We start from the raw sequence: 57,671 nt of genomic DNA, 5'->3' as shown, positions 1-57,671 counted from the left end.
TATTTATATTTATTTGGGAAGACAATTAAGGGCAGAGGGACGACATAAAGTTTTGCAGCAGAATGCAGACCAAAGATCGTTGACAAGTCAATCCCAAGAGAAAAAACAACAAAGAGATAAAGAAGAATCTACGGAAGCTCCCAGTCAATTGCAACCAAAATTAATTTCTATTCCTGGTGAAGATTTAAATAGTATTAAAGGTATTTTCGGAATAGACACATTTTTTGTGACAAATACTACTGCTTACTTAGAAGGGGCAATCTTTGAGGGCAATTTACGGGGAGAACCAGGAAAAACTCACAACATTCTCAGTAACACTTTAAAAAAACGTTTTGATGAAAAATACCGCCTGTTTTTGGTAGAAAATCGAGATGGAAAACCCGTGGTAATTGTTTTACCCAGCAAGAATGATCCCCAACCGATGACTTTCACTCAACAGGTATTTGCTGGGATATTATTTATTGCCACAATTATCACTTGTATGGAAGTAGTTGGTATTATCTTATATTTTGATTTATTTTCTAATCCAAGAAGATATATGGAAACGATACCGATTGCAGTTGGAGTGATGGTAATTTTACTTGCCCATGAAATTGCCCATAAGATAGTTGCAAATTGGTACCAAGTTCGCCTCAGCCTGCCTTATTTCCTACCCGCAGTACAAATTGGTTCTTTTGGAGCAATTACTAGGTTTGAGTCTTTACTACCCAACCGAAAAGTATTATTTGATATTGCAATAGCAGGACCTGCTGTTGGAGGGATCCTCTCTTTAGTAATTTTGGTGATTGGTTTATTGCTTTCTCATCCTGGTAGTTTATTTCAATTGCCCAATACATTCTTTCAAGGGTCAATTTTAGTAGGCAGCTTGGCAAGAGTAATTCTCGGTTCTAATGTACAATCATCAGTGGTAGACGTAAGTCCACTGGTAATAATTGGCTGGTTAGGTTTAGTAATATCTGCCATTAATTTAATGCCAGCAGGACACCTAGATGGTGGTAGGATTGTGCAAGCAATTTACGGACGTAAGACTGCTAATAGAACGACTTTTGCCACGGTTATTTTGCTAGCATTAATCAGCCTAGGAAATTCCCTGGCTATGTACTGGGTAATTGTGATTTTATTTTTACAGAGGAATTTAGAACGCCCAAGTTTAGATGAAATCAGTGAGCCTGATGATGCAAGGGCTGTTTTAGGACTTTTAGCTTTGTTTTTGATGATTATCACTTTGTTACCTCTTACTCCCTCATTAGCTGGGCGTTTGGGACTTGGTGGTAGTTAAGGGTATATCAAAATCATTGATATACTGAGATAAATCATTGCAAGTATTATGATGAAGAGCATTATTTGAAAAATTGTAATAAGTTAATAAGTATACTTATTAACTTATTACAATTTAAAAGGACTTAATAAGGACTTAATACAGACATAATTTAAAATTTGTGAGCAATTATCTGATTAAGTAGTCTTTTCAGAGGTCATAAAAACTGCTTCTAGTAAGAATTTATCAGGATATTTGTTTCTACATTACTTTGTCTAATTCTGTGAGTTATCTCATTAACCTATTAAATTATAGGTATCACAAACCAAGCAAAAAATAATATCAAATCCTAATTACTAATCTAAGGAAGAACTAGGGTTTATTTCGCTGCTCTACTTAATTTAAATCAACTCAATCAAAATTATTAATTTTCTGAATTTAGCATACTCTTATTATTCTAGACTAGAATAATGTATTTCAGTATTATCCAAATTATAAGATAATATACGGTAGACCATGTATACGTCGACATGCTAAAACTAAAATCGTTTTATTCCCAACCCAATGGGCTACTCACTAGATATCAAAACTGAAGTGTTTTACTGGTGAGTTGGGAGAAAATATGAGACAATAAGAGTTTGTTTTTACTACTCTAACCTTTTAATCTTTGTAATAATATGGCTAAATCTAAAGGTGCCCGTATTATAGTGACATTAGAATGTACCGAATGTAGCTCTAATACCAGTAAACGCTCGCCAGGAGTATCTCGTTATACAAGCACTAAAAATCGACGTAATACCACTGCGCGATTAGAATTGAAGAAGTTCTGTACCCACTGCAACAAATATACAATCCACAAGGAAATTAAATAAAAGTAGATTATGAGCTATTATCGCCGTCGTTTATCTCCAATTAAGCCAGGAGACCCTATTGACTATAAGGATGTAGATCTGTTACGCAAGTTTATTACCGAGAGGGGCAAAATATTGCCCCGTCGGATTACTGGGCTTACAGCCCAACAACAGAGAGCATTAACATCAGCCATTAAGCGGGCAAGAATCCTGGCTTTGTTGCCATTTATCAATGCAGAAGGTTAATCAGAAAATTAGTGAGTCAAGAATGGGGAAATGTTAACAAACTCAAAGCCCTGAACTCTTAGCTCCTGACCTTGAAATTCATCTATATAAATATTTGTTAGCTGTTTACCTGTATACAATACGAGGCTTGTGGAGAAGGGGACCCTAGTTGAATTTAAACTGCAAGGTGATCGGCACTTAGGAGTAATAGATCGCCAAGATGGTAAGAATCGTTGGATAGTGGTTGATGAGCGGGGACAACCCCACAGCGTCGCGCCGCGACAGATCAACTATCAAATCGCTGGAGAAACCTACAAGCCTTCACAAATTGCCGATATTTTATCGGAAATAGAACCCTATCTGGATTTGTCAAGCTTAGAGGTAGCTTGGGAGCTATTGGTAGAAGAAGGGCTAGCTGTCACCTCAGAGGAAATGGCCCTATTATTATTTTCTGAGTCTTCACCAAGTCAATCTTATGCTGCTCATTGTTTACTATCGGATGATACGGTCTATTTCAAGCAAAAAGGAAATAGTTATGAGCCTAGAACTAAATCTCAAGTTGCTGAGCGTAAACACCAATTAGAAGTAGAAGCCCTCAAGGCTAAAGGCCAACAAGAATTTCTTGCCCGTGTAGAACAAGCACTGATAGGTAAAGAGGTGAAGTGGCAAAAATACGATTGCCAGCGTTTGGAAGTTTTAGAAAAATATGCAACATTTCTTGCTGAGTTGAGTGACATGGCACGTAAGGGTTTAGATGATAATTCACTTGCTCGTTTTTACCCTCCTCCAGCACAAATTTTGGAAACGATGAATATACTAGGACGACCAGCAACCCCCTCAGGAACTTTTAAGTTTTGGTAGACTTAGGATGGTGGAGTCCCCATGAAAATTTATTTCTGCGTCGTTTATCAATTCCTGTTTCATTCTCCAGTAAGGTATTAGAAGTGGCGCGAAAGCAGTTAGAATCTAACCCACCAGACCCAGATAGTGATCGTTTAGACTTAACTCATCTCAAGGTCTATACCATTGATGATGAAAGTACTACAGAGATTGATGATGGATTAAGTTGGGAGAAATTAAGTGATCTTAAAGAAAGAGTATGGATACACATTGCTGACCCTACTCGTTGGCTAGTTCCAGAAGATGAGTTAGATTTAGAAGCCAGAAGACGTGGTAGTACTGTATATTTGCCCACAGGTATGGTGTCCATGTTTCCAGAATTATTGGCAACTGGCCCTATGAGTTTAGTTCAAGGTAAACATTGCTGTGCCCTGAGCTTTGGGGTAATTTTAGACGAGTCTGGAGCAGTGGAAGAATATAGTATACATGCAAGCTATATTAAACCTACCTATCGCCTCACTTACGAAGATGTGGGTGAAATGCTTGAGCTGAGAGTACAAGCAGAACCCGAAATAGCTGCAATTGCTAAATGGGCAAAAAAAAGGCGCTATTGGCGTTATGAGCAAGGGGCAATAAGTATAAATATGCCAGAAGCTATGATTAAGGTTAAAGAACAGGGAGAAGATATTAGTATTAATTTATTGGATGATTCTTCTTCTCGGCAGTTGGTAGCAGAAATGATGATTCTTGCTGGGGAAGTTGCGGCTCGCTATGGTCAAGAACATAATATTCCTCTACCGTTTCGCGGCCAACCCCAACCAGAGTTGCCACCAGATGAAGAGTTATTGTTGTTGCCACCTGGGTTTGTCCGCGCCTGTGCTATGCGCCGTTGCATGCCCAAAAGTGAAATGAGTATTACACCCCTACGTCATGCTGGTTTGGGTTTGAATACTTATACTCAGGCAACTTCCCCCATTCGCCGCTATAGTGATCTCTTAACTCATTTCCAAATTAAAGCACATTTACGAGGACAAACACCTCCTTTCTCAGCAAATAAGCTGAGGGAAGTTATGAGTAATGTTACCAGTATTACTCAAGAGGTAACTATGGTGGAAAGGCAAACTAATAGATATTGGGCACTGGAATACTTACGCCGTTATTCCTATGAGACCTGGCAAACTATAGTTTTAATGTGGCTAAGAGAAGATAGTGGTTTAGCTCTAATTCTCCTTGAAGATTTGGGATTACAACTACCTATGTTCTTTAAACGCGTTGTAAAATTGGGGGAACGTATATTAGTCAAGGTAATTTATTCCGATCCTCGTAAAGACTCAATTCAGTTTCAAGAGATCGTGCATCAAGAGGTACAAAAGGCAGGTCATGGTATTTAGAGAAAGTTTTTTTACTAATGGGGTTTACTTTGATCGAAAAGCGAACCTTAAAACCAAAATAGAATAAGCAACAAAACCCAATAGCGAATTGAGGAAATTTTTCCTAAAAATAATTGATTCTATGGATTTTAATTTATTAATCAAAAAACTAAATTTTTCAAGAACTCTATTTAAAGACTGAATTTTTTTAGTAAAAAGAAATAAAATAAAAGAAATATTAGGACTTGAAAGCATTAGACGTATTATTTTTAAGAATTCAAAAATAATACGAAAAAATGGAGGTAAAACTATTATTTGACAGTCTTATAAGTAATGTATAAGGCTTCCCCATTAGTAATTCTCTATCATTCTGATTTAAGGATTATTGAAATTGTAGGTAAACATGGTGTGAGATAATATGACATAATTGTTAGTTGTGCAGTTTTACCAGGTAAGACAAATTTGTTGTTAGCTGACTTTTCACCCTTTGCTATCATTGCCACTAGTCTCGCAGGTGTTAAAACAATCCAAAAACTAGATATAGAAAACACAGAAATATGGGTTCCAGAGTCTTTACAGGAACTCAGAGGCACTAGGGTTTATAGAGAATCTCTAAAAAGTCACCTGGCAAACTTATGGCAATATCACCGAGCATTTATATTTTGTTTAGCAACTGGCGCAGTGGTTAGGTTAATTGCACCTTTATTGCAGAACAAATCTATTGATCCAGCAGTAGTCGTAGTGGATGAATCAGGTAAGTTTTCAATTAGTCTATGTAGCGGACATCAGGGGGGTGGAGACAATTTAGCTAGATTAATTGCTACCCAAATCCCTGATTGCTTACCTATTATTATGGGTAGTGCAAATAATTTAGATCTGCCAGGAATAGATATCTTAGGTGTCCCTTTCGGTTGGAATCGAGGTGAAGGAGATTGGACAGGAGTAAGTGCGGTTGCCGCCTGTGGTGGAAAAATTCAGGTCATTCAAGAAGTTGGTTCTAAACTTTGGCAAAATCATCTTCCTGATAGTCATCCCTTTGATTTTGATGAGTCTAATAATTCTCAGGGGCAAATCTTCATTACTGCTAGTTCCCCACTAATTCCTTTGCCTCTTTCCTCTTCATCTTTACCTTCAGTATACTGGCACCCAAAAGTATTATGGGTTGGGATTGGCTGTGAACGGGGTGTTTCTCAGAAGCTTATTTCTACAGCCATAACTGAGATATTTAAACAAAGTAGCCTATCTGAGGCTGCAATTGCCGGTATTGCCACGATTGATTTAAAGTGTGATGAGGTTGGTTTACTTGAGTTTTGCCAGCATAGGAATTTACTTTTACTAACTTACTCAGCCGAAGTTTTGCAAACTGTAGCTGTACCAAATCCTTCAAATGCTGTAGAGAGTGAGGTCGGTACACCAAGTGTAGCCGAGGCTGCGGCTTTATTAGCTCAGAAACAAGACCGGGAGGAAGGTCATTTAATAGTACCCAAGCAAATTTTTAGGCTTTCCGGGGAATTGGGAGCAGTAACAGTGGCTGTAGCACAGGGAAAACAGGAATATATTGGTAGTAATGGCAAGATATTATTGGTGGGTATGGGACCCGGAAGCCTATTGCAGATGACACCTGCAGCGCGAGGAGCTATAAGTGTTGTAGATGTAGTAATTGGATATGGTTTATATATTGATCTAATTACACCCATATTAAGGCCAGGACAGATTATTGAAACCTTACCAATTAGCCATGAAAGAGAAAGGGCAAATAGGGCAATTGAGTTAGCAGAGTGGGGGCTAAATATAGCGGTTGTATCTTCAGGAGATTGTGGAATTTATGGTATGGGGGGTTTAGTATTAGAAGAATTGAAAAATCGTGGTTGGGATGGAAAGGTTCCGGAAATTCAGGTTTTTCCCGGATTGACTGCCTTGCAGGCAGCAGCAGCACGGGTGGGTACTCCATTAATGCATGATTTTTGTGCCATTAGTTTAAGTGATCTGTTGACACCCTGGGAACTGATAGAAAAACGGCTAGAAGCTGCTGCTTTAGGTGATTTTGTTGTAGCTTTATACAATCCACGTTCCCAAAATCGTACCCAGCAATTAATCATAGCCAGGGATATTTTTTTGAAGTACCGAAATAGAAATACACCAGTTGCATTAGTAAAGTCTGCATATCGAGAAGATGAACAGATTATCTTAACAACTATAGAAAAATTATTACCATCATCTGTAAACATGTTAACCACTCTATTAATTGGAAATCAAAGTACTTATATGTATGAGAATTGGATGATTACCCCCCGTGGTTACTCAGGTTTTAAAAATATCTAATTCACATTTATAATCAATTACAGAATGAAGAATATGAGTGTGTTGAAGGTTAATCGGGAAGTGTAATAAAATTGATTATTTGATCACCTATAATTTGGATTAAGAGAATCAACAATGGGTGAACTTATTGATTTCACATTGTTGTCTAATTATTATGAACTCCATAGATATCTTTTAATGATAAAACCAGTATTTTTAATGAATTTATGACTGGTTATTTTTGGACCTGAATTCACGAGGCAGTTTTGCAAATGAATACAATGAATTCATTGAAGGTATACCTATATCCTAAGAACTATCATCATTCAAGATAGATAAGGGAATCTCATTATTCACTTACTATATCAAAAAATGAACAATGAGATTTTATATATTCTTATACTTTGCAAATTTATAAAGCTTTTCATAATCCTGTGTAGTATTAATATTTTATTTTCTTTGAGCATGGGATTGGGTATACACCGGCTAATGTTCATTTTTATGCTTTCTTGTATAAAGCTGGATACAGTTGTATAACCAGCTTTATATTAAATATACTTTTAAAAGTGACACTATTTTAATAGCAATTGCCATTTAGTATTAGGTGTTTAGTTTAGCAGCATATTTAATAAAATATTAAATATGCTGCTAAAGAATATACAATTACAAACATCCCATTACAATGGTAAATTATCATGAATAGTTAGTAGATTTACAAATGATATTTCATTTAAAAAAAATATATTAGTCTTTCTCAAAAAATTTAGAAGAGATTTATAAACAATTGAAAAGATAAAATTAGAGAAAAATGTATAGAAAATTGGACAATCTATAAAGGCAATTGATATTCTATCATCAAACCAAATCAAGATTACTGTCAAGGTATCAAAGAGGAAAGAGAAAATTATTACAAATTAAATATTGAGTAGAGTTTCAAACATATACAGATAAAATATATTTATTTTTTATAAAAAATAAATATATTAACAATAGAATATTTAAATCTCTCTTACTCTATTAAATCACTATATCAGTAGCCTTAGCTGAATATATGCTTGCGCTTTTGACTAGCTTTCTGCTCTCTCTTGTTATTCAATCTGTGAGTTGATTATAAATTCCAAATATTTTTAAGTTTAGTATTGAATCATTGAAACATACAAAATTATTCATGGAATTTGATGTATGTTTTACAACCTTAATTACTGAAGTTAATTTAAGCCCTAAAATTCGGTTCAAACTCGAAGTTTTTGAAGTTGAAATTGGTATTATACAACTAGCTATGTCAATGACGAGAGACTATTTTGAGTTATTAGCCATTTTTAAAGCTCAATCCCATCTCAATTCCGTAAAAAACTCTAGAAGATTTTGTCGGCACTTGAAGCTTAGCCAGAAGTAAGTTAGATAAGATATTCAGAGCCTTACACAATTTCTATCATCATAGAGTTATAAATTCAATGAAAAGATCAATTCCATATCTTCTGATCAGGATTTATTTTTCATATTTCATTTTTTCCTTATCGTTAGCCATATAACAATAATCAAGAAATCGTCTGGGTATTTCCAAATTTGCTCCCCAATGCAGATGAATATAGGAAGCATGTAGTCGAAAATCACCTGTTAACCCTTCATAACCTGTAATTTTCCGGCTGTTATAGCAATAAGTTTGAAATAAGGGTTTATCTGTATTATTAACCAAACTAGAATAATGAAATTCATGCCCAAAAATAGTTCCCCCCACAGATATTAAAGGACTGTCTTCCAGAGCAACTGCACATCGATAACCTAAAGTTAGACGTTTCCCCATTTGTGATGTGTGCGGCAATACTCCTACCATAGGCCATAGGTTACCTTCACAATCAATAATTGATTCACATAAGTACATCAAACCACCACACTCAGCAATTGTGGGTATTCCTGACATAAGTGCGACTTTTACTGACTTAAGGGCATTAATATTTGTTGACAAGGAAGAAGCAAATATTTCTGGAAAACCACCGCCAAAATACATTCCATGAATATTGCTTGGCAATTCTGTGTCTCGTAGAGGACTCCAGTAAATTAACTCAGCACCCAATTGTTTTAGTAAATCTAAATTATCCTGATAGTAAAAATTAAAGGCCAGATCGTAGGCAACAGCAATTCTTATTGTTGTTGCCTGGTGCTTGGTAATTAATGCTTGATTATAGCTGATATATGGGAAATTTTTAAATTCAGATTGCAAGAGAGGCAATAATTTTTCCCACTCAAAGCAACAATCTCCTAAATGAGCGAATTTTGAAATCATTTCACCGACCTGAGGAAGTTCATTGATAGGAATTAACCCAAGATGGCGATCAGGTATTTGGATATTATCCTGTTGTCGTAGTACTCCTAAAATCGGTAAATTTAGGGTTTCTAAAGCATCAGTTAACAACGATAGATGGCGATCACTCTTTACTCGGTTGAGAACTACTCCTACAATATTAATTCGAGTGTCTAAAGTACAATAACCATGAGCAATCGCAGCTACAGAACTAGAAAGACCACTACAATCAATTACTAGCAATATTGGTAAGTTTAACAATCGAGAAATATGTGCTGTACTAGCAAAATGATTAGGGGATTCTTGGCTATCATATTTCTTAACCCCATCAAATAAACCCATAGCCCCTTCTACCAATCCATAATCTACTTCCTGCATATAGATATGGAAACATTCTTGAATATAAATTTCTGAAGTAAGTATAGGGTCTAAATTACGACAATGATAACCCGTGATATGTCTATGAAACATCGGGTCAATATAGTCTGGTCCTACTTTGAAAGATTGTACCTTTACACGGCGTTTATGTAAGGATGCCAGCAAGGCAAGAGTTACCGTTGTTTTACCAACACCACTGCTAACACCAGCAATAATCAGACTCATACTAATGCTTGTTCTAATATGAAATATGGGTAAAAGATGAATTTGAGATAAGGATACATAAAATATTTTAATTAAAATGACATAGTACCATTTGGGATTGTAGGAGTAAATTAGTAAATTGATATGATTTGACTTAGAATTACGTGTTTTTCACAAAAATATATTGGCAGCTATAAATATTATGATAGATGGGCTTATTTAGGAGTTTTTAAATGAAGAAAAGTCTCAACCTAACTGGTACAGTCAATATCATAATAATTTATACATTAAGAGTCTCTTGCTGTACAAAATTCTGGGTCAGTTTTCAAACCCATTGACAGTATGCACTTGTTCTGATTAATACTGGAGTCAGTATGCAGTTACATTCTTATGAAACCAGAGGTCATAGGCAATCAGTAGATAGATAATACAAATGGTAAACATTGGTAAATATCTAAACAGAAAGTAGATGATGCAAGTAATAAGTCTGATTAAATAGAATAGAGAAGTCTTTAAAGTTTATTTATTAAAGTTAATCACCTTAATATAACTAACAAGTAAATTCCCTATGAACAAGCTTTGTTAGCATAGTTATGAAAGGAATTATTGGCCAACTCTTATGATAAATTATTGTGGATTTTTTTACACCTCGAGTATCACCTATGATGTTGATTGGTGATTTTGGAACTTTCAAAATCACCAATCTTTTATGGAATCTTCACTGAAGCTTACATGAAAAATAGCCGGATCACTTTTATATTCAAGGAAGATACCAGGCAGTCATAAGCATGGTTCTTATCTAAGCTGATCCCTTAAACTGATAATTCATTAAATCATTTGCGATTTCTACTTTTTGTATATGCTGAGCCATTAGTTTAAAAAGGAAACTTAGGAAAATCTTTACCTTATGTTTCTTAGGTTTTCATTTGCACCCAGCACATTAATTATAGTTTCCAATGCAATTGCAATGTGAGTCCAATGAGTCCCTCCCTGACAGTATACTACATAAGGCTCTCGTAGAGGTCCATCTGCAGAGAACTCTAGGGTACTCCCCTCAATAAATGTTCCTCCAGCCATAACCACTTGGCTTTCATATCCAGGCATTTTATGGGGAATAGTATGTAGATAAGAATCAATGGGAGAATTATTCTGGATAGCTTTACAGAAAGCAATTAGTTTCTCTGCAGACCCTAATTCAATCGCCTGAACTAAATCTCTCCTAGGTGTGAAAGGTGTGGGATTCACAGGATAACCAAGTTTATCAAAAACGTAACTTATAAGATGAGTACCTTTAATCGCCTCACCAACCATTTGTGGTGCCAGGAATAACCCTTGGAATAGTAGCCGCAGTTGGTCAAAAGTAGCACCTCCAGCACTACCAATTCCTGGTGCAGTAAGACGACAGGCTGCTGCTTCGACTAAATCGCTCCTACCAGCTATATAACCTCCAGCAGTAACAATTGTTCCTCCAGGATTTTTAATAAGAGAACCTGCCATTAAATCTGCTTTAACATGTGTGGGTTCTATGGTTTCTACAAATTCCCCGTAGCAGTTGTCTACAAAGCATATAGTATTAGGATTTTGTTTTTTGACAATTTTAATAATGCGTTCAATTTCTGCAATAGACAAACTTGACCGCCATGAATACCCGCAAGAACGTTGAATTAAGACTAAGCTAGTATCATCATTGACTGATTGACTTAAAGACTGCCAATCTATAGTCCCCTGAGGAGTAAGGTCTAACTGTCGATAATTAATACCAAAATCTATAAGTGAGCCTTGACCGTGACCTCTTAGACCAATTACTTCTTCTAATGTGTCATAAGGTGCTCCAACCACAGATATCATTTCTCCACCAGGACGGAGAACCCCAAATAAAGCACAAGCAATAGCATGAGTTCCAGAGACAAATTGCACCCTGACTACCGCATCTTCTGCACCCATGATTTGAGCAAAGACCTTATCTAGAATTTCTCGTCCTAAGTCGTCATGACCGTAACCCGATACCCCTGTAAAATGATGTGATCCTACATTATTATAACGAAAGGCATCTAGTACTCTTTGAAGATTCTGCTTGACCTGAGCGTCAATACCATAAAAAATCGGTAACAGTTCCTTTTCTGCTTGCTGCAGCTGTTCCAAGCTGTTCATTAGTATTTTGTCTACAAAAACTACTTGCGGATTAACGGGATGAAGCGCCCAGACTAACCAAGCCAACGCGCACACTTGAATGAAAATTTCATAACTTGGGTTACTAAATGATCATTACCACATCAACTAAACGTTCAATTAATTGGGTGAATACTCTATTCTTCGTTATTGTACACACCGGAGCCATATTTGCCTTTTTCCCTCAGTTCTTCAGTTGGAAAGCAGTGGGAATTGGTCTACTTTTCTACTGGATTACAGGCGGCTTAGGTGTCACCCTTGGTTTTCATCGCTTGGTTACACATCGTAGTTTTCATTCTCCCAAATGGTTAGAGTATTTATTGGTGCTCTTTGGTACTATTTCCTGTCAAGGGGGTCCTATTGAATGGATCGGCACCCACCGTATTCATCACCTGTACTCAGATCAAGAGAAAGATCCTCATGATTCTAACCAAGGTTTCTGGTGGAGCCATATGGGCTGGTTAATTTACAATAGGCATGACTTGTCAGAACTACCTAAATTTACAAAGGACATTTCTGAAGACCTAGTTTACCAGTTTTTGGAAAAAAATATGATACAGCTGCAAGTATTACTTGGGATTGGACTACTTTTTTGGGGCGGTTGGTCTTTTGTATTTTGGGGTGTTTTCGCCCGTATTGTTTGGGTGTGGCACTGCACTTGGTTGGTTAACAGTGCAACACATAAGTTCGGTTACACTAGTCATGAATCCAGTGATAAATCAACAAACTGCTGGTGGGTTGCTATCCTAGTTTTTGGTGAGGGTTGGCATAATAATCACCATGCTTATCAGTATTCCGCACGCCATGGTTTGGAATGGTGGGAGGTTGACCTAACTTGGATGACCATTCAATTCCTAGAATTGCTTGGCCTTGCTAAGAATATCAAATTAGCTAAGAAATATGACTAATTTAATAATTAGTTGCAGATAAAATTCATTATTTTCTCCTGGCTTCTACTTCTGGATTATCTTGACTCGATATTTGCAAGTTTGCCCATTCATACTAAAAGTTTAGACTAAATTTTAAATTTTAAAGAAACTTGCCCAAAAGCAATTATAGCTTAGAGTCCAGGAGTTGAAAGCCATGAAGCATTAATATTATTTAAAGGATACTTAAGTATTTTGTATTTTTCATCCGACTTAATTAAATTGATACTAAGGCAAACTATTAAAGACAACTTGACAACTAAACTATTAGCTTATAGCAACAACTTAGTATATTTGTCTTGCAAATACTTGTAAACCACTCACAAGGGTAATTTTGATTTATTGATATGATGATGTGTAAAAGTTCTCATTTAAGTTAAGAGAATTAGTTGGATATGCTAAAGTAGCTTAGACTGATATAATTAGGAACGCCAGTACTCCGGGAATATTACCGAATTTTGAGTTCCGCTTTTTTTAGGTGTTCATGACTACATCAATAATAAACAGCCACAATCAACCCCTAAAAGTTGAAGTTTCCGATTTGAAGTTGCAAGATATTGTTAAGAGCCTGCCCAAGGAATGTTTTAAAATAAGTCCTTTTAAGGCATGGGTGGAAGTCATCATCAGCGTACTAATGGTTTCCTCGGGATATTTTACTTTAGCAGTTGCACCTTTATATCTTTTGCCTTTAGCATGGGTTTTTACTGGTACAGCACTGACAGGTTTTTTTGTTATTGGTCATGATTGCGGTCATCGGTCTTTTTCTAAAAGTATCTGGGTGAATGATTTAGTTGGATATATTATGTTTATGCCTTTGGTTTATCCATTTCACCCTTGGCGAATTTGTCATAACCACCATCATAAACACACCAATAAATTAGATGAGGACAACGCCTGGCATCCTATAAGACCTTATGTCTTCGAGAGATGGAGTAAACCAGAGCAATGGAGTTATAAAATACTACTGCTAAATCGCCTTTGGTGGCTTGCTTCCATAGGACACTGGGCTGTTACTCATTTTGACTGGCGAAAGTTCCGTAAACAAAACCAAAGAGATGTAAAGGTGTCTGTAGCAGTGGTAGTCTTATTTGCTGTGACCACTTTCCCTGCAATCATCTCTACAATGGGAATTTGGGGGTGGGTAAAATTCTGGTTTATACCATGGTTAGTTTACCATTTTTGGATGAGTACCTTTACTTATATACATCATACAGCACCTGATGTACCTTTTAAAACATCTGACAAGTGGAACCAAGTTTTAGCACAGTTAAATGGTACTATTCACTGCAATTACCCACGCTGGGTAGAATTCCTTTGTCACAATATCAATGTCCACGTACCCCATCATGTATCCACAGCTATCCCCTCTTACAATTTGCGTTTAGCATATATTAGCCTACAGGAGAAGTGGGGTGGTTATATACGTCCAGAATGCAATTTTTCATGGACATTAATAAAGCAATTAACAGATACATGTCATATTTATAAGACAGATTTTGGCTATCAGTCTTTTGATGAGTACTATACAGAAAAAGGGAGCAAATCCCAAGCTCCAAATTAAAATCATAATAATTATCTGGGAATTTATACATGAAATCATGTATTAACCAAATAAAATTCCAGCTGGTATTGCCAATCATCATTGTTTTTGGTTAGATACTGCATTTCAATGCTAAATCTACAGATTACAATGAGAAAATAGTAACCTAATAAATCCAATAATCCCATCTCAAGAATAATGTTGATGTTTGGTTTTAGGGTTTAGAGGAACTAAAACCTCAAGGAACAAAATTAAAACTTGATAGGATATTTAGGAATGTATAAATAATAGAGGCTTTTTCTGTTTTTTATTAGGTTTGATTAACTTGCTACTATATGAAACTATCTAAAACTATTTTTAAATAAATATCATGAATATATAATACTTTCAATATTCAGTAAAATGACTTATGGACTCTTCTAAAATCCGTGTAGAAGTTATTCCGAGTGATTAGAACGATACAACTATTGTTACTCAGTAAGCTCCTGGACCAGAAGTATTAAATTGTTCTAAAGTTTATTAGCTAAAGACTACAAGTCTAGTCTAATACAATTGATTTGTTTCAGAATATTAATAGTATGTTTTTAAGGAAGTAATGACATTACCCTTTTCCTTAAGTGATATCAAAGCAGCAATTCCCTCAGAATGTTTTGTTCCCAACATAGGGAAGTCCTTTTTATTCTTTTTTCGTGATGTAGCAATAATTGCCCTACTATATTTAATTGCATTTAGGTTGGATTCTTGGTTGTTATTCCCTATTTTTTGGGTTATACAAGGTACAATGTTCTGGGCCTTATTTGTAATTGGACACGATTGTGGACATCAATCTTTTTCACGTCATAAATGGCTGAATGACCTGATAGGGCATATTTGTCATATACCAATTTTGGTTCCCTACCATGGATGGAGGATTAGTCATAAAACTCACCATAAAAATACTGGACATTTAGATAATGATGAGAGCTGGTATCCAGTATCGGAGTCAGATTATAATAACATGCCTGTAGCTCAAAAGATAGGACGTTATTATCTATTCCTATTTGCTTACCCCATATATCTATTTAGGCGTTCTCCTAATAAGGAAGGATCCCATTTCTTTCCTGGTAGCCCATTATTCAAACAATCAGAGAAGTGGGATATTATTACAAGTAGTGTTTTATGGTTTGCGATGGTGTGTTTACTTGCTTCCTTTGCATATCAGTGGGGATGGGTATGGTTGCTTAAATACTATTTAGGTCCCTATATTGTATTTGTGATTTGGTTAGATTTAGTTACTTTCTTGCATCATACAGAGATAGATATTCCTTGGTATCGTGATGAAGAATGGACATTTCTTAAGGGTGCATTGTCAACTATTGATCGTAATTACGGATTTATAAACCATATTCACCATGATATTGGGACCCATGTTGCTCACCACATATTCCTAAATATGCCACACTACAATTTAAAAAAGGCTACTGAGGCAATCAAACCTATTTTAGGTGAATATTTTCGGAAGTCGGAAGAACCTATTTGGATCTCTATGTGGCATTCTTGTATTAATTGCCACTTCGTTCCTAATACTGGGAATAAGGTTTATTATAGCTCAAATAATAAATAAGATTTGAAAATAAGTAGTTCCAAAACCTGGTTCTCCAACCAGGTTTTTATTAATTACCTATAAGCTTATTTATGTTATCAGAACTACAATTATTAGCTTCAAATTGTATCTAATTTTGTCTAGAAATTAATTTGATAAGACTTTTATCTAAAATAGATCCTACTCACAGTGATTGTTTAATAATAATATAATGATGAATACTAAGAATTCCAGAATATACTTGAATTGATAACCAAAGTTGCCACCAGTTAATTAAACTCTTGATACGGAATGACATCAATTTAGAGTAGATATAGTTCTCTATTATCTGAACCAATATTTTACTAGCGGTAACCATATTGACTTTATACATCAGTCAAATAATCATACTTACACTATTTTGAAAGAATATGGTCTTTCATATCAAGAGTATCTTCCTCCAAGCTCTAAAATTATTAGAGTATAAGAGTTATAGACAAATATTCCAAGTAGTGTAATCTATAACAAAAAATATACCCAATTTCAAAAGTCTTGACTTAGTTTAACCGTGAATGTTTTTTTAACAAAATCAAATTAATTATTTCTATTAATAACTCGTAATTGTCCGCAAGCCGCATCTGTTTCTAAACCGCGGGAATAGCGTATACTATAATTAGTATTATATTTTTTAAGAATTTGCCCAAAGGCTTGAATCTGATTATTGCTGGGACGTTGGTAATTAACCTCGGAAATTGGATTATAGGGGATTAGATTGACATGATTTTGAAATCCTCGTAAACATTTTGCTAACTCGGCTGCATGTTCAGGAAAATCATTAAAACCTGAGATTAGTATATATTCGAAAGATACACGTCTGCCAGTGGTTTTCACATACTCCCGACATTCATTCAATAGGTCGTCAATTTGATAACGGCGCGCACTAGGAATTAACTTTTCCCGTAGAGTTTGATTAGGTGCGTGAAGACTGACTGCAAGAGTAACTTGTAGTAGGTATTGGGATAGCTGATAAATACGTCCTGGGATACCAACAGTAGAAAGAGTGAGGTTACGTTGCCCGATACCTATATCTTGATTCAGGCAGTAAATTGCTCTTAAAACATTATCTATATTTAGTAAAGGTTCTCCCATCCCCATGAATACAATATTACTTACCCGTTTCTGAAAATCTTCTTGGACAGTTAATACTTGGTCTATAATTTCGTGAAGTTCCAAGTTACGTTTATAACCACCTTTGCCTGTAGCACAGAAATCACAAGCCATTGGACAACCTACTTGGGTAGATATACAGACAGTAAGTCGAACTAGAAGATTATAGTTTTCCTTTTTTGTTGATATTTAAAGGTTGGAATACCTACAGTTTCTATTATTTCCCCATCTTGCAGTTGCAATAAATACTTAACAGTGCCATCAGTGGCAACAGAACGATGATATAAATGAGAGCGCCCGATAGAGAACCCCGATACTTGCAATCGCCACTTTTTAGGAAATACTGGGATATCTAAGATTGATCTGATGCCTTGACGGTAAATCCAATCGTGCAATTGTTTACCTCGATAAGCTGGTTGACCATATTCTTTTACCCATACCCTTAACTCCTCTAAACTTTTACCTAGTAGGGGTTGAGGGAAAATCTCATTAGGTTGTGAAGTGATAAACATAGTAAGGGAAAAAATGAAGAAACTTAAACCTAATTAACAACAAAATATATCTGTTTGTCAAAATGGATAATTTTGTTAGATGTTAGACACATAAATTATTATTAACTATTCAGATCAAAATATTTACAAGAAGCTTTTAATTGTATGGTCAGATTATTCAGAGGTGCAGTTACACTGTTTTGGTATAGGTATGGTTTTTAGGAAAATTTTTATTTCACTCATCTGAAGTATGTTGTATTTCAAATAATTTAACCGAAATATATATAATTTCAATCATGAATTTAAGCGACCGTACAAGCAAACCCGGTACAAATATTATTTACTTAATACCTTAGACTTCAAAATTACTTGATTAAAATACTAGTATAACTTGGAATTTGGGCTTATGAGCAGATTTTGTTTATATACTTTCAATTAGGAACAGCTCTTATTGTAGATCCATCTGGGTTTAATGAAGATATTTGAATCCCAATTAAAATATCAGTATAAAGCTTTTAAATACTATTTATTTAGCACTATGACTTTGATATTTCGCCCCGATTTTCCTGATTTGCAGTCTAAAATAAAATCTAACTTATTAGTTTTTTCTTTCCTCAAATTTTGCTAAACACTCATTAGTATTAATGTAATCCTGAGACTTTCAGATAATTTATGAATTTTGATTTCACTATACTATCGAGGTATTATTAATAGGATAAAAATCATAGCTTAAATGTCAAATTATAAAATGCGCCCGCGTCTGGCTGTCACAATGGGAGATCCAGCAGGAATTGGTACAGAAGTTATTTTAAAGGCCTTAGCAGATCCCTATCTTCAACGCAAGGATGAAATCATGATTGTGGGTAGTAGAGATTTAATTGTGGAAAACTATAAAAGATTAAATTTGTTGAGGAAAGGAGTACCACTAGCAAATCTAGAAAATTTATCCGTTTTGGATGTTCCATTAAATAAAAAATAAAATCAAATATTACCCTTGGCAAAGGAAATAAAGCTAGTGGTGCTGCTAGCTTTGCCTATATAGAAACTGCGATAGCTTATACCTTAAATGGAGAATTTGATGGTATTGTTACCGCACCTATTGCTAAATCAGCGTGGAAGTCAGCAGGATATGATTATCCCGGTCAAACGGAATTGTTAGCAGAGAAGGCTGGTATCAACAAATTTGGGATGCTATTCGTTGCCCAATCACCCCATACAAACTGGATATTACGTTGTTTGCTTGCTACAACCCACATTCCCTTGAATCAAGTACCTCAGGTTTTAACACCAGATTTAATGAGCGAGAAGCTGGATTTGTTAGTTGAATGTATAGAAAATGACTTTAGAATAAAAAATAGTAGGATTGTAATTGCTGGTTTAAATCCCCACAGTGGAGAAGGGGGCTTACTAGGAAATGAAGAACAAGATTGGTTAATACCTTGGTTAGAAGAGCAGCGCCAGCAAAGACCACACTTGCAACTACTGGGTCCTACTCCCCCAGATACCATGTGGGTAGAACCAGGTAAAGCTTGGTATGGCAGAAACCAAGAAGAATCAAAGATAGCAGATGGATATATGAGTTTATACCATGATCAAGGCTTAATTCCAGTGAAGTTAATGGCATTTGACCGTGCTGTTAATACAACTATTGGTTTGCCTTTTATTCGTACCTCACCCGATCATGGTACCGCATTTAATATTGCTGGTCAGGGAATAGCTGATTCAACTAGCATGAAAGCTGCAATTCAATTGGCCTTCGAGTTAATTTCAGAAAAGAAGTAGTAGATCGATGTTTGTATCTACTCAGCGGTAAATAAAATAAGAATTTATGCAATTGATAAATTCACTATTTGGATATTATTATGGGTATTTTTTGAGCAATTGATCAAATAAAATTGCTATAAGTTATTTACGTAATTATTGAAAATAATAATTTGTTACCAGCTAAGTTAAAATTTTTGTAGATAAAGATTTTATTTGTTTTAATCGCTATAGTACCAAATTTTCTAATTGATAAATTAGGTAAGATAATAAGTAAATTAAAAATTAAGGAGATTATAAAAACTCTGTCTCTATAAGCAAATAATAAAATATTGGAAATAGTAGATAATAAAATAACTGGTGGAAATAATGTGATAGTTTCGACGTAACTTAGAATATTAAGTTAAAATATTAAAATTCTATTTTTATATAAGAGTTATCTTAAATTAACATCAATTAAAATTCATATTGCCTAGTAGTAAGCATCAAACAATCATTGGAACTCTCAAATAGATACATTTGTTTAGTCTACTGCTCTTGTATTACCCGATTTTACCCAACCTTCTTGTTGTGTAGAATTTATACGGATTTTTTGCCAAGCTTTATCGTTACTTTCTTCCAAAACAATCACCTTTCCATTAAAGGCTACACTACCTATGTGCTTAGCATTCTTATCAGCTGTTTCCCGTATACTTAATCCTTCGGGCCATGTGACACGAGCCTTATAAGTTCCTAAGGCCATTATTTCTGGTGATTCATATTCTTGCTTATTTGGGTATGGTTTAGGTATGATTGGGTAAGTTTTTTTGAATTTGGTGATTTTATCTGAAGTATTTTTATTATGTTTTTGTTTTAATAAATTAGCATTTACTGCTGATTTATCATTACTAAAAATAGGTTTGTCTGGGCGGATTGAAGTTCTATTCATTAAATACAAAGCAACTGCAAAAATACTACCAAATAAAATGGCAATTGCTAATAAAAAACCTAATGTATATTTAAGTATGTTGGAAAACATATTTACCTCCTATAAATATATAAACAGGGAAAATAAATTATAAGAATATTAGTCAACAGCAATAATAATAGAAACTGATACTATTATATGACTGATTCCAGAATTAATTTTAATATCTAATGGAAATCAATTATACCCTTACAGAATTAATTCTAAAGAATTAAGAGCTGAGATCTTAAATGAACTGATATATAATTACTCTAATAGTCTCAGAGCAGGTTTTCAAGCCAATGTATCTTTGAAATATCAAAAACGGATATCAAAATGATTTTGTATTTATTCAGGCTTTAAAACTCTCAGGTAGCTTATCATTGCACTACAATAAGTTCTTACCTTCATTGATATAATTAAAAGTCAGAGATTAAATATACTTGAGTTGAATCCATATTTTTAATCCCTGGGATTCAAAAGACTATGTTTAGAAGCTAAACGTGCTCTCCCCGATGCAGCCCATTCTTGTAGCTGCTGAATTTGTTCTTTAGCTGTTCTAGCTAGAGGAATAATTTGACTAGCAGCTTCTAATACATCATCGTTGGTAAAATCCCGATTTTGGCTAAAACCAATGTGCATTGCTTCTACTAAAGTTTGCTCAATTTCTGCTCCTGAAAAGTCTAGAGTTTCATATGCTAATCTATCCATATCATAGCCAATTAGATTATGAGGACGTAGTCGAGATAAGTGAACATTAAAAATAGCTTTTCTTTCTTCCTGAGTAGGCAACCCAACAAAGAAAATCTCATCAAATCGACCTTTACGCAATATCTCTGATGGTAAAGATTGAATATCATTTGCAGTAGCTACTACAAAAACAGGAGAAGTTTTTTCTGCCATCCAAGTGATAAATGTACCAAACACCCTACTAGTGGTACCTGCATCTCCCCTGCTACCCAATCCAGAAAAGGCTTTGTCGATTTCATCAATCCACAAAATACAGGGGGATAAGGCTTCTGCCATTTGTATCATTTGTCTGGTACGAGATTCTGATTCACCAATTAATCCAGCAAATAATCGCCCCACATCTAACCGTAACAAAGGCAAATGCCAATGGTGAGCAATAGCTTTCGCAGTTAAGGATTTTCCTGTTCCCTGGATCCCTACCAATAATAGTCCACGGGGATGTGGTAAACCATACCGCTTGGCATGAACGCTGAAGGAAGCACCTCGACGCAACAACCAATCTTTAAGGTTGTCCAAACCACCAATATCAGAAATTTGTTCTTTGGCAGGGTAAAAATCTAGAATTTGAGTTTGACGAATGGTTTCGCGTTTCTCCTCTAAAATCAAATCTACATCTTCCGGTTGTAATTCCCCATGAGCTGCAATTGCCCTAGCTAAAACTCTATGAATCCTTGCCATACTTAAACCCTGACAGGAACGTACTAAATCATCCAAAGAATTTGTACATAATTCATTACCATATGTCATCAATAACAGCTCAATCCCTGCCTTAATATCCTCTTCAGTTGGTAGTGGGAACTCTACCACTGTCAACACTTCTGCTAAATCAGCAGGAATCGCCACTCGCGGTGAGAGTAAAACTATATTTTTAGGCTGTGATTTCAATGACCTTGCTAAATTGCGGAGTTTACGAGAAATGGCCACATCTTCTAAAAAGTGATGGTAATCCCGCAAGATTAAAACTGCTGGTCCTGCTGGGGAAATTTTTTCCACAAATTCTAGTGCTTGTAAAGGGTTCCTTTTACCAAATCCTTCATCATTAAGACTCCCTTGATAACCATCCACAAAATCCCAAGTGTATACAGGACGATTACCTTGATTACTGGCTTCTTCTCTAATTTCTGCCTCTACCCTTTCTTCTTCGTAGGTGGGAATATACATTAAAGGATAACAGGCACGCAGCAGCAGTTTAAACTCTTCACGAAAAGTCATAGGTAGTTATTTGCCTTTAATTCTCTTATTAATTAGATTTTTTGGGAAGTTATCCAGATCTGAAGTGATTTAACTCCATTTGTAAATTCAGCTTTTTTTAGACTTTTATGAAATAAAAGTTCCATAATTTAGTGGCAGTAATAGCAATGATAAGGTATCACCAAGCATTAAACAATCATCAAAAAATTTCATTTGATTGTGACAAACTACTCTGACTTAACTATAAGGTTTCACTTTAGCAAAAACACTCTCGCAAATTATATTTGATCAATTTAAACTCAGACTTCCATTATTTTCTTCTGGTTCTACTTAATCACTTTTGAGTTATTAGTTAATTATGAAAGTACTGATATGCTATTTTTATAGCTCAAGAGAATCCCAGTCCATTTTAATTGGAATATTATCAGGTATATTTGCTGCTACATTTTCGGAGTTGCATAACTTTCTTATGAAATTTTTCCGAGTGATTCCTACTTAAAATCAATTCTCTCTTACCTTCATTTATTGCTACCAAGTGCTTTTGAGCACATCTTTGCCCTTTGCCAAGACAGTTAGACATTCTATCTTTCCTATCCTTCCAATCTAAATTTTATTTCCTATTCTTAAATAGTTTTAATAATTGCAGGTAAAATAATCATAAGCAATATTATGTTAAATTATACGCGCAAGCCGGAGTTCTAATTCCCTCGTAGTTTTCGTCCCAAACAACTGACGGTGTAGAGAGTGATTTATAAACTTAAAATTTTATATATAGAATTTGAAACAAAACAAAAAATCCATTTGAAACTAAGTATGAAATGGATTTTTTAAAGACTTCAAAGAAGCCCAAAAACTATCAACCACATTATTAGATTCATTAATAATTCCAGCATAGTTAGTATTACAAAGTTGCTGCTGGGGAAGTTCCAAATTCATTTGTTCATATAATCTAGACACGAGGTTGAAAATACCCTTAAGGAGATAGAGAATCTACCAAGTTATCCACAGTTACTTCCTTATCTATAGTGAAAGTATATTTCCTCTCCAAATACTTCTTGCAAACAAATCATTTCCATAGGTTTGCAAAGATCTATTATAAGTACAGGTAATCACCTCAGCTTCTCCGAAAACTTCTAAGTAATTATAATGATGCTACACGCGAACGATACCTTGAACAGGTATCAACGTTTCTAGGATAGTGATAAATTTTTGTACCTGGATCTCTCTTGTCCACTCTGGCACTTTAAGTTAGATACGGGATGAAAATCACATCCGTACTAACCTTATACTATTTTTATAAAAATTAGTTCTTTTAAGAAAGAGCACTTCTGCTATTTCCATATTCACACTTTATATTCCAATTTTTCTGGGATTGGATTTCACTGAAAAGACTTAGGTTTAGATGAAAAATCAAGTATATATACTTGATAATAGGGACTATAATTTCCAACAAAGAGACGCAAGCTTGGTCGCGTCTCTTTTCCTAAAAATCTTACATTGTCAGTTTTAGACTTAAATTCTGAGATCTTGGAATTCAGAAATCACAAGATGTAATTATTTAGATTGATACTCTTACCCTCTGCTGAAGGTTTATCAAACCGCAAAGTATTTAAATGGATTTGTAAGTATTCAGTAAAGTTGAAGAATTTTATAATTACCTCTTTAGCTGTGGTTTTAACTTACCCCGCAGTTGATCATACTACTTGAAGAATCTTTCTTTGCTTTTTCACACAGTGTTGATATAGCTGAATAGTATATATAATGACTGTTATTCTGAGGATTGATGTAAGTTGAGAACAGAATTGACCAAGTGTTAAATTGTGTCTCAAACATAACAACCTTTACCAATTAAACCCCCAAATCTTTTAGTATTAAGTTGGTAATTGATCATGTCAACCAACAAAAACACTTATTCTTAATAACTAGTAGTCTTTGCCTAACCCTATTTTATTTTGAAAACATCAAAAATTTCATAAACTCATAGCATTGCTTCAAAACACTGCTGACAGATGTTATAGAACTACCAGTTATAATCAATTAACCTGGGGCCTTCTTCTTAGAACTTTTTGGTTCAAAAGGTATAGATTCCTCATCTTTTCCACTAGCTTCTTTATTCTGAGTATCAACTATTTTTTGTAGCTCTTCTGGTAAAGGTTCACGGGAAAGAATATAAGTCTGCAGGGTCTGGAACATATTACCAATAACCATATACATCAACACACCTGCAGGTAGTGGGAAGAACAAAAACATCCCTGAAAAAACCACTGGTGTAATTTTGTTGATTGTATCCTGCTGAGGATTTCCCTTATTAGAGTTTTGTCCAGACAGAATTTGACTGGCGTACAAAGTAACACCAAACATCAATACCATGAGAACAATATCCCAATGAATTATACCATTATCATCTGTTGCTCCTACCCGACCTAGAGCCTCAATAAATAGAAATCCTTTTTCTGCTGCCAAACCGGGAATAGTACCCTGTATAGTAACGTCTCCTGGCTGTAAAGCTTCAATATTACCTTCAGCATCAATATTGATTCTTTCTGCCCCTTTAGTAACTGTCCATCGAGGGACTAAGTTAACTTCTGGATGTGCTGCAACTATTTCCGAAAAAGGTTGTCCAGATTCAGTTTGGTACTGAATCTTAGTATGTTCTTCAACTGCCAATTTATTACCACTAGGAAGAATAGCTGTAACTTTACTATGCTCCCCATCACTTATATAAACATTTTGGGGAGTAGTTGCGAAAGCTTGTGGTTGAATCCTTTCAATTTGTTCGGCAGGTAAAATTTGCAGGTTGATATTGTAATTAACACCAGAGAAGGGCGAACCCCGTAAAGTGGCAAATAAAGCTAGCAGAACAGGCATTTGGAACAACAAGGGTAAACACCCTCCTAAAGGATTGCCAAATTCCTTCTGGATATTGACCATTTCTTCTTGCTGTTTTTGTTGATTGTCCTTATAACGCTCCTTGATTTCCTGCATTTTCTTTTGCATCAAGGGTTGGACAATTCGCATCCGCCGCATATTTCGAATGGAGCCAGCACTCAAAGGGTAGAGTGCAAACCGAATGATTAGTGTCAAAGCGACTATAGCCAATCCATAACTAGGTACAATCCCATAGAACAAGTCTATAATTGGCAACATCACATTGTTCGAGAGAAAGCCGATACCAAAATCCATTATTCTGAATTCAACCTGAGGTACTGCAAATTAACTGAATCTAATTTATCTAAATTACGATGGAGATTTTAATCTGGCGACATTTTAGATAGCCGAATATCAAGCGTTAAGTCTTTTATGCTTAAACCACTAATATTTTCAGATGGAATTTAGCAGATTATTAAAGCAAAACTACTAAATATATTTAGCAGTCAGTAGTGGTGATTGACTTACCTTCGGATGGCACCAATTTTACCAGGATTTCTCATGACAACTTTCCCATTGATATAGTCATATATTTCCCTATATCTGGGAACAGCTCGCATTTCCAGGCGGGTACCATCTCTAAGAGTTAACACCATATCTCCCCATAAGCCGACACCTCGGGGTACTTTAACTATTTTGACAACTTCTGAGTAAATTACATCACTTCTATCACGTCCCATCCAACCACCTGTAACCGAAATCCGGCGGTCAGTAATACGGAAGTGCAACCACAATGCCCTGACAATCGCGCCTATTGTTAATGGTATCCCAACAACTGTTAACCCAACAAAGATGCCAATAATTAAGTCACCAATATGGGAACCACCTTCATAAAAAACTTCTTCACGAATACCCATTTAACACCTCGGCTGTTTCCAATAACTGCTCTAATTCTTGCAGAAATTGTTGGCCCTTGCATTGATATTCTATTGCTGTTGGCTTCGCAATTACCACCAAGCGCCACCCCAATGATAACCTTGGTAATAATATATACAAGGATGAAGAAATTTGTCGTTTAAGCCGATTACGTACTACTGCACGCTTACTTACCTTTGTACTAATAGAAATAGCAATACGGGTTGGATAGTTTATACAAACTTCCATGCTTTTTTCCATAGAAGGCATTGATGACAGTGCTGGTTTTAAAGCTCTTAAGGTCAAATAGGAGCTATGGCAGCGAAAACCATTCCGGAAGACTGCTTGAAAGTCTCGACGGGACTTGAGTCTATTTGCTTTGGGTAAGGCCACAAATGATACTCCCCATCAGAGGCATATCAAACGCTCAGACGATGCCGCCCTTTTTTTCTCCTAGCCCTGATAACGTTTCTACCATCTGGTGTTCTCATACGAGTGCGAAAGCCAGATGTTCTTTTCCTTTTACGACAAGTGCCGCCCAGAGTCCTCTGCATAGCTTAGTCCTCTAACCTAAGATGATTTATCTAAAAAAGCCATAGGCCCCTATTATACTACTTTTAATACAGAGGGAAGGCAAATAGCCAAAAAACGTAAATTAATGAATATGACATTTTTCTATTTTTCTCCTTAATTTTAGTTAATATCAATTTGCCAAGTTCCTAAATAATGGGGTTGAATAGCATCACTGGGTATAAAAATCATACAGTTGAAGTTAAACATACCTCCAAATGATGGATTTTGAACATCACTAAAAACCAACTCTACTGAATTACCAGAGGGTATAGGCTCTTTGGGATGTATATAAATTGCATGATCTTTTTTATTCCAATCCACTTTCAATAGAGAGACTTTCTCCTCTTTCACTCGAACTTCAATTTTTTTTGGTTCAAATTTACCCTTATAGTATCTGGGATATGTAATAATGAACTTAACAACATCTGCCTTCATTTTACTTCTGGGGATTCTTAGACGGTAACGATCCCAGCCGTTTCGTTGACCATCAAAATCCAACCTGTAAGACAATTGATTGTCCTTTGTAATACCGCCAAATAAGATTACGCCAGCTCCATTTGCCAAGGTAATGGTTGGAGGAATTGTAAATAAACAGGTAGTTACGGCTAAAGTTGTTAGCAGGTGTCTCATAGTTAAGGCTCCTGTGAGAAAACTAAATTAATTTATTACGGCAATAGTATTGATCAAAATTTCGTGACCGAAACTTTACTACTGGCTCTGTCCTGGTAGACGCAACATACATAAGAAAGGTGCCCTAGCACTTAATTAAAGACAAGCATAAACTTTTTATCTATTTCTCTTGAATATGAGTGATAAAATACATATGAGATATTTGTGAAGTTTGTTTTACTTCCCTGGATTTTGATAGCTACACAATATGTCTTTATGAGTTAATGAATACTAAAATTGCAGGTCAGTAATATTTCAACTGACATAATATTTCTTATCACTGATTTCACTGTTAAGAAAAAAATAATCTTTATACTAATTTTGACCCTTATTCATTGATGGGGCCAATAATATGAACGTGAATAGCAGGTGATCTCTTATATACAAAGTATTAAATGATGATTAGTTATAAACAAGTTGATTGATAAATTTATCATTGTTGCGAAGTCTAAAAAGAAAATAAAGAATATGTTTAATCCCTAAAACTTGTTGAAATTACAAAAGGCATGATTGGGTATGAACCTATTAGAATATGTAAATAAGTACCAGTATGTTGGGCAAATTGTAATCCACACATGTAAATAATTAGTAGTGGGTAGTATAGATATGTAAGTATTGGGAGATAGGCCTGCAAGCCCAATTAGAAAATTAGTAGGGATTAGCTATTTACTGTTTAGCTAATGTGTTTAGTCCTCGATTTATGGTTAAAAGACAAAATTCCAGAACTTGTAACAGAACAAGTATTTATCTCAAGGAGATTTCATGAAAATAGCAGTAGCCAAAGAAAGTGAGGCTTGTGAGCGTCGTGTTGCCCTGGTTCCTGATACTGTTACCCAATTAGTTAAGAATGGTTTGGAAGTCCTTGTTGAGTCAGGTACAGGTGAGCGGACTTTTTTTACGGATGCTGATTATGAAAAGGCAGGAGCCATAATTGTCAAACAAACCAAACACTTATGGGCTGAGGCTGATATTTTATTAAAAGTTAGTCCACCTAGAAAGCGAGACGATGGAATTTTGGAAGTTGATCTACTCAAACAGGGGGCTATATTAATTGGATTTTTGAATCCTCTTGGAAATCCGGGATTAGCACAAATTCTCGCAGAACGTCAGGTGACTGCATTAAGTATGGAAATGGTCCCCAGAACGACAAGGGCCCAGAGTATGGATGCTTTATCATCCCAGGCATCGATCGCAGGTTATAAAGCCGGTTTAATTGCGGCAGCAGCATTACCAAAATACTTCCCTATGTTGACAACTGCTGCAGGTACAATTGCTCCAGCAAAAGTGTTTGTTATGGGGGCTGGAGTGGCAGGATTGCAAGCAATTGCAACCACACGAAGGTTAGGGGCTATTGTTGAAGCTTTTGACATTCGGCCTTCAGTAAAAGAAGAAGTTCAAAGCTTAGGAGCAAGGTTTGTTGAAGTACAGTTGGAAGAAGAAACTGCAACCGCTGGGGGTTATGCCAAGGAAATATCTGAGGCCAGCAAAAAAAGTAGTCAGCAAGTAGTTACTGATCACGTAAAAAATTCTGACGTTGTAATTACAACAGCACAAGTCCCTGGTAAGAAAGCCCCCTTATTAATAACAAGGGAAATGGTTTTACAAATGAAGAAAGGGTCTGTAATTATAGACTTAGCTGCAGAGCAAGGAGGGAACTGTGCCTGCACAGATCCCGGAAAGGATATTATTGTTAATGGTGTAAATATTATTGGTCCGATTAATCTTCCTTCGTCAATGCCAGTTCATGCCAGTCAGTTATACGCTAAAAACATCACATCTTTGATACGGTTGCTAATTAAAGATAAGGACTTACAAGTAGATTTTAATGACGATATCATTAACGCGGTTTGTATTACTCATGCCGGAAAAATTCATAGTCCACTGATACAAGAATTATTGTCAGTTACCAGTGCAGGTTAGAAGGGGAGTTAAACCTGAGTCCCTACCCATCTACCCTTCCAGTATTACCTGTATCCACAAGTAAATTTAATTTTGTTCAACTTACTGACAAATATTAATTACAGGAGTTTGAATGTTGATAACAGAAACATTAATTACAGCCTTGTTTATCTTTGTCTTGGCAGCATTTGTCGGCTTTGAGGTTATTAATAAAGTTCCTCCAACTTTACACACCCCTCTGATGTCCGGTTCAAATGCAATTTCAGGTATTACTGTACTGGGAGCTATTTTAGCATCCGGTGCTAAAGAGTGGAATATATCAGTAATCCTTGGATTGGTTGCAGTTGTTTTGGCAACAATCAATGTCGTTAGTGGTTTTCTTGTCACTGATAGAATGTTGCAAATGTTTAAAAAGAAGGAGGTTAAAACGTGAGTGATTTTATACCAACGGGGATTCATCTGGTATACTTGGCTGCAACTTCCCTGTTTATTGTGGGATTAAAAAAGCTAGGTTCTCCAGCTACAGCCAGAAATGGCAATATTATGGCAGGTATAGGGATGTTGTTAGCTGTGCTAGTAACCCTTCTAGACCAGCAAGTTCTAAACTACCAAATGATTTTGTTAGGAGTGGTAATAGGGACTGTAATTGGAACACTTGCAGCATATAAAGTGAAAATGACCCAAATGCCTCAGATGGTAGGGTTGTTGAACGGTTTGGGTGGTTCTGCCTCTGCATTGGTTGCCGTGGCAGAGTTCTGGCGATTACTAGGTGAGTCTCAAACTATACCTCTAGATTCCAGTATTTCCATATTATTGGATGTATTAATTGGTGGTGTTACTTTTTCAGGTAGTGTAATAGCTTTTGCAAAACTTCAGGGAATCATGAGCGGTTCACCAATTACATTCCCATTGCAGCAGCTTATAAATGTCTCACTACTAGCTTCCTATATATTTGGTGGATTCTTTTTACTTACTGCACCCCATAACTTACCTATATTCTTATCCATGGTGCTGGTTTCTCTGGTGTTAGGCATAATGTTAGTTATTCCTATTGGTGGGGGTGACATGCCAGTAGTAATTTCTTTGTTAAACTCATTCTCTGGTTTGGCTGCTTCTGCCGCTGGTTTTGTTGTCATGAACAATATGCTCATTATTTCTGGTGCGTTAGTAGGAGCATCAGGTTTAATCCTGACAGAAATAATGTGTAAAGCTATGAACCGTTCTCTCTTTAGTGTGCTATTTAGTGCTTTTGGTACTAGTAGTTCAAGTTCTGGTAATCTTGATGTTACTAGCACTGTCGAAAAAGTCTTTCACAGCATTGATCCTGAAGAAGGGGCAATGATGTTAGGTTATGCCCGTTCTGTAGTAATTATCCCAGGTTATGGTATGGCAGTTGCTCAGGCACAACATAGTGTTAGAGAACTAGCAGACCAACTAGAAAAACTGGGTGTGGAAGTGAAATACGCAATTCACCCAGTTGCAGGAAGAATGCCGGGGCACATGAATGTATTATTGGCAGAGGCGAATGTGCCTTATGAGCAACTGCATGACATGGATGATATCAATCCTCAATTGGAAAAGACCGATGTTGCATTAGTAATTGGTGCTAATGATGTAGTTAATCCTTCTGCTCGTACTGATGAGAAAAGCCCTATTTATGGAATGCCGATTTTAGATGTGGATAAAGCCAAACACACCATAGTAATTAAGCGTGGAATGAGTGTGGGCTTTGCCGGTGTAGATAATGATTTGTTCTATAAGAACAGAACTACTATGTTGTTTGGTAGTGCCAAGGATATGGTGGCAAAGTTAATTTCTGAGATCAAGCAACTGTAAGTAACTTCTCTCTACTTAATCTAACCCTCTCCGATAATGGGGAGGTATTTTCCTATAAAAACTCCCTTATACCTGAACTTCAGGGATAACAGTAACTTGGTTAAGGGTAATTATGACTTAAAACCCAAATATAAGAAATCCGTACAGTATTTTTAACGTTTAATAGACCAGGCCTTGACTTTTTGTATCTTCTATCGATTATGAGTAAATCACTAAGGCAAAAAAACTTTAAAAAAACTATAATTGCTTTATATAAGGTTTCTACACATAAATTATTGCAGATAATTATAATTCCATATATAAATGTTTACTGAATTAGTAACAGAAAGCTACTTTCAAACATTGTACTATTAGAGTTTGTGGAATACCCATTAAAAGTGAAATAGTTTCCCTATAGTATTTACCACAAACTCAATTGCTGAGGCGTCTGTTGTGTCTGATTCCATTTTAGATATGGAATATTGATCCCAGTCTCATGTAGTAGTTTATAAAAATAGTAGGCAGTATGGGGTGATTGTTCTTCTGCAGGACAATGGACAAAGAAGTAAATCCGCTTTCCTTGATGCAACCACTGTTGAATATAATTTAACCACTCTTTCATGAATGGCTGATTAATTTCCATAGTGGGATGGGAAATAAATCGAATCAATGTAAATGTTGCTGTGGTTTGAAATACTAGGGGTAATTTGGGTTTGCGTCTTTCTGAATCCATTTTGGGATATTTATACCCCGAATAAATTGGACGAGTGTCTAATAATACTCTTGCTATATTTAATTTTGTTAATAGTTCAGTCAAATTACTAGCATGAGGTTCCCGAAACCAATCTGGGTGCCTAACTTCTAATGCTAAATAAGTTATATCTGTTTGCCAGTTTGTGAGAAATTTAGTTAAATCCCCTAGGTATTGTGGTGAGTAGCTAGGTGGCAATTGAGCAAACATTGGTCCTAGATGTTTACCCATAATAGTCATCCTTTGAACAAAATTTAGTGCAGAGGATATCTGTGGCTCCAGCAGACCATTGTGCGTAATTTCTCGTGGTAATTTCAGACAGAACTGAAATCCTGGAGGTGTTTGACTTACCCAATTGGTAATTATTTTAGTACTAGGTATAGCATAAAAAGTGGTGTTTCCTTCTACTGCAGTGAAACGGCGACTATATAAATATAAGAAGTTATCAGGGCGGGTTCCTCGTGGGTATAATTCACCTACCCAGCCCTTATATGCCCAGATAGCACAACCAAACAAGAAATCCATGAGCTTTTAATACATGAAATATATAAAGCCATTATCTGGCAAAGCGAACTAAAAAGGTAAGTTTGTGTAATAGGTCAGGCAGAAGCTCAAAACTAATGACTTTCTAAATATTTTTGTGAGAAATAGGCTGAAAACGGCTGGATGAAATCCGTGATTATGCACAAATTAAGGATATGTGCTGCACAACTTTTAAGTCAGATTATTAATCCGTATTTTTCTTTGGTAGATACACCACATATGTTCAAGGACGCAGAATAACATTCAATGTAGAAAACCTTTTGTTCCGTAGGGAACCCAGATACTTTAATACTAGTCATAGCTGATAGATATGGGGTCTTAGGGATTTTACCCTAGCCATAGGACTATATATAAATATTTCAAGACAAATCCATTAGTCTTTAAAGGACTTGAAAATGGGAATTAAAATGAAACACCAGGGATTAAATATTAACCAAGGTAGAAATTTCTACTTTTTGTCTTCGGGAATCTCTGCTCTATTAATAGTTTCTGGTGGGATGATACTATTATCAGCTGATGTAAATGCTAATCAACAAAGAACTAACGAAAGTTTAATAGCGCAGAATCAAAATTCTAAAAATGTGATATATGTTAATCCAGAAATAGGCTCAGATACCTATAGAGATGTAGCTACAGAGCAAGTACCTTATAAAACTATATCATTTGCTCTTTCTATAGCTAAACCTGGTGCAACTATTCAGCTATCACCTGGGAATTATAGTGAAAATACTGGAGAGTATTTTCCTCTGAATATTAAATCAGGAATTACTCTCTTAGGAGATGAAAGTACTAAAGGTGAGACAATACTAATTATTGGGAGTGGTAACTATATCAGCCGTACTTTTGCCAGACAAAACGTGACTATTGTAGCTGAAAACAACAGTACGATTAATGGTGTGACTGTGACTAACCCTGGTAGTCGTGGTACTGGGGTGTGGATAGAGTCAACTAACCCAACCATTGAAAATAGCACATTTATTAATAGTGTCAGAGAAGGAGTATTTGTTACAGGAGCAGGTAATCCCATTATTGAAAATAATATTTTCTCCGGAAATAAAGGTAATGGGGTTTCTATTACCAAAGATGCTAAAGGTTTAGTTCGTAATAATTTATTTCAGAATACGGGTTTTGGCTTAGCTATTGGCAATAACTCAAAACCTCGCTTGGAAAAGAACCAAATTGTCAAAAATACAGACGGGGTTTTTATCTCAGATTCCGCAAAGCCCATTTTACGGGGGAATCTCATTCAAAATAATAATCGTGATGGTATCATCATAGTGTCTCAAGGTTTACCCAATTTGGGAACTAATGAGGACCCTGGTAAGAATTTGATTAGCAACAACAAACGCCATGACCTCAATAATGCCACCAGCAATGTTATTGTTACCATTGGTAATAGCATTAATAAATTTCAAGGACATGTAGATTATATAGCTCCCAATACAGTAATATATCCTGAATCAACTGTTGATTTTAAGGATATACCAGCTGGTCATTAGGTAGTCAACTACATAAATTAAGGCTTTATCTAAAAAAATTATAATTACTGGTTGCCCTGATGGGACTTTGAAACCTAATGATGGAGTCACTCGCGCTCAATTTGCAGCTACCATCAGTAAAGCAAACAGTTGTTGAATTTACTGATGTCAGTAATAATTATTGGGGATACCAAGCAATCCAAACTACTTCCTGTGGTGGGTTCCTCTCTAGATATCCTAACAAAACCTTCAAACCAGAATAACTAGTCTCTCAAGTACAGATCTTAGTATCTTTAGCTAATGGCTTGGAGCTAACTAAACCCAATCAGAATCCTCTATCCTTATACAAGGATGCTCCCGAAATCCCATCTTGAGCTACAGCAGCCGTATCTGCAGCAACAGCAAAATAAATTGTGGTCAACTATCCTAATATAAAGCCCATAAACCCTAACTATCAAGCCATCAGAGCTAAAGTGGCGGCTTTTGTTTATCAAGCACTAGTGAGTGCTGGCAAGGCGGAGATGATTCCTTACATATATGTGGTAAAAGTCCCTATTTCTAATATATCTGCATCTATAAGAGATTGAGGAACTACTAAATTGAAATTTAAGAGAGATAAGGTAAAGGAATTTCCTTCTTTTATGTTATTTATTAGAAAATATGGTTTTACCAATTAATCATGAAGAGGTTTAACAAGATATTATTGATGTTTAACACATTAACTGAATATTCCCAACAACTAGAAAAATACTAGTTGAATTCTTCTAGCAGAACAAAAATTTATCTCTATAAAGACTTGGTAAGACAGTAGTAAATTAAAGTCAGGAAGGTATGACTGGTGGTCTGTTTGTCACATTGAACGCTACAAAAATAAATGCTCAACTAAAACAATAATTATGATTATTTTAGTTTTAATGCAATTAATGAATGTATTAAAGGCTTTCGAATACATTACTTTCACCGTAATTAGGTTAAGCAAATTTTAGTGGTGTAGTGGAATTTCGTTTTTAAATAAGTGCAATCACTATTAAATAAGTACAGTCTAATTAATGATAAGATAATTCAGATATCACAAGTTTTATAAGAAATATAATTTATACGTTCAAACAATCTTCACCTTTTATGGAATAAATTGATAATACTCTTCTTCAGAAAATTACATGTGATTCATGAGTGCTTTTTGATTGCAACAGATTTCAGATAGAATCTTAAGTTAGAGTGTAAGAATCTAGAATTTAAATTGATTACTGTTATTGGAGCAGGTGCATGGGGAAGCAATCTAGCAACCATTGCCTTAGCTAACGGTTATGATGTTAATATGTGGTCCCGTAGGAGTAATTTATCCTTGACAAGGGCTGTTAGGGATGCGGAGGTTATTGTCTCAGCTATCTCTATGCAAGGAATACGGGATGTTATTGAGCAGCTTCAGGGGTTAACCCTATCTCCCCAAACCATTTTTGTCTCAGCAACCAAAGGCTTAGATCCTCAAACGGCCCGTACACCTTGCCAAATTTGGCAAGATACTTTCCCAAGGAATCCTATAGTCGTACTTTCTGGTCCTAATTTATCGAAGGAAATAGAAAAAGGGTTACCTGCAGCAACAGTAGTTGCTAGTAACACTGCTATTGCTGCATCAAAAGTACAGTTGATATTCTCTTCAAATCGTTTTCGAGTCTATACTAACCTTGATCCTTTAGGGGTAGAATTAGGTGGAACCTTAAAAAATGTTGTGGCGATTGCCGCTGGTGTTTGTGATGGTCTTCAACTAGGTACTAATGCGAAGGCAGCGTTGGTTGCTCGTGGATTAACAGAAATGGTACGTATTGGTGTTCATTGGGGAGCACAACAGGAAACTTTTTATGGTTTATCTGGTTTAGGCGATCTAATTGCTACTTGCAATAGTCCTTTCAGTCGCAATTATCAGGTAGGTTATCAGTTAGCTGGTGGTCGGAATCTACAAGAAATTCTGGCCAACTTACAAGGAGCAGCAGAGGGGATTAACACAACCACAGTTTTAAAGCAATGCTCACAACGAGGAGATATATCCATGCCAATCACAGAACAAGTATATTGCTTGTTGCAAGCTCAGGTCACACCTAAAGAAGCCCTGGAAGGGTTAATGTTGCGGGATATCAAACCAGAATATCAACAATGAACTTGGATTTTGAAAATTGCTAAATAGTGACATATTCCCACTTTATAAAGTGGAGAACCTAATCATGCAAATACATTACTATAAAAAAATTCTTGAGCAAAAAAGTAAGTGTTTGTTATTTTTTAAACTTGTAACAGGAAAATGAAACTTAGTTGGTAAAGTTTGCTATCTATTATTACCCACTAAACATAATATATCTAGATATTATTGATATAATATATATTTAGTAATTGTATAACTAAAATCAGATATTTGCAATTTCATAATTCTTAAAACACTTATATTCAATACAACTAGCTGTTTGATTCTAAAAAAAACAAAATTTGTGTTATTTCATGAGAAATCAAGGGAACAATAGCAAAAGCTAATTAGCTGACCGTAATCTATTGTTACCTGGAGCTATTAAGACGATACTTTATGCCAGCAACATTTTGTTACGTGGATACCACTGATAAAACACAAAATCCTGCTCAGGGTTTTGATGATGAATTCATTATTGATGATAACCCCAATGAAGCTGATTTGTCAGTCAGCGAAGAAGAATTGGAAGAACTAGCAACTGTTTCTCTAGAACAAGACCCAGCTTACCTAGTACCAAATTCAAGCCGCCGTAGTACAGATTTAGTGCGTCTGTATTTGCAGGAAATCGGTCGTGTCCGTTTATTGGGAAGAGATGAAGAAGTTTCTGAAGCTCAAAAAGTACAACGCTGTTTAAAACTGCGGGTTTTGTTGTCTAATAAGGCAAAAAAAGGAGATGAAATTCTACAACCCTACTTACGCTTGATTGAAGCTCAAGAGAGACTAGCATCAGAGCTAGGATATCGTCCATCTTTGGAGCGTTGGGCTAGAACTGCCAATATGGATGTATTTGAACTCAAACGCCTTCTTACCCAAGGAAAACGCCGATGGGCAGAGGTTACCAATCTGACAGTAAAAGAGTTGGAAAAAATCCAATCAGCAGGAATTCAGGCAAAAGAACACATGATTAAGGCTAATCTTCGTCTTGTTGTATCTGTTGCGAAGAAGTATCAAAACCGTGGCTTGGAACTTTTAGACTTAGTACAAGAAGGTACTTTGGGCTTGGAAAGAGCTGTTGACAAGTTTGACCCAACCAAAGGTTATCGTTTTAGTACGTATGCTTATTGGTGGATTCGTCAAGGTATTACTAGAGCAATAGCGACTTCTAGTCGTACTATTCGCCTTCCTGTTCATATTACCGAAAAATTAAACAAAATAAAAAAAGCTCAACGCAAAATCTCCCAAGAGAAGGGATATACTCCCACTTTGGAAGATTTGGCAGTAGAGTTAGAAATGACTCCCACCCAGGTCCGTGAGATATTATTGCGAGTGCCCCGTTCTGTTTCTTTAGAAACTAAGGTGGGAAAAGATAAAGATACTGAACTAGGAGAATTACTTGAAACTGACAGTATTACTCCAGAAGACATGCTAATGCGGGAATCCTTACAAAGGGATTTGCAAAATATTTTGGCAGATTTAACTACTAGGGAAAGGGATGTTATTCTGATGCGATTTGGTTTAGCTGATGGTCATCCCTATTCCCTAGCTGAAATTGGAAGGGCGTTAGAATTATCCCGTGAAAGAGTGAGACAAATTGAATCCAAGGCTTTACAAAAATTGCGTCAACCCAAGCGACGCAATCTTATCCGTGACTATATGGAGTCACTCACTTAGTTAATAATATAACTTGCTCAATACCTGGTAAAATCAACTAATATCAGAGGCGCAAGGAATTGCGCCTTCTCTAACTATTACGTTAAACTGAGTATCCTTGAACCAGGCTAATCATTAATTCCCAATTCGTCAATAGTCAGTAACTATGTTACTGAGATAAAAACTCAGGTTATCCCAATGATTTAGTGTAAATGAGTATTGAGCACTCCAAACAGTACTAGATTCAATAGTAGCAAAATACACCTAAATTACCACAGAGTTTTCCCTTAGCAAAAGCGTTCCCAGGAAACATACCCAATTAACTCAACTATCTATTTTGTCCATATTTTATCTTGAGCCAATTTAATAACCCTTGTGCCTTTTCTGGGGTATACAACATTTCAGGTAAATCCTTACTTTACTAGTTGTTGAGTATGTAGTGATGAAGACTAATAATATAAACCCAAGGAAAGCCTCAAATGATAAGCTTTCTGTTCAGTCTATAATTATCCGCATCTTGCAAGTAAACTTCTATCCTCTCTTGTTTCCCAGTAATTCTAACAAAAAGTTTATTTTATTCATAAACCCTCACTTGTAAGTAGTTATGGACTGTCTCTTGCTTATTAATCTCAACAGCTTATAAAAAATAACTTTATTCTATTCACAAATAGATGAATACAATTTGCTTATAAAATCTTATATAAATACAAAAAATACTAATAAAAACCGCTAAAGAAGCTGCTACTTATTTGCAATAAGTATTTTTTATTGCAAAAAGTTGAAATGATTTGCTATATTCTCAATTAGTGGGATTTATTGAGAAATATTAGTATGAGTATTTACAATTCTGCTTCACTGAAGGCAGAACTGAATGGACACGGCTGGCGTTTAACTCCTCAGAGAGAAACAATTTTACAAATTTTTCAAGATTTACCTCAAGGAGAACATTTGAGTGCAGAAGATCTACATCAACGTTTGGAGCATGATGGTGAAGGAATCAGCTTGTCAACCATTTATCGTACTCTTAAGTTAATGGCGCGGATGGGTATCTTGCGAGAATTGGAGTTGGGAGAAGGTCACAAGCATTATGAAATCAATCAACCCTATCCTCATCATCACCATCATCTAATTTGTACCAGATGTAACATGACAATTGAATTTAAGAATGATTCAATACTAAAAATTGGCACAAAAACTGCACAAAAAGAAGGATATCAATTACTGGATTGTCAATTAACTATTCATGCAATTTGTCCCAGGTGTCAAAGAGCTTTAGTGCCAGCTTAATTTAAAGCTCTTGACAGAAATTGGGGTTTGGGAAAATCTTAACTTTAAGAAAATTTTTTGGGCGATAAAACATTTTTAAACAAATTCCCAAAGACGTTAGAAAGAATCATTTCTAACGTCTTTTAAACTAATCAAATCCAATTTCTGGGCATTGTTAATTGATTTCTTAGTTTCTCTCTCCAACTTTCCATTTATGGGTACTTTATAGAAACCTTTTTAATATAGTATTCTTTAGACTTCTAAAATATTAAATCTTCCTTGGCTATTTTTGTTAATTAGACTATAAAGGTTGCCGTGGTTTATAGGATAAGCAATACAATTTGCTGCTAAATAATTGTATCTTTTAAAATATTTGACTTTAATTAATTGTATTTGTAAAACTCTGACAGGTTCGCCACAATTTCTGATGTATAGTCTATTACTATTAATTCTCTTAATCTTGAAGATAGATTCCCGATAGCTAATACTAAAAGGAGGCAACCTATTTCTATTTGCTGGTCCAACAATTTTATATCTATCAAGGTTCTAATTAGCTTGACACTGTTTCACTACTTTTTTTGTGATGGGACCAAAAATCCCATAAGTATTGCCATAATTATTAAATACACTTGTTATTTTCTGTTGTAAGAAACTTACTTCTTTACCTTTCACACCATGAAAAAGGAATTTACTGTTTGTAGGATTTTTAGCCGTTGGTAACATGATGATTTTCTTAGTTTGGGCAGTCGCTGATGATAGTTTGTTGGGTTGGTAGTGCTAGTAACTCAGAGTTGGTGCAGAAAGACTTTCTAAATTCTGCAAGGTTTTAGTGCCAATAGCATCGGTCAGCAGATCAGTTATTAACTTGTAACTTGATGTAAACGACGAGTTGCATTTTCTGTATGACAATCAAATAATTGGGTAATATTTGCCTTATAAAAGACCGGCTATTTCTAATTTTTGTTGTAATTTCCTTACAGATTTCCCCTGATTTCACTGTTATGAAGCAATGGCAAACGATATTAAGAATTGGTAATTTAAAAACTAAAGGCAAAAGATATTTCCATGCTTTGCTTAAAAAAGGTTTCTAATCAGTGAACTTTGATTGGGAAATTAGACTATTTTTAATAAATTCTAGAGATAGGCTGTCTTCTTAGGCAGAATACGTTTAAATACGCAATGTTATTCATAGGTTTTTCTTACACTACTGTGTTCCCCTCGATTGCGGCTTCAGCTTGATGAACTATATCTCTTAGTATTTCTAAGGTTTGTATATTTGCATCATGCCATAGGCCACGTTGACTTGCCTCTAATATTCTCTCAGCAATATCACGTAAAGCATAGGGGTTGTGTTGCAAAATAAATTGGAAAGTTTGGGAATCAATGAGATAAGCTTCGACAATACCTTGGTACATGAAGTTTTCCACACATTTGGTAGTAGCATCATAAGCAAATAAATAATCTACCGTAGCTGCCATTTCAAATGCACCTTTGTACCCATGGCGCATAACTCCAGCAATCCACTTGGGATTAATGACACGAGAACGATAGACGCGAGCTATTTCCTCTTTGAGTAGACGGATACGGGGTTTATTTGGCAAGGAGTGATCCCCAAAGTAAATTTGTGGGTTTTGCCCTCTAACAGAACGGACTGCTAATGTTAGTCCCCCTTGAAACTGATAATAATCATCTGAGTCAAGTAAATCATGTTCCCGGTTATCCTGATTGTGTAGTACCACCTCCATATTTTTCAGTCGATGTTCAAATGCCTCTGGGGCAGATTTTCCCCAATGAGAATGAAGAGATGAGGAGGTATTAGATAGATTTTTTCCTGTGCTGTCGAAATGCTGCACTTCCCCTGCTTGATTCGAGTAAGCATAACAGCTCCAATTTATATAAGCACGAGCTAAATCTTCATCATTAACCCAATTTTTGGATTCAATTAATCCTTGAAGCCCAGCTCCATAGGCTCCTGGCTTAGAACCAAAAATTCGGTATTGTGAGCGCTGTTTGGCTGTAGATAAATCTAGGCCTTGTTTTTTCCAATAATCAGTTTCTTGTTTCACTTGAGCCGCTAAAGGGTTTTGTTCGACTGGTTCATCCAAAGCTGAAACTGATACCACAGCGCGATCAAATAAATCGACTAAATTTGCAAAAGCATCACGAAAAAAACCAGAAATACGTAGTGTTACATCAACCCTAGGACGACCTAAAATTGTTAGAGGTAAAATCTCAAAATCTATTACTCGTCTCGCCGTCCTATCCCATACTGGCTTAACTCCCAATAATGCCAAGGCTTCGGCAATATCATCTCCCCCAGTTCGCATAGTAGCAGTTCCCCAAACAGATATTCCTAGTGCTTTTGGGTACTCTCCATTCTCTTGTATATAATTTTCGATTAAAGTCTCAGCAGCTTTCCGGCCTATATCCCAAGCAGTTTCTGTAGGCAGAGCGCGTATATCTACAGAGTAAAAATTCTTTCCCGTTGGCAAAACCTCTGGTCTACCCCTGGTGGGCGCACCAGAAGGACCACTGGGTACATATTTACCATCCAGGCCCTGGATGAGATTAGTAATTTCATTATGAGTTTGTCGTAAGGCAGGAAGAAGATAATCACTTATCCAGTTTAAGGAGTTAGAGAGTGGAGGGTTAGAAGAGAATTGAGAGAATATAATTTCCTTCTCCTCTTCACCTTTCCCATTCTTCGTATCACTTGCTATTTCTATAATGTTCTCTACTAAACTTGCAACTTTTTGTTCTAGAAGTTCTAAGGCATCACCAATGGTATAGCAAGTTTTGTTATATGTATTGAGCAAAACTTGCTTACTATGCAGCGAAAGGATTGTGCTTAAATCATCAGAGATGGGGTCAAAGTCTAAACCTAAATTTATTGATAAGCTGCGGGTAATGCCTAGGTGGTGCTGATTCGGTTGACGAGCAATTGCAACAATCAAGTCTCTTAGTTGATTTTTTTGAGGGCATTGACCAAAAATATGTAAGCCATCCCGGATTTGAGCTTCTTTAAGTTCGCACAGATACCCATCCATATGGTTTATTTGTAACTCCTCTAATCCATTGGTAATCCCTAAATCTAGATTAAGATTTTGTTGTGTAATTAATTGCTGAATGTAGTTGCTAATTGCTGGCAAACGGCTAGGATCTAAACTTTCAGCTTCATAGTATTCATCAATAAGATTTTCTAATTTTTGTAAATCTCCATAAAGTTCTGCTCTAGTAAGAGGCGGAGTGAGATGATCTATTATTACGGCTTGAGCTCGGCGTTTTGCTTGAGAGCCCTCCCCAGGATCATTAACAATGAAGGGATATAGATGGGGTAGTGCTCCCATAGCAATTTCCGGATAGCAATTACTTGACAAAGCAATACTTTTACCGGGTAGCCATTCTAAATTTCCATGTTTTCCCACATGAATGACTGCATCAGAACCAAAGCATTCTCGTATCCAGTAATAAAAAGCTAAATATTCATGAGTAGGTTCTAAATCAGGAGAATGATAATTCAAGCTGGGGTCGATATCGTAACCACGTGCTGGTTGAATACCAATGAAGACATTACCCAGTTGAATACCTGAGATAGGAAAGTATGAAGAGTGAGAGTCTAAAAAGCCAGGTCTAGGAGAAAAGGCTTCCGGGAAATTAGCTTGTTTGTCAGGTACTCCCCAACGTTGTATAATTGAATCCTGAATTTTCACAGGTAAGGTAACAAAGTATTCCTTATATTTGGAAAGAGAAACACTTTGAAAAACATTACGCAATTCTTTGGCTTCAGGATCATTTGTCACACCAGAAGTTAATAACTTTATTAAATCATCCCCATTACTTGGTATGTCTTCTAAAGAGTACCCTTCTGTTTTTAGAGCCTTGAGAATCTCTACACAACTACTTGGGGTATCTAAACCTACGCCATTTCCGATCCTACCATTGCGAGTGGGATAATTTGCCAAAATCAGGGCAATGCGTCGTTGTGATCTCAATTTGGAGTGTAGACGTGCCCAATTGGCAGCAAGATTAGCTACAAAATAAATGCGATCACTTACTGGTTCATAAGTTACCACATCTGTTTCTAAATAGGAGTTACGCGTTTGTAAAGCTTTAAAGGAAATTGCACGACTAATAATTCTTCCATCCATCTCTGGTAAAGCCACATTCATAGCAATATCTCGTGGTGAAAGTCCTTGCCATTGTGAATCCCATTGGAATTGGGAGCTTCCACTGAGAATTACTTGAAACACCGGAATATCTAACTTTTGCCACAAATTAGTTTGAGGGGCTTCTACGTCTAAACGGACCATAGAAAAACTTGTGGTATTCAATATTAAGGAGACAGGCTTCTTTTTCCTGGGTTGAAACAACTCAATTAAATTTGCTTGAACATCAAATTCCCGTAGGGAAGATATATATACTGGGATAGGTTCTAAGTTGCATTCTTCCAACGCTGTACATAAAGCATCAATTACTTTGGTGTTACCTGCTAGGTAATGAGAACGGTAAAAAATAACGCCAATTTTAGAAGGAAAGGGGAGATAACAACAAATAGGAGCATGATTTTCCTCCATATTTATCATCCTCTTCCACTTATAGATTCCAATTCTTGGTATTACATGAGGAGGAGATGGATTATATTTTGTCGAAAGACAGATATCAGTGATAAGTTGTAAAGCATTGGAAATATTATCTGTACCACCTTCACAGAAATAAGACCAGATTCGATTGATAGTAACCAAAGGCAAATTTGAATGACTAATTAGTTCGGCATCCAAAATATCATCCCCTGGAATCAGAATCAGGCTTATACCCTGACGTTGTACTATTTCTTCTATCACTTCTAAGCCATAAGACCAATAAGAATATCCTCCTAATAAACGTACAATAATCACTTTAGCAAACTCTAACACTTCTTCAGCATAAACATCGATACTTGTTTGATGCTCTAGCTTAAGGAGGTTAACAACTCTTAAAGTTGGAAAATCATCTGGCAGTTTTGGAATGGCCGCAGCCAAAGTTTGAATATCAGTATCAGCTGCAGTTAGCAGAACTAAGTCGGCTGGTGTTTGCTCCATAAAAGTTACACCATCAGATAAAGGGTTCCATTCCCCTGATATGGTACTTATACGATGCATAATAATTACACTTGTTCGAGTTTAAAAAATATTGTTTAATCTAGGACTAGGTCAAAAATAAAGTCCAATGGATCAGCTAGTATTTAAGTTATCTCGTTTGTTCAACTTGGTGAACTACTAGGTATTAGGGCAAAATATTCAAGCTGCAGAAGAGAATAAAACCGTTACAATTACAAAATAACCTCTTGCAAGAACCCCAATTATTGAAGATTGGCAATAGCAGAAGTTCATGGTAGTTGTTCCCCAAAGTTTTAATACTTTATTATTGGGCTATATATCTTGTAATAACCAAAAAAACATTACTAAAGGTGAAGATTTATTACTATCACCAACCAGCCATAACAATTCAAAATTCATTTCATCGTAAAGTACATTTGGTTTCAGTTTAACATTTGATAAACTCATAATCGCTTTTTTATGAAAGCTAATCAGGGGTTCGTTTAGTTATGATTCCTATATTTATCAACTCTTGAAAATGTATTGGCCAATTATTAAAGTAAACGATGCTCATTTGCAGAGTTAATTTACTGTGTTGCGTCTACAGCTAATTCTACCCCAAGCACAAGAAACTTTAATGATATTTTATCAGCCAGAGTTTATACGGTAACTCAAGTAGAAAAGATCTATTTTTTCTATACTTTCATAGAAAAAATAGAAGCTTTGCATGTTATCTTATGCTAAGAATTCAAGTATTAACATATTTCAGAAGCAAATTTCTTGCCGCTATTAAATTTTGAATTGCTTACTCCCTAACTGGTATCATTACCATATATTTTAACTTGTTTATGATGGTACCTTGGTGAATTAAATCAATTATGACCTAAAGGTTATTATCTGTAATTATAGAAGGGCACTTATTGGAAATAATTTACAACATACTTGATTTATCTCAAATTACAGCAGGAAAAACTGTTTTATATATTTGAAAGAAAAATCTGATACCCCCTTTTAAAATCCATTATGATAACTTTGCCTATTTGGGGACTATAGTCCTCATAAGTATTTCAAGAGGAGATTATCCAAATATCATCTATTCTTATTAGAGCTAGATTCTAGAAGTTTTTAAATAATGTTGAAAGAATAATTTAAGTTATAAAAATTCAGAAGATTATGTTCAATTTGAAAAATACTTTCATAAATCATGTAATAGTTACTCAACCTAATGAAGCATTTGTCCTGGTTAATACGTGTATTACCCTAAATGGGTTACATTGATACTTAATTAGACCATGAACTACTTTTAACTAGACTCAAATCTGAAAAGTATTGTTTATAGGATTTTTAATTTGATAATTCAAAATTAGAAATTTGAGTTATCAGTTTATCACTTATGTTAATAGACCCAGCAACCTTTCTATGTCTGATAAACTTAGCTTTAAAGGCAATATTATTAATCGCTTACCACCTCAAAATATTGAGGCTGAAGAAGCTATATTGGGGGGTATTATACTCGACCCAGAGGCAGTTGGCAGAGTTAATGATCGTCTGAGTGCAGAGGCTTTTTATATTAGTAGTCACAAAGATATTTATCAAGCAGCATTGAGGCTACATAATCAGGGCAAACCAACGGATTTGCTGTCTATAACAAATTGGTTAATAGACCAAGATCTACTCAATAAAGTGGGTGGTAGGGCTAAACTATCCCACTTGGTAGATTGTACTGTATCTGCAATTAATATTGACGCCTTAGCCAGCTTGGTGATGGAAAAATTTCTACGGCGCAAATTAATTCAGGTAGGAAATGAAATTGGTCAGTTAGGTTATGAGACAGAGACAGAACTACCCAATATTTTAGATCAAGCAGAACAAAAGGTTTTTAGTCTTACCCAAGAGCGTCCTAAATCTGGATTAGTACATATTGCTGAGACCTTAATCAATACATTTCAGGACATTGAAAAACGTCATGAAGGAGTTGCTTTACCAGGAATCCCCTGTGGTTTCTATGATTTGGACGCCATGACCAATGGCTTTCAGCGTTCTGACTTGGTAATTGTAGCTGGTAGACCTTCAATGGGAAAAACTGCATTCTGCTTGAATTTAGCTCATAATATAACCACTTCATACAAACTTCCAGTGGCATTTTTTAGCTTAGAAATGTCGAAAGAACAAATAGTACAGCGATTATTAGCTGCTGAAGCTGGAATTGAAAGTGGATATCTGCGTAGCGGGCGTATAAGTCAATCTCAGTGGGAACCCTTAAGTAAAGCGATAGGGATATTATCAGAAATGCCTATTTACATAGATGATACACCTAACATTACATTGACAGAGATGCGTTCTCAAGCACGCCGGTTACAAGCAGAAATTAAGACAGAATTAGGATTAATAATTATTGATTACTTACAACTCATGGAAGGTACAGGAGATAATCGTGTCCAAGAACTATCAATAATTACACGTAGTCTTAAGGGTTTAGCAAGGGAATTAAGTGTACCAGTAATTGCTCTTTCTCAGTTAAGTCGTGGAGTGGAAAGCCGCACTAACAAACGCCCCATGTTATCAGACTTGAGAGAAAGTGGAAGTATAGAACAAGATGCAGATTTAGTAATTATGCTTTATCGTGATGATTATTATAATAGTGATAGCCCAGATCGGGGTATTGCAGAAGTAATTATTGCTAAACACCGCAATGGTCCAACTGGTACAACCAGACTATTATTTGATTCGCAGTATACTAGGTTTAAGAATTTAGCTCAACCAATGTGATTATTCCCTAGAATCAAAATATTCTAGGTTGTATTACAAATATATTAAGTAACATAAAGGATCCACTCTATATAATTAATTGTCAAATTGTATTTTTAATTAAAAAACACATGAATAATCCAGATATTAAATTTCAATATTCAGTATTCAGTTTACTTATGAGAGTTTTGCTGTTTTTCTAAATGTACATAGAACAGTTTCATGTTAGGGAAAATCTATTGCTTAATCAAATATATTTATAAAAGCCTACTTAATAACAAGAATCTTTACTTGCAATAGACTTAATGACTCAAACACTCTTTGATACTAATTCAATAATCAGGATAATAGATCAACATTAATTATTGCCAAGCAGACCTAAATATTTCTGAAAAATAATCTCTGGATAGACTTTGCCAAAATCTGAAGGATAATTACCTATGAAGTGAGAAATAATATTTCCGATTAATTCGTCATAATTGGGAATTCCAACAATTAATTATGCTTCGAGGAGATGATTAACATATTGTTGCATTAACCTCTATAATACAATTCAAATAGTAATAATTAGCTTAACATAGTCAATTAAGATATGGGATACTCCTACTTCACAAAGATAATCCCAATATTAATTTTAGCTATCTAGGTTTTATGTAGCTTTATGATGAATTTCCATTCAAAAAACTAACTTATTTGACGTATAACTACTGAGTTTCCACATCTAGTTTACATATAGTATGATCATGGTAATTAATTTTTTAAAGGTAACCCACAAATTTAATAATATTTCATTTATTTTTCACTATTCATGATCTTTGGAACTTTGAAAAAGTCTCCTTCCTGCTCTGGTGCGTTTTGGAGAATAGCTTCCCTCTCTGTATATGTTTGGAGTACATCAGGACGTGTAACATTACTGATATTTAATACTCTAGTTGTAGGAGGAATATTATCAACATCTAATTCACTAATTTGTTGTACATAGTCTAAAATACTTCCCAGCTGGGGTGTAAATTTTTCTTCTTCTGCCTGTGTTAACTCTAAACGAGCCAGATGGGCTACTTTACGTACTACTTCCTTGTCAATCATAATTATGTTTTCTCACCTCATATAACATTAATATAAATTCAAAATAATTTGAACAAATGCAAATGATAATTGAGTTTATCTTAACACTCATATTTATTGGTGGATATATACCATACTGATTTTTGCAGATGGTAAATATAGTTTAATGTACTTGCTATTTGAAGATAAGTAGTTTATGGATTTTAAGCTATTTAAGAGATTCGGAATATCATTTCCGTATGAGCAAAATCTATTATACTTAGTCCATACGGAATAAACTACTATTAACAATCTCTAAAAGAATATATCTATTTCCATTCTACCTGTAGTTTTCAGCCAGTTTTGTGCTTCTATATAGTTATTGGGGGCCATACGAATGGCTCTTACCCAATAATCAGCAGCTTGATCAAACAATGCTTCTCCTCTCTCTTCTTCTCCTAGTTGTTTTGCCTGTTCCCCTTCATAATGTAGGATGACAGCAATATTATTAAGTGCTTGAGGGAGACGTGGATTCGATTCAATTGCTTTATGATATAAATCTAATGCCTTATCTCGCTCACCATTACTAGCGTAAATTAATCCCATATTGTAAAGAATATAGCCACAATCGTTAGGGTCTTCTTCTAACTTTAAAGCTTCTTCATAGTTCTCTAAGGCCTCTGCATATTCGCCCTCGGTTTGTGCGGACATTCCATCCCGGTAATAAACAAAAGCCTCCTTTGCCTTTTTATTAGCTGGTAGAAGTTTAAGGATCAAATCCGCCATTACGGTAAAGGATTTGTCTATGAAGTTATCATTCTTCTGAGTTCTTGGCATATTATATGCTGTAGCTTGTGATTATATTTGTCTATAATCCATTATTACCTGATATGATTGGCTTCTACTAAAGACCTAATTAGTTAATTTAGGCAATGCAAATTTTGGCAAATACATAATTTAACAATACCCCTTTGGGCTATTGACTGAGTTTAAGTTTTTTCGTAGTTGTTAGTGATAACAGTTATATTTTAGAAACTCTATAGGAATTGGAATTTTGTAATTGATAAGTCTCAATTATTCTTAAAATACCTAGCTCGGACGTTATAGAACTCTTTAAATTAAGTTCATTTGAACAAAAATGAAAATCCAAGATGGAATGTTGAACCTTAAAATTAATTGACGGCAAACACCACTTTCATATTACGGTTCACCCCAATGGCTGAAGCTGTTAATTATCATACATTATACGAAGTAAAGTAAATCATTGAAATGAGCTGGCTAGATGCACCTGAAGTTTAACCGTCCTAATCAAGGTTCGGAAACCCACCCTTCATGGACTAGCCATACAGGCTCAGTATATATATCAGCATAGATTGAATTACCAATGGTTTCTGCCAACGGTCATCTGGAAAAATTAAAGGCATTTATGCTGAACTAGCTGTTTTTCAAAGCAGTTGGTTCAATGGTTTTATCCTTTATAAACTTTATAAACCCTATTCATTAATTTTTTGTAGTTATACGGAGCCAGTAGCTAACAATGGCAAAAGTAGTTGGAATTGATTTAGGTACTACTAACTCCTGCGTGGCAGTTATGGAGGGTGGAAAACCCACAGTTATAGCTAACGCAGAGGGCTTTCGCACCACCCCCAGTGTGGTAGCATTTGCCAAAAATGGCGATCGCTTGGTAGGGCAAATTGCAAAACGCCAAGCGGTAATGAACCCAGAAAATACTTTTTATTCTGTAAAACGCTTCATTGGACGTAAATTTGAAGAAATCACCCATGAAGCCACAGAAGTCTCTTACAAGGTCCTCAGTAATAATGGTAATGTCCGTTTAGATTGTCCACAGGCTAGCAAGCAGTTTGCACCTGAGGAAATTTCTGCCCAGGTATTGCGTAAGCTGGTCGATGATGCAAGCAAGTATTTAGGTGAAACAGTAACCCAGGCTGTAATTACCGTTCCTGCCTACTTTAACGATTCTCAGCGTCAAGCTACTAAGGATGCTGGTAAGATAGCAGGTGTGGAAGTGCTAAGAATTATTAATGAACCTACAGCAGCTTCCCTAGCTTATGGTCTAGACAAAAAAAGTAACGAAACTATCCTCGTATTTGACCTTGGTGGTGGTACATTTGACGTATCTGTATTAGAAGTTGGTGATGGTGTCTTTGAAGTACTATCAACCTCTGGTGATACTCATCTTGGTGGTGATGATTTTGATAAGAAAATAGTTGACTTTTTAGCGGAAGAGTTTAACAGACAAGAAGGTATTGATCTCAGGAAGGATAAACAGGCTTTACAGCGCTTAACAGAAGCTGCAGAAAAGGCAAAAATTGAACTTTCAAGTGTTACCCAGGCGGAAATAAACTTGCCATTTATTACCGCTACTCAGAACGGACCAAAGCATCTAGATACAAACCTCACCCGTGCTAAATTTGAGGAAATTTGTTCTGATTTAATTGATCGCTGTCGCATACCTGTAGAAAATGCCATTCGCGATGCAAAGATTGACAAGAGTAGCATTGATGAAGTGGTTTTGGTTGGTGGCTCCACAAGAATTCCTACTGTTAAGAAGTTGGTAAAGCGGGTAATTGGTAAAGAGGCAAATGAAACCGTTAACCCTGATGAAGTAGTAGCTGTTGGTGCAGCAATCCAAGGAGGTGTTCTTGGTGGTGATGTCACTGGTATCCTTTTATTAGATGTAACACCATTATCATTAGGGGTAGAAACCCTTGGTGGTGTAATGACCAAAATTATCCCTCGCAACACCACTATTCCCACTAAAAAGTCGGAAGTATTCTCAACGGCAGTGGACGGGCAAACCAATGTGGAAATTCATGTACTCCAAGGGGAACGGGAAATGTCCACCGACAATAAAAGTCTAGGAACTTTCCGTCTAGATGGCATACCACCAGCACCTCGTGGCGTGCCTCAAATTGAAGTTGTCTTCGATATAGATGCTAATGGTATCCTCAATGTAACTGCAAAGGATAAAGGTACTGGTAAAGAGCAGTCTATCAGTATTACTGGTGCTTCCACTCTTGATAAGTCTGATGTAGAGCGGATGGTTCAAGAGGCTGAGTCCCATTCAGTAGAAGACAAAGGGCGTAGAGAGAAAATTGATCGAAAGAATCAAGCAGATTCCTTGGTTTACCAGTCTGAGAAACAAATTCAAGAACTTGGTGATAAAGTACCTGCAGATGATAAAGCCAAGATAGAAGGTTTAGTGAAAGACTTACGAGAAGCAATTACGAGGGAAGATGATGAACATATCCAGAAGTTAACACCTGAACTACAGCAGGCCTTATTCTCCATAGGCAGTAACATGTACCAACAGGATTCTTCTGGTGCTGATAACACATCTAATGCTAGTACCTCTAGTGAAGGTAATGGCAGTAATTCCTCTTCTGAAGATGTGATAGATGCAGACTTCACTGAATCTAAATAATTTACGTACATACTTTAATTGTTGCTGATAGCCAACTAACATAAGATTCTCATTCCTGATTTCGGAATGGGTTTTTTTGTATAGTGATTGCCCTTTGAGTCAAAGAATATTGTATAAAGTGTGAGTGAGCTCCAAATATTTTAAGCATGTTCAAGCATTCTAAGTTTAATACCACCCAATCTCAAATCATGCACCGTTCTGAAGATTTAGTTAACGCTGCATCTAACCGTTATCGAATTACAGTTCAAGTCGCACATCGGGCAAAACGTCGTCGTTATGAAGACTTTGACAGTGGGGAGGATATGTTAATGAAGCCTGTACTCAGGGCAATTATTGAAATGTCCGATGAGTTGACTCAGCCAGAAATTATAGGAGAATGATAAGAACATTTTGGGTTATAACAAGAAGTAAAAAGCCTAATAATTTAGTTTAGGGGCATACTAAACCAAATACTTGAATTTTATGATGAATTTTTCATAGGGTTTAGTAGCTTATTACTCAGCCCCATGAAAAGATTTCTACAACGAAACATTAACTAATAAGATTGACTCAAGACGATTTTCTTACAGACTGTTATAATCCCTATGTTGAATCAACAGAAGAATTTTTACCTAATCAATTCCTAGCAGTATTAAATCAGTCAAAATTTCAGTTTTCGTATTTTCTAAACAAATGCAGCGTTTTATCAAGAGTGATGCGGGCTGGCGAATTGGCTGGGATCCTGAAGCATCAGAATTCAAGGGTTTAATTGGTACAGACAGTTGGGCAGTCGAGTTAACAGAAGGTGAGTTACATGATTTTTGTCGCTTACTTTCCCAATTATCAGACATAATGAACCAAATGGCTGCAGAAACTATGGATGAGGAAAAAATTACCTGTAAAGCAGAGAGCAACTTGTTGTGGATGGAAGTAACAGGCTATCCCCAAGCATACAGTTTAAGGTTCATTCTCAATTCCGGACGTCGTGCAGAAGGTGAGTGGGATGATGCTTCCGTCGTTGCGGATTTATGCCAAGCGGCTAAAATTCTGAGAGTTTTTTAGATTTTGTGCTTATCAAATGCCTGAATCATGTTAACATAAAATAGTTGTAAATTTAAATTCAGATTTCCCAAGAAATTAAATTTACATTAGCGGGGCGTAGCGCAGCTTGGTAGCGCGCCACTTTGGGGTAGTGGAGGTCGTGGGTTCAAATCCCGCCGCTCCGATTTTTGTTATTGAATAACACCTTTTCACTCCTTAGTCTGGAATCAGTGATAGGTTTGTTCTTAGCCATGGCGATATTACCCAGTAATAGCATTTGCATATTAGTTTCTGACTATTAAGACTATCAATAATAGTATCTGTGGTTCAACCCATTAGTCTCGTTCATTAATCTACAGCAACAGGCACTCACATAATGGTTTTGGTTGAAAATATTTTCTAAGGAACTCCCTATTTATTAGAATGAATTTTATTAATTGAGTTTACTAAAGACTCGATAAAGTTGGTATGTTGGTCTTTAAATGAAAATAATGTAAAATACCTATCAGGCTTTGGGAGAAGTACGGCCGATATAGGTAATAAGCCCGAGTCTTTTTGGTGATCTTCTATTACTATCCAAAAAACCTGTACATTATTTTCCACACCAAAGTTTTTTTTAAAAGGGCATAAAATTTAGGAGCGAATTCCCAAAAGGAGGTACTCCATATTTATCACCACAGGGTGATAGTACTTTTCTTTGATGGCATCATATAAAAAACTTAATCAGACAGATAAAGCAGCAGGATTTTAACTGTAATTCTAGGTCATTGCTAAATAAATCTAATATAATTGGTGATGCTGATTCAACCATTATTATTTACCTTCAGCTTTACCTTCAGCCAAATCACGTCATTTATATATTCCAAATTATTCTGTTCAGAAATCGGCATAACATAGTAACAAAAGTACAAAAATTTTATTATTACTACTGCAAACATTTGCACAGAGATTATGAGACGCAAACCCCCTGATAGCATGACAGCTAATTTCCGTAAGTCTTTTGGTAATCAGTCCCCTAAATTCAATATAACAACTATAGCGCTTTTAGCTGGAGTATTGATTTTGGGTGTTGGGATTGGTATTGCTTTAAATTCTAACACTACTTTTTCACCATCAAATGTAGCTTCTCGCGAATATATTGATACAAAAGCACCTAATCCGGAAATATGTGTGCAATATGGAGCCAGTGCAGTAGTTATGGATACTAGGGTTTTTCTTACTTTTAACCCTTTTAATGTCTATGTTTCCCAATCGACTATGCGCCCTGGATGTGTTCTCCGGACTAACAACTGGCAGATATTAGAGAATAAAAATTTAGTTACATCAACCCAGGTAAGAAACTGCAAAAATCGTCTCAATACTTTTGGATTTACAGGAAGTTTAGATAGCAAAGATGTAAATATCAGTTGTATTTACCAAAATGATGCTGCTAAAAACTTATTTAGTACCCCAGAGGGTGCAGTTACTCCACCAACAGAAACAGAAAGATTCTAATTTATAGAAAGAGTTTTGAGTAGTTGTTGATGAGTAGCTTAGAACTCTTTTTCTGTAAAATGTTGAGGTTATTTTATACTAATAAAAGTTTCTTACTGCATAGAGTATCACAGTCTAGATTAACATTCCGAGACTAATTGCTAATATTTCATAAAATAACAAAAAAAATAGTCAAAATTACTTAGATTATACAACAGCATAAATCTTCTACTCATTGTATGAAAGTTATTCCACCCAATTTGTTATCAACTCTAATGGTTGTTAAGTAAGGTTATTGCTAAGATATTCTAATTGGTTTGATAGTTTACTTCTTTCCTAAGTAATTCCCATATCACCTGATATGACCAAGTATAATTTGTAGTATAAATACCTGAGTTTGTTACAGTTATAAGTTATTTATATTATTTGATATTATTACCATCACTCAAATTAATATCCTGAATTTCCATCAACATACTTTAATAATTCAACTATTATAAATGAGACAATCAAGTTTTGCTATGCCTATTTATATAACCTATAATTGCAGATAGTCTTAAGGTAAAATCTATGTTATGGCGAGATGTAAAAATTGGTTCATGAAATATAATGTGTTTAGTCTTGTGAGCTATAATACTTGCCCATATAGTTCATAACACTAAACTAGTGTTTGCTTGCTACAATGAGAGTACTTTTTCATAAAATATCCGGGTTTTAAGCACCTTCTTATTAGGTAAATCTAAACATGATTGATTATTAATTACCCATAGTCTAAAGCTAATAATGATTAAATCAATCATATATATAAAAGTCAGTGGCAGTTTTCAATCAATGGGGTATTTTTAAAGAGGGTAATAATTTATTTATAAAAGTAAAAACTTATTACTATCAATTACTTTCTAATAATTAGTTTTTGGTTAAGGTAAGTTAAAGCAAGTAACCAAATGCCTTAATTATTGAGATAAAGTCAATACCTGCATCAATAAAAGCCAAGAGTACTGGTATAAGTAGATTACAAAATAATCATTTACTAATAAAGAATTTTCTGTTGATACTGAGGTTAATTAGGTTCAGAAAAAACCAATTTATTAATTAAGTAGAATATTTTAACAACACCTGACTAATTATCTAATCACTGATGGAGGTTTAATCGAATTAAAGGGGAATAAAAGTTGGATTTCATTATTACTATTCAAGGGTAGCACAACTAACTGGTCTGGTCTTTTAAGATTGATGGGAATAGGAAGATAACTATTAGTTGAACGATTCAAAGTATTGATTGATTATTAGGATAAATACTATTATCATTTGAGTATAGATACGATGTGGGAATTTGTAATTCCTTCATCTTGATTATTTTATTATTTCCTACCTGAGCATAAAAGTCAGCAGAACCCTTGTTATAATCTAAACTCTTGCTAGGATGTAATACCCAAATATTTTCACCTTTCCAGGTAAAGGATTGTAATTGCAATTGATTTGCATTTAATATATTGCCCGGCTTGATATCTAAAACAACACGAGTGACATCTGCATTAAATTGAGAGAGACGTATGCTTTTGATAGCTCCAGAGAATTCCTGTTTATTAGGAACACAACCCAATTTGGTATTAGGTAAATCAATAACAATCCTATTTGGTTTTTTTTAAAGAAAAGTGCCGAGGTTGAGTATCTCCTAATAAATTAAGTTTTAATTGTAACCTGTCAGGAGAGAAATGCCAATCATCTAATCTGGCAGCAATACCCACTGCCAGATTAGATGAAGTCAAAAATAAAAATAGCTGTGAAAAGGCCAGGATAATACTATAAGCCAATCATGAAAAATTGATACATAGAAAATAATGTTTAATTTTGAGTGTTGCACCCATAATTATAATCCTCAAGAAAGTTTGCACAGTTAGGATGTTACCCTATAAACACATCATTCGTTTTAGACTTGGCACTGTTTCTATCTGTTAAGTAACTTTATGTTTTCCCTGATTTCTCAAAACTATACTGATGAGAATATCAATATGAGACTTATTTCTCATAGTTAAATATCCGCTGAAAATTATAGCAACTTTATTGATATATATATTTTTTTCAGCCCTGTTTAATAATATAAAAATATAAGATTTCATAAATTCTTACTTTTTATCTCAACATTAATAATCATATTAATGTTGAGATAAAAACCTGATTGAAATTGCATACCAAATTTTGTATAGTATTTTATAGCCTGATGAAAAATTACCAACGCAAGCTAAGGACAATAACAAAAATACACGCCGATATTACCAACGTGCATTTGTAGTTGTATATTACTCAACTGCTTCCTATTAGTAATTTATACTTGATAATTTATTCCTGAGAATATGTTTCCATCGGTATGCAAGAACAAATAAAGTTCCTATCCCCAAAAGCTGCATTTACCCTTCCCACAGCAGGCCAAAATTTATTATTCTTAACCCAAGGCAGAGGATATGCTGCTTGTTCACGGGAATATGGGTGATTCCACTTTGCCGTTAACAAATTAGTTGCAGTATGAGGTGCATTCTTGAGTAAATTATCTTCAACATCAACTTTGCCAGATTCAATTTCAGATATTTCTTTGCGAATAGTAATCATTGCTTCACAGAAACGCTCTAACTCTGGCAAGGATTCGCTTTCTGTTGGTTCTACCATTATGGTACCTGCTACCGGCCAGGAAACAGTGGGAGCATGAAACCCAAAATCCATTAATCTTTTTGCAACATCATCAATTTCTACTCCAGCAGATTTTTTAAAGCTTCTAAGATCTAAGATACATTCATGAGCCACTAGACCATTAGTACCTTTATATAAAACGGGGTAGTAGCTTTCTAGACGCTTCGCAATATAGTTAGCATTAAGAATTGCAACTTTTGTTGCATCAGTCAAGCCATCTGCACCCATCATAACAATATACATCCAGGAAATTAATAGGATACTAGAACTACCCCAAGGTGCAGAAGATACTGTACCCATACTAAGTTCATCACCTATCTCCACTATAGAATGTCCGGGTAGGAATGGCTTAAGGTGAATTGCAACCCCAATTGGTCCCATTCCCGGACCACCTCCACCATGGGGGATACAAAAGGTTTTATGTAAGTTCAGATGACATACATCAGCACCAATATCCCCCGGACGGCAAAGTCCCACTTGGGCATTCATATTTGCCCCATCCATGTAGACTTGTCCACCATGATCGTGAATAACGCCACATATCTCTTGAATGGCTACTTCAAATACACCATGGGTCGAAGGATAAGTTACCATCAACGCTGCAAGCTCCCTGCTATGCTTTTCTGCTTTGGCTTTCAAGTCGTCTATATCAATATTTCCTCCATTATCACATGCAACAGGAACCACCTTCATACCACACATGACTGCACTAGCAGGGTTGGTTCCATGGGCAGAAGTGGGTATCAAACATATATTACGGTGTCCTTCTCTTCTACTCTCATTATATTTCCGAATCACAAGTAATCCGGCGTATTCTCCTTGGGAACCAGCATTGGGTTGCAAAGAAACTCCGGCAAGTCCCGTAATTTCTGCCAACCAGTTTTCCAGCTGCTGGAAAATGACTTGATAGCCCTTAGTTTGGGATTGGGGTGCAAAGGGGTGAATATTACTGAATTCTGGCCAGGTTACAGGCATCATTTCCGATGTGGCGTTGAGTTTCATAGTGCAGGAACCCAAGGGAATCATAGATGTTGTCAGGGACAAGTCTTTTAATTCTAGTTTATGCAAGTAGCGTAGCAACTCAGTTTCCGAATGGTAACTATTAAATACAGGGTGGGTAAGATAGTTACTGGTACGGGATATCTCTAATGGTAATTGTGGGGGTAAAAGTTTTCTGCTAGGAGTGTGAGAATTACCAGCAAAAATACCAAGCAAGTCTTCTATATCCTTGATAGTAGTGGTTTCATCCAAAGAAATACCCACACTACTATCACTAAAAAGTCGGAGGTTAATTTTCTTGAGTTTGCAAGCTGCCAGAATATCTTTTACACTACGGGGTCCTAAATC

General features: G+C 35.7%; 39 protein-coding genes, 1 tRNA gene and 3 pseudogenes (2 of these 43 cut by a window edge). 25 read left to right on the top strand and 18 right to left on the bottom strand.

Features of this window, described 5'->3' with window-relative positions; translation table 11 throughout:
- From RINTHH_RS00520 to cobJ, 5 genes and pseudogenes are all read left to right on the top strand, one after another.
- Nucleotides 1–1,279 carry the 3' portion of a site-2 protease family protein gene (locus RINTHH_RS00520; RefSeq protein WP_008231554.1) on the top strand. 227 nt of this gene lie to the left of the window's left edge, so only the last 1,279 of its 1,506 coding nucleotides appear in the window; its start codon lies beyond the left edge, outside the window; the stop codon is at nucleotides 1,277–1,279.
- A 656-nt stretch (nucleotides 1,280–1,935) separates the two neighbouring features.
- On the top strand, nucleotides 1,936–2,130 hold the full coding sequence (gene rpmG, locus RINTHH_RS10270) for a 50S ribosomal protein L33 (protein ID WP_081606204.1): 195 nt from the start codon (nucleotides 1,936–1,938) through the stop codon (nucleotides 2,128–2,130).
- A gap of 9 nt (nucleotides 2,131–2,139) precedes the next feature.
- On the top strand, nucleotides 2,140–2,355 hold the full coding sequence (gene rpsR, locus RINTHH_RS00515; protein ID WP_008230109.1) for a 30S ribosomal protein S18: 216 nt from the start codon (nucleotides 2,140–2,142) through the stop codon (nucleotides 2,353–2,355).
- 129 nt (nucleotides 2,356–2,484) lie between these two features.
- Nucleotides 2,485–4,565, top strand: a pseudogene (locus tag RINTHH_RS00510) (ribonuclease catalytic domain-containing protein).
- A gap of 444 nt (nucleotides 4,566–5,009) precedes the next feature.
- Entirely contained in the window at nucleotides 5,010–6,866 is a 1,857-nt protein-coding gene (cobJ, locus tag RINTHH_RS00505; protein WP_008231549.1) for a precorrin-3B C(17)-methyltransferase, read from the top strand.
- A 1,468-nt stretch (nucleotides 6,867–8,334) separates the two neighbouring features.
- Here cobJ and RINTHH_RS00500 read toward each other — a convergent pair.
- Together RINTHH_RS00500 and RINTHH_RS00495 are read right to left on the bottom strand one after the other, a co-directional pair.
- The gene (locus RINTHH_RS00500) at nucleotides 8,335–9,750 is read right to left on the bottom strand and encodes a cobyrinate a,c-diamide synthase (RefSeq protein ID WP_008231547.1); all 1,416 of its coding nucleotides are present in this window, start codon (nucleotides 9,748–9,750) and stop codon (nucleotides 8,335–8,337) included.
- A gap of 879 nt (nucleotides 9,751–10,629) precedes the next feature.
- Complete coding sequence (locus RINTHH_RS00495; RefSeq protein ID WP_044304272.1) at nucleotides 10,630–11,880, bottom strand: methionine gamma-lyase family protein; 1,251 nt, start codon at nucleotides 11,878–11,880, stop codon at nucleotides 10,630–10,632.
- Between the two features lie 107 nt (nucleotides 11,881–11,987).
- On the opposite strand from RINTHH_RS00495, the gene RINTHH_RS00490 reads away from it, so the two are divergent.
- From RINTHH_RS00490 to RINTHH_RS00480, 3 genes are all read left to right on the top strand, one after another.
- Nucleotides 11,988–12,806, top strand: a complete 819-nt coding sequence (locus RINTHH_RS00490; protein WP_008231543.1) for an acyl-CoA desaturase — start codon at nucleotides 11,988–11,990, stop codon at nucleotides 12,804–12,806.
- A 502-nt stretch (nucleotides 12,807–13,308) separates the two neighbouring features.
- The gene (locus tag RINTHH_RS00485) at nucleotides 13,309–14,385 is read left to right on the top strand and encodes a fatty acid desaturase (RefSeq protein ID WP_008231541.1); all 1,077 of its coding nucleotides are present in this window, start codon (nucleotides 13,309–13,311) and stop codon (nucleotides 14,383–14,385) included.
- 574 nt (nucleotides 14,386–14,959) lie between these two features.
- The gene (locus RINTHH_RS00480) at nucleotides 14,960–15,967 is read left to right on the top strand and encodes a fatty acid desaturase (protein WP_008231539.1); all 1,008 of its coding nucleotides are present in this window, start codon (nucleotides 14,960–14,962) and stop codon (nucleotides 15,965–15,967) included.
- A gap of 552 nt (nucleotides 15,968–16,519) precedes the next feature.
- Here the strand turns inward: RINTHH_RS00480 and rlmN are convergent.
- Nucleotides 16,520–17,604 (bottom strand): annotated as a pseudogene (rlmN, locus tag RINTHH_RS00475) (23S rRNA (adenine(2503)-C(2))-methyltransferase RlmN).
- A gap of 712 nt (nucleotides 17,605–18,316) precedes the next feature.
- On the opposite strand from rlmN, the pseudogene pdxA reads away from it, so the two are divergent.
- A pseudogene (pdxA, locus tag RINTHH_RS00470) lies at nucleotides 18,317–19,365 on the top strand (4-hydroxythreonine-4-phosphate dehydrogenase PdxA).
- A gap of 502 nt (nucleotides 19,366–19,867) precedes the next feature.
- On the opposite strand, the gene RINTHH_RS00465 reads toward pdxA, so the two are convergent.
- The 7 genes from RINTHH_RS00465 to RINTHH_RS00435 form a co-directional block, all read right to left on the bottom strand.
- Nucleotides 19,868–20,362, bottom strand: a complete 495-nt coding sequence (locus tag RINTHH_RS00465; protein ID WP_008231528.1) for an SH3 domain-containing protein — start codon at nucleotides 20,360–20,362, stop codon at nucleotides 19,868–19,870.
- Between the two features lie 390 nt (nucleotides 20,363–20,752).
- A complete protein-coding gene (locus tag RINTHH_RS00460) occupies nucleotides 20,753–22,252 on the bottom strand; it encodes an AAA family ATPase (protein WP_008231526.1) in 1,500 nt (499 codons plus the stop codon).
- Between the two features lie 2,016 nt (nucleotides 22,253–24,268).
- Entirely contained in the window at nucleotides 24,269–25,414 is a 1,146-nt protein-coding gene (gene yidC / locus RINTHH_RS00450) for a membrane protein insertase YidC (RefSeq protein ID WP_008231524.1), read from the bottom strand.
- Nucleotides 25,415–25,623: 209 nt separating this feature from the next.
- Complete coding sequence (locus RINTHH_RS00445; RefSeq protein ID WP_044304270.1) at nucleotides 25,624–26,016, bottom strand: PH domain-containing protein; 393 nt, start codon at nucleotides 26,014–26,016, stop codon at nucleotides 25,624–25,626.
- Nucleotides 26,003–26,407 (bottom strand): ribonuclease P protein component, encoded by a 405-nt coding sequence (gene rnpA, locus RINTHH_RS00440; RefSeq protein WP_044304269.1) that lies wholly within the window; start codon nucleotides 26,405–26,407, stop codon nucleotides 26,003–26,005. The genes RINTHH_RS00445 and rnpA overlap by 14 nt, the downstream gene beginning before the upstream one ends.
- Nucleotides 26,408–26,433: 26 nt before the next feature.
- Nucleotides 26,434–26,568, bottom strand: coding sequence for a 50S ribosomal protein L34 (rpmH, locus tag RINTHH_RS10260; RefSeq protein ID WP_081606203.1), 135 nt, complete (start codon nucleotides 26,566–26,568; stop codon nucleotides 26,434–26,436).
- 139 nt (nucleotides 26,569–26,707) lie between these two features.
- Nucleotides 26,708–27,217, bottom strand: coding sequence for a DUF2808 domain-containing protein (locus tag RINTHH_RS00435; RefSeq protein WP_008231518.1), 510 nt, complete (start codon nucleotides 27,215–27,217; stop codon nucleotides 26,708–26,710).
- Nucleotides 27,218–28,018: 801 nt separating this feature from the next.
- Between RINTHH_RS00435 and RINTHH_RS00430 the strand changes: the two genes are divergently transcribed.
- From RINTHH_RS00430 to RINTHH_RS00420, 3 genes are all read left to right on the top strand, one after another.
- Nucleotides 28,019–29,176: a Re/Si-specific NAD(P)(+) transhydrogenase subunit alpha gene (locus RINTHH_RS00430; RefSeq protein WP_008231516.1), complete on the top strand. Its 1,158-nt coding sequence runs from the start codon at nucleotides 28,019–28,021 to the stop codon at nucleotides 29,174–29,176.
- Nucleotides 29,177–29,294: 118 nt separating this feature from the next.
- On the top strand, nucleotides 29,295–29,588 hold the full coding sequence (locus tag RINTHH_RS00425; protein ID WP_044304278.1) for an NAD(P) transhydrogenase subunit alpha: 294 nt from the start codon (nucleotides 29,295–29,297) through the stop codon (nucleotides 29,586–29,588).
- Nucleotides 29,585–30,991 (top strand): NAD(P)(+) transhydrogenase (Re/Si-specific) subunit beta, encoded by a 1,407-nt coding sequence (locus tag RINTHH_RS00420; RefSeq protein WP_008231513.1) that lies wholly within the window; start codon nucleotides 29,585–29,587, stop codon nucleotides 30,989–30,991. Before RINTHH_RS00425 ends, RINTHH_RS00420 begins: the two co-directional genes overlap by 4 nt.
- Before the next feature lie 400 nt (nucleotides 30,992–31,391).
- On the opposite strand, the gene RINTHH_RS00415 is transcribed toward RINTHH_RS00420, so the two are convergent.
- Nucleotides 31,392–32,246 (bottom strand): DUF72 domain-containing protein, encoded by an 855-nt coding sequence (locus tag RINTHH_RS00415; protein WP_008231511.1) that lies wholly within the window; start codon nucleotides 32,244–32,246, stop codon nucleotides 31,392–31,394.
- A gap of 413 nt (nucleotides 32,247–32,659) precedes the next feature.
- Between RINTHH_RS00415 and RINTHH_RS00410 the strand changes: the two genes are divergently transcribed.
- From RINTHH_RS00410 to RINTHH_RS00395, 7 genes are all read left to right on the top strand, one after another.
- A complete protein-coding gene (locus RINTHH_RS00410; RefSeq protein WP_331270881.1) occupies nucleotides 32,660–33,763 on the top strand; it encodes a DUF1565 domain-containing protein in 1,104 nt (367 codons plus the stop codon).
- A 16-nt stretch (nucleotides 33,764–33,779) separates the two neighbouring features.
- Nucleotides 33,780–33,899 (top strand): S-layer homology domain-containing protein, encoded by a 120-nt coding sequence (locus RINTHH_RS11425; RefSeq protein ID WP_331270882.1) that lies wholly within the window; start codon nucleotides 33,780–33,782, stop codon nucleotides 33,897–33,899.
- Nucleotides 33,841–34,005, top strand: coding sequence for an S-layer homology domain-containing protein (locus RINTHH_RS11420; protein WP_331270880.1), 165 nt, complete (start codon nucleotides 33,841–33,843; stop codon nucleotides 34,003–34,005). The genes RINTHH_RS11425 and RINTHH_RS11420 overlap by 59 nt, the downstream gene beginning before the upstream one ends.
- A gap of 150 nt (nucleotides 34,006–34,155) precedes the next feature.
- Nucleotides 34,156–34,329, top strand: a complete 174-nt coding sequence (locus RINTHH_RS11415) for a hypothetical protein (protein WP_008231497.1) — start codon at nucleotides 34,156–34,158, stop codon at nucleotides 34,327–34,329.
- Between the two features lie 653 nt (nucleotides 34,330–34,982).
- Nucleotides 34,983–35,897 carry an NAD(P)H-dependent glycerol-3-phosphate dehydrogenase gene (locus RINTHH_RS00405; RefSeq protein ID WP_008231495.1) on the top strand — a complete coding sequence of 305 codons (915 nt, stop codon included), beginning with the start codon at nucleotides 34,983–34,985 and terminating at the stop codon, nucleotides 35,895–35,897.
- 417 nt (nucleotides 35,898–36,314) lie between these two features.
- Entirely contained in the window at nucleotides 36,315–37,589 is a 1,275-nt protein-coding gene (gene sigC, locus RINTHH_RS00400) for an RNA polymerase sigma factor SigC (RefSeq protein ID WP_008231494.1), read from the top strand.
- An 810-nt stretch (nucleotides 37,590–38,399) separates the two neighbouring features.
- On the top strand, nucleotides 38,400–38,855 hold the full coding sequence (locus RINTHH_RS00395; protein ID WP_044304268.1) for a Fur family transcriptional regulator: 456 nt from the start codon (nucleotides 38,400–38,402) through the stop codon (nucleotides 38,853–38,855).
- A gap of 525 nt (nucleotides 38,856–39,380) precedes the next feature.
- On the opposite strand, the gene RINTHH_RS10585 is transcribed toward RINTHH_RS00395, so the two are convergent.
- Nucleotides 39,381–39,557, bottom strand: coding sequence for a peptidoglycan-binding domain-containing protein (locus tag RINTHH_RS10585; protein WP_008231492.1), 177 nt, complete (start codon nucleotides 39,555–39,557; stop codon nucleotides 39,381–39,383).
- 476 nt (nucleotides 39,558–40,033) lie between these two features.
- Entirely contained in the window at nucleotides 40,034–43,972 is a 3,939-nt protein-coding gene (gene cobN, locus RINTHH_RS00390; protein ID WP_008231491.1) for a cobaltochelatase subunit CobN, read from the bottom strand.
- 1,356 nt (nucleotides 43,973–45,328) lie between these two features.
- Between cobN and dnaB the strand changes: the two genes are divergently transcribed.
- On the top strand, nucleotides 45,329–46,678 hold the full coding sequence (gene dnaB, locus RINTHH_RS00385) for a replicative DNA helicase (protein ID WP_008231482.1): 1,350 nt from the start codon (nucleotides 45,329–45,331) through the stop codon (nucleotides 46,676–46,678).
- Between the two features lie 771 nt (nucleotides 46,679–47,449).
- On the opposite strand, the gene gatC is transcribed toward dnaB, so the two are convergent.
- Entirely contained in the window at nucleotides 47,450–47,743 is a 294-nt protein-coding gene (gene gatC / locus RINTHH_RS00380; protein ID WP_008231480.1) for an Asp-tRNA(Asn)/Glu-tRNA(Gln) amidotransferase subunit GatC, read from the bottom strand.
- A 273-nt stretch (nucleotides 47,744–48,016) separates the two neighbouring features.
- Nucleotides 48,017–48,538 carry a photosystem I assembly protein Ycf3 gene (locus RINTHH_RS00375; protein WP_008231478.1) on the bottom strand — a complete coding sequence of 174 codons (522 nt, stop codon included), beginning with the start codon at nucleotides 48,536–48,538 and terminating at the stop codon, nucleotides 48,017–48,019.
- 700 nt (nucleotides 48,539–49,238) lie between these two features.
- Here RINTHH_RS00375 and dnaK point away from each other — a divergent pair.
- The 5 genes from dnaK to RINTHH_RS00350 all read left to right on the top strand — a co-directional run bounded on the left by dnaK (nucleotide 49,239) and on the right by RINTHH_RS00350 (nucleotide 53,660).
- Nucleotides 49,239–51,146, top strand: coding sequence for a molecular chaperone DnaK (dnaK, locus tag RINTHH_RS00370; protein WP_008231477.1), 1,908 nt, complete (start codon nucleotides 49,239–49,241; stop codon nucleotides 51,144–51,146).
- A gap of 146 nt (nucleotides 51,147–51,292) precedes the next feature.
- Nucleotides 51,293–51,526, top strand: a complete 234-nt coding sequence (locus tag RINTHH_RS00365; protein WP_044304267.1) for a DNA-directed RNA polymerase subunit omega — start codon at nucleotides 51,293–51,295, stop codon at nucleotides 51,524–51,526.
- Nucleotides 51,527–51,818: 292 nt separating this feature from the next.
- The gene (locus RINTHH_RS00360) at nucleotides 51,819–52,187 is read left to right on the top strand and encodes a DUF1818 family protein (RefSeq protein ID WP_008231475.1); all 369 of its coding nucleotides are present in this window, start codon (nucleotides 51,819–51,821) and stop codon (nucleotides 52,185–52,187) included.
- A 90-nt stretch (nucleotides 52,188–52,277) separates the two neighbouring features.
- Nucleotides 52,278–52,351 (top strand) — tRNA-Pro (locus RINTHH_RS00355).
- Between the two features lie 766 nt (nucleotides 52,352–53,117).
- Entirely contained in the window at nucleotides 53,118–53,660 is a 543-nt protein-coding gene (locus tag RINTHH_RS00350) for a DUF3172 domain-containing protein (protein WP_044304266.1), read from the top strand.
- Between the two features lie 1,246 nt (nucleotides 53,661–54,906).
- Here RINTHH_RS00350 and RINTHH_RS10050 read toward each other — a convergent pair.
- From RINTHH_RS10050 to gcvP, 3 genes are all read right to left on the bottom strand, one after another.
- The gene (locus tag RINTHH_RS10050; protein WP_008231472.1) at nucleotides 54,907–55,242 is read right to left on the bottom strand and encodes an AMIN domain-containing protein; all 336 of its coding nucleotides are present in this window, start codon (nucleotides 55,240–55,242) and stop codon (nucleotides 54,907–54,909) included.
- A 28-nt stretch (nucleotides 55,243–55,270) separates the two neighbouring features.
- Nucleotides 55,271–55,408, bottom strand: a complete 138-nt coding sequence (locus RINTHH_RS10045) for a hypothetical protein (protein WP_155943869.1) — start codon at nucleotides 55,406–55,408, stop codon at nucleotides 55,271–55,273.
- Nucleotides 55,409–55,979: 571 nt separating this feature from the next.
- On the bottom strand, nucleotides 55,980–57,671 hold the 3' portion of the coding sequence (gcvP, locus tag RINTHH_RS00340) for an aminomethyl-transferring glycine dehydrogenase (protein ID WP_231291134.1). Its footprint extends 1,092 nt past the window's final position; only the last 1,692 of its 2,784 coding nucleotides appear in the window; its start codon lies beyond the right edge, outside the window; its stop codon occupies nucleotides 55,980–55,982.

This window comes from Richelia intracellularis HH01 (assembly GCF_000350105.1).
Lineage (GTDB): Bacteria > Cyanobacteriota > Cyanobacteriia > Cyanobacteriales > Nostocaceae > Richelia > Richelia intracellularis.
Note: the sequence above shows the minus strand (reverse complement) of the source record. Positions and strands in the feature narration are given on the sequence as shown.

Coding starts and splice junctions, on each gene's coding strand:
- rpmG (WP_081606204.1), top strand. CDS start 1,936: ATGGCTAAATCTAAAGGTGCCCGTATTATAGTGACATTAGAATGTACC.
- rpsR (WP_008230109.1), top strand. CDS start 2,140: ATGAGCTATTATCGCCGTCGTTTATCTCCAATTAAGCCAGGAGACCCT.
- RINTHH_RS00500 (WP_008231547.1), bottom strand. CDS start 9,750: ATGAGTCTGATTATTGCTGGTGTTAGCAGTGGTGTTGGTAAAACAACG.
- RINTHH_RS00495 (WP_044304272.1), bottom strand. CDS start 11,880: ATGAACAGCTTGGAACAGCTGCAGCAAGCAGAAAAGGAACTGTTACCG.
- RINTHH_RS00490 (WP_008231543.1), top strand. CDS start 11,988: ATGATCATTACCACATCAACTAAACGTTCAATTAATTGGGTGAATACT.
- RINTHH_RS00485 (WP_008231541.1), top strand. CDS start 13,309: ATGACTACATCAATAATAAACAGCCACAATCAACCCCTAAAAGTTGAA.
- RINTHH_RS00480 (WP_008231539.1), top strand. CDS start 14,960: ATGACATTACCCTTTTCCTTAAGTGATATCAAAGCAGCAATTCCCTCA.
- RINTHH_RS00465 (WP_008231528.1), bottom strand. CDS start 20,362: ATGTTTTCCAACATACTTAAATATACATTAGGTTTTTTATTAGCAATT.
- RINTHH_RS00460 (WP_008231526.1), bottom strand. CDS start 22,252: ATGACTTTTCGTGAAGAGTTTAAACTGCTGCTGCGTGCCTGTTATCCT.
- yidC (WP_008231524.1), bottom strand. CDS start 25,414: ATGGATTTTGGTATCGGCTTTCTCTCGAACAATGTGATGTTGCCAATT.
- RINTHH_RS00445 (WP_044304270.1), bottom strand. CDS start 26,016: ATGGGTATTCGTGAAGAAGTTTTTTATGAAGGTGGTTCCCATATTGGT.
- rpmH (WP_081606203.1), bottom strand. CDS start 26,568: ATGCAGAGGACTCTGGGCGGCACTTGTCGTAAAAGGAAAAGAACATCT.
- RINTHH_RS00435 (WP_008231518.1), bottom strand. CDS start 27,217: ATGAGACACCTGCTAACAACTTTAGCCGTAACTACCTGTTTATTTACA.
- RINTHH_RS00430 (WP_008231516.1), top strand. CDS start 28,019: ATGAAAATAGCAGTAGCCAAAGAAAGTGAGGCTTGTGAGCGTCGTGTT.
- RINTHH_RS00415 (WP_008231511.1), bottom strand. CDS start 32,246: ATGGATTTCTTGTTTGGTTGTGCTATCTGGGCATATAAGGGCTGGGTA.
- RINTHH_RS00410 (WP_331270881.1), top strand. CDS start 32,660: ATGGGAATTAAAATGAAACACCAGGGATTAAATATTAACCAAGGTAGA.
- RINTHH_RS11420 (WP_331270880.1), top strand. CDS start 33,841: ATGATGGAGTCACTCGCGCTCAATTTGCAGCTACCATCAGTAAAGCAA.
- sigC (WP_008231494.1), top strand. CDS start 36,315: ATGCCAGCAACATTTTGTTACGTGGATACCACTGATAAAACACAAAAT.
- RINTHH_RS00395 (WP_044304268.1), top strand. CDS start 38,400: ATGAGTATTTACAATTCTGCTTCACTGAAGGCAGAACTGAATGGACAC.
- RINTHH_RS10585 (WP_008231492.1), bottom strand. CDS start 39,557: ATGTTACCAACGGCTAAAAATCCTACAAACAGTAAATTCCTTTTTCAT.
- cobN (WP_008231491.1), bottom strand. CDS start 43,972: ATGCATCGTATAAGTACCATATCAGGGGAATGGAACCCTTTATCTGAT.
- dnaB (WP_008231482.1), top strand. CDS start 45,329: ATGTCTGATAAACTTAGCTTTAAAGGCAATATTATTAATCGCTTACCA.
- gatC (WP_008231480.1), bottom strand. CDS start 47,743: ATGATTGACAAGGAAGTAGTACGTAAAGTAGCCCATCTGGCTCGTTTA.
- RINTHH_RS00375 (WP_008231478.1), bottom strand. CDS start 48,538: ATGCCAAGAACTCAGAAGAATGATAACTTCATAGACAAATCCTTTACC.
- dnaK (WP_008231477.1), top strand. CDS start 49,239: ATGGCAAAAGTAGTTGGAATTGATTTAGGTACTACTAACTCCTGCGTG.
- RINTHH_RS00365 (WP_044304267.1), top strand. CDS start 51,293: ATGTTCAAGCATTCTAAGTTTAATACCACCCAATCTCAAATCATGCAC.
- RINTHH_RS00360 (WP_008231475.1), top strand. CDS start 51,819: ATGCAGCGTTTTATCAAGAGTGATGCGGGCTGGCGAATTGGCTGGGAT.
- RINTHH_RS00350 (WP_044304266.1), top strand. CDS start 53,118: ATGAGACGCAAACCCCCTGATAGCATGACAGCTAATTTCCGTAAGTCT.